The organism is Pseudomonas sp. GW821-FHT04D07, from assembly GCF_059420225.1.
The window spans coordinates 56,180-113,850 of record NZ_JBWKTH010000010.1 but is presented as its reverse complement, the minus strand read 5'-3'; the positions used below and the strand labels follow the sequence as shown (position 1 = coordinate 113,850).

Below are 57,671 nucleotides of genomic sequence, written 5' to 3'. Positions count from 1 at the left end.
ACTGGCGCAACGCCACGATTTCCACGCGGCCATCGAGCAGAGTCTTGCACGTTATGACTCGCGCCAGCCCGAAGGTTTCCAGCGCCTGCACCGGCTGCTGGAGCGCCAGCACTACCGCCTCGCCAGTTGGCGCACCGCCGCCGACGACATCAATTGGCGGCGTTTCTTCGATGTCAACGAACTGGGTGGCCTGCGGGTCGAGCGCCCGGCGGTGTTCGAGGCCACCCACCGGAAAATCTTCCAGCTGATCGAGGACGGCCTGGTGGATGGCCTGCGCATCGATCATATCGACGGGCTCGCCGACCCTCGCGGCTACTGCCGCAAACTGCGCCGGCGGGTCGATCGCCTGGCACCCGGACGGCACCTGCCGATCTACGTGGAGAAAATCCTCGGCCAGGACGAAAACCTGCACCGCGACTGGCAGGTGGACGGCACCACCGGCTACGAGTTCATGGACCAGCTGTCGCTGCTGCAACACGATCCGCGCGGCGAGCAACCCTTGAGCGAACTCTGGAGCCGCTTGAGCGAGCGCCCCGCCAAGTTCGCCGAGGAAGCCCAATTGGCCCGCCAGCAGGTCCTTGCCGGCGGGCTGGCGGGGGACTGCGAAAGCGTGGCCCAGGCCCTGCTGCAAGTGGCCCGGGACGACCTGATGAGCCGCGACCTGACCCTCGGCGCGATTCGCCGAGCCTTGCAGGCGCTGATTGTGCACTACCCGGTGTACCGCACCTATATCAACGCCAATGGCCGCCCGGCCGAGGACGAGGGGTTTTTCCAACAGGCCCTGGCCGGCGCTCGCACCACCCTCGGCGAGGCCGACTGGCCGCTGCTCGACTACCTGCAACAGTGGCTCGGCGGACAACCCTGGCGCCAGCGCGCACCAGGGCGTCAGCGCAAGCTGCTCAAGCATGCCTGCGTGCGCTTCCAGCAACTGACCTCGCCAACGGCCGCCAAGGCTGTCGAAGATACGGCGTTCTATCGCTCGGCGGTGCTGCTGTCGCGCAATGACGTGGGCTTTGCCACCGAGCGCTTCAGCGCCCCCCCGCAGGCCTTCCATGCGGCCAACCGACAACGCCTGGAAAATTTCCCGGACAACCTGTTGACCAGCGCCACCCATGATCACAAACGGGGCGAGGACAGCCGCGCGCGGCTGGCGGTACTGAGCGAGTACGGTCCCTGGTATGTCGAACAGGTGCAAGGCTTTCGCCAACTGGCCCAAGCCCTGCGCGCTGATCCCCTGGCCCCCTCGGCGGCGGACGAGTTGATTCTCTACCAGGCGCTGTTGGGCAGTTGGCCGCTGACCCTGGCGAGCGACGATTCGGCCGGGCTGGATGATTACGCCGGACGTCTCTGGCAATGGCAATGCAAGGCCCTGCGCGAAGCCAAGCTGCACAGCAGTTGGAGCGCGCCCAACGAGGCCTACGAGCAGGCCTGCCGCGATTTTCTCGAAACACTGCTGACCCGTCCGGCCGGCCTGCCACTGCGCACGGCCCTGGCGGCAGCGGTAGAAAAGATTGCGCCAGCCGGCGCACTCAACAGTTTGGCCCAGTGTTTGCTGCGCATGACCGTACCGGGCGTGCCAGACCTGTACCAGGGCAACGAGTTCTGGGACTTCAGCCTGGTGGACCCGGACAATCGCCGAGCGGTGGATTTCGCGGCCCGGCAACAGGCATTGCAGCAACCGGCAGCGCCAGGGGAGCTGTTGACGGACTGGCGCAGCGGTCGACTCAAACAGGCCTTGATTGCCCGTACTCTGGGGGTGCGGGCTGAATATGGGAGGGTCTTCAGTCGTGGCGACTATCAGCCATTGGCAGTGCTCGGCAAGCGGGCCGAACAGGTGCTGGCTTTCATGCGCGGCACACCGACGCAGCGCGCCATTGTGATCATCCCCCGGCTGTCGGCCCAACTGCTGGCCGACGATCAGCTGCCGCGGGTACAGGCACCGGTTTGGGGCGATACGCGGGTCAAACTGCCATTCGCCGCACCGGGGCGCAAATTAAAGGGACTATTTTCGATGTGCGCAGTCACACCCCATAACGAGCTGATGGTGGGTGCGGCACTCGAAGATTTCCCGGTCAATCTCTTTATCCAAACTTGAGTTCAGGAGCATGGCGATGAGTACCGACGAAAAACGCATCCGTGAGTTTGCTTATCAGATCTGGGAGTCGGAGGGCCGCCCCGAGGGCCAGGAGGCCCGGCATTGGGAGATGGCGCGCAAGCTGGCGGAAGCCGAGGCGCTGACACCGAAAAAACCGACCGTGACCAAACCCGCCGCCAAGCCCAAGGTCGCCGCCAAGCCCGCGGCCACCCCGAAAGCGGCGCCGAAATCGGCTACCGCCGCCACCAAACCGACCGCCGAAAAGAAACCCCGAGCACCCCGCAAGCCGTCAGCCGGCTGAACATCAGTCAGCAACAGTGAAAGCACCACAAACCGTGTAGGAGCTGGCTTGCCAGCGATAGCGTCCGGATGAGCACCACAAGGCTCAAGGGCCTCATCGCCGGCAAGCCGGCTCCCACAGCGACCGCGTTGACCCTCGTTGCGAGCGCGAGGTCAAGACGATCTCCAACCGTCACGTGGGGCTTTCAAGAACACACCCGCAGGAGCGCCCATGTCCAAGCCGAAAAAGCCCGAACCCACGCTCGAAGCCCAGGCCTCGCGAATCCGCGAAGGCCTGCCCTTCCCGCTCGGGGCCACCTGGGATGGCCTGGGGGTCAACTTCGCACTGTTTTCCGCCAACGCCACCCGGGTCGAACTCTGCCTGTTCGACGCCAACGGCGAAGTGGAACTGGAACGCCTCGAACTGCCCGAATACACCGACGAGATCTTCCACGGCTATCTGCCCGACGCCCATCCCGGGTTGATCTACGGTTATCGGGTGCATGGCCCCTACGACCCGCAGAACGGCCACCGCTTCAACCCCAACAAACTGCTGATCGATCCCTACGCCAAGCAACTGGTCGGCCAGTTGAAATGGTCCGAGGCGCTGTTCGGCTACACCATCGGTCACCCTGACGCCGACCTCAGCTTCGACGAACGTGACAGTGCGCCCTTCGTCCCCAAGAGCAAAGTCATCGACCCGGCTCACACCTGGGGCCACGACCAGCGGGTCAACGTGCCCTGGGAGCGCACCCTGCTCTATGAAACCCATGTACGCGGCTTCAGCATGCGTCATCCCGCGGTGCCGGAAGCGGTGCGCGGAACCTTCGCTGGACTGATGGTCGACGAGGTGCTGGAACATATCCGCAAGCTCGGGGTGTCCTCGGTGGAACTGCTGCCAATCCATGCCTTCGTCAACGACCAGCACCTGCTGCACAAAGGCATGACCAACTACTGGGGCTACAACAGCATCGCCTTCTTCGCGCCCGACCCGCGCTACCTGGCCAGCGGCAAGATCGCCGAATTCAAGGAGATGGTCGCACACCTGCACGACGCCGGCCTGGAGCTGATCCTTGACGTGGTCTACAACCACACCGCCGAAGGCAACGAGCAAGGCCCGACACTGTCCATGCGCGGCATCGACAACGCCTCCTACTACCGGCTGATGCCCGAGGACAAGCGCTTTTATATCAACGACTCGGGCACCGGCAACACCCTCGACCTGAGCCACCCCTGCGTGCTGCAAATGGTCACCGACTCGCTGCGCTACTGGGCCACGGAAATGCACGTGGACGGTTTCCGCTTCGACCTGGCGACCATCCTCGGCCGCTATCACGACGGTTTCAACGAGCGGCACAGTTTCCTCGTCGCCTGTCGCCAGGACCCGGTACTGAGCCAGGTCAAGCTGATCGCCGAACCCTGGGACTGCGGCCCCGGTGGCTATCAGGTGGGTGGCTTCCCGCCGGGCTGGGCCGAGTGGAACGACCGCTTCCGCGACACCGTGCGCGCATTCTGGAAAGGCGATGACGGCCAGCTCGCCGACTTCGCCCGGCGCATGACCGCTTCCGGCGATCTGTTCGACCAGCGCGGGCGACGCCCCTACACCTCGGTCAACTTCATCACCGCCCATGATGGCTTCACCCTGCACGACCTGGTGTCGTACAACGACAAGCACAACGAAGCCAACGACGAAAACAACCAGGACGGCAGCAACAACAACCTGTCCTGGAACCATGGCATCGAAGGGCCCAGCGACGATCCGCAGATCAATGCCCTGCGCCTGCGGCAGATGCGCAACTTCTTCGCCACCCTGCTGCTGGCCCAGGGCACGCCGATGATCGTCGCCGGCGACGAGTTCGCCCGCACCCAGCATGGCAACAACAACGCCTATTGTCAGGACAGTGAAATCGGCTGGGTCAACTGGACGCTGGATGAAGACGGCAAGTCGCTGCTCAAGTTCGTCAAGCGCCTGATCAAGCTGCGCCTGGCCTACCCCATCCTGCGCCGCGGGCGCTTCCTGGTCGGCGACTACAACGAGCAACTGGGGATCAAGGACGTCACCTGGCTGACGCCGGACGGCCAGGAAATGACCACCGAACACTGGCACGACGGCAATGGCCGCTGCCTGGGCATGTTGCTCGACGGCCGCGCCCAGGTCTCCGGTGTTTCCCGCACCGGCGCCGATGCGACCTTGCTGCTGGCAGTCAATGCCCACCACGACGGCGTCAACTTCCGCTTGCCGGAAGTGCCGCAAGGCTTGGACTGGACCTGCGTGCTCGACACCAACGACCCGCAGGTCAAGGGCCAGGAGCGTTTTGCCTTCAACCGCGAATACACCCTCACCGGACGCTCGCTGGTGATGTTCGAGTTACAACCTGACGAAGAAACCTGAGGTTTTTTTCCGCAATAAACGTCGCATTTCAATCTATATGGGCGATACTCACCCGCGCATTCCCGGGTCGCCAGGCGACACCGGACACATCAAGGCTGATGGAGGATGCGTGCAAGTCCACACAAGGAAGTGACAAATATCATGAGCACCCAAGCCGCACGCAACGAAGTTGCGCCGCTGATCTGGAACTCGCGGCAGTTGGCCCGTGTCCCGACCATTGGCCTGCACCGCCTGATCCGGCCCGGGGCCCGGGCGGTGGTGATCGCCCCACATCCCGGTGACGAAGTGCATTGTTGCGGCGGCCTGCTGCAACTGCTCGCCACCCTCGAACACCCGCTGCTGCTGATCTCGATTACCGACGGCAGTGCCCTCTACCCCGGCTCGACCCTCTGGCCCTCAAGCCGCCTGAGTGTGGTTTGCCCCCAGGAAAGCGCCGAAGCCTTACGCCGCCTGGGCCTGGAACTGCACCGGCTGAAATGGCTTCGCGGCGGCTTTCGCCACGGGGCGCTGGAACAGCAGGAACAACCGCTCAGCCAATTCCTGCGGCGCTACCTGCGCCCCGACGACGTGGTGCTGACCACTTGGCGCGAAGACGGCATTGCCGATCATGACAGCGTCGGCCGCGCCGCCGCCCAGGCCTGCGTCGCCAGCGGCGCAACGCTGCTGGAGATCCCCATGCATGCCTGGTTCCGACCCTTGCGCGACGAAGGCCTGATCCCCTGGCACCGGGCCCGCAAGATCCGCCTCGATACCTGGGGTATTGCCCGCAAGCTGCACGCCGCGCACGCCTACCACAGCCACTTGCAAGGCGATCCGGAACTGGGACTGCCACCGGTCCTGGCCCCGACCCTGATTGAACGGGCGCGGCAACCGTTCGAGATGGTGTTTATCTGAAAAACACAGGGCCAAGCCGCTCTTCCCGGTCCCGCTCAGAATCAGCACGAATAGACCAAATAGCCGATTACTCAATGACTTGCAAAACCTGATCAAACAGATCTATTTATTAGTTATTTTCTTGACGCAGACCTGCGGCTCTCCTTAGCTACAAGTGACTACCCCCGGTTTCAAAACCCAAGGGACAAGCCTTCGGATGCCCGCCATAGCGGGTCGCCGGCGGTTTGCCTCGATGATTTCGGCCGTCCCTCGTTCGGGGGCAGGAGAGGCGCCAATTCAGGTATTTATGCGACAGCAAGGAACACCCGATGAAAACGTTCATGACCCACCGCAGCCTGAGGACCACGGCTGATACGATTTCGACTGTGCTTTTACTGTGCTGCGCCCTTGAACTCCAGGCAGCACCTCTCGAAGAAGACCTCCACCCCTGGTACCAGGGCGACACGCTCGCGCCCTTGCCACTGGGTCGATTGCCAATACTGAACAGCAGCGGCCAATTGCCGGGCTGGCGGTTCGCCGGCATTGTATCGAGCAGCGCTGATGCCCATCCGACGGTTCGCTTCCAGGACCGCACGCTGGGCCAGGGTGAGGTCGGTAACCTCGATCCGCTGTTTTCCGGCGCCTTTGGCGACCTGCTGATTATTCCCGGCCTTTACAGCAATCGCAGCGGCGGCCAGACATTGACCGCCGGGGTCTTTACCGGAAGCAGCGGCGCACTGGATCGGGCTGATGGTTTTGTCACCGCACCACGCGACCCGCGCATGGATGGCCTGAGTCCCCAAGGTAATAATCTCGGCGCGTTCTGGAGCCTGACCGGGCAACAGGGCTGGCATGTCAACCTGACCGCCATGAATAACCAGAGTACGCTCTACACCCGCTCCGACCAGGGCATTCTGCAAGGCCAGGCTTCGCGGCAGATGACGTTTTCGCTGGAGGGTGGATTCCCGATCGGACTGGGCCGGGACTGGGTGATCGAACCCCAGGCCCAGGTGGTCAACCAGCAAGGTAGCGTGGACAGTCCCGGGCAGGCGACTACGTCCGCCGACCCATCGTCCTGGAGTGGCCGGATCGGTGCCAGTCTCAGGGGCAGTTATGAAGTGCACGGCCTGCCCGTGGAGCCCTACCTGCGGACCAACTTCTGGCACACATTCGGCAGCGGCAACTCCCTGAGCCTGGAACCGGTCGACAAGATCGCCATCAGTCGCAACAGCTCCACCGTGGAGCTGGGGCTGGGCCTGGTAGCCAAGGTGTCGCCGACAGTCAGCCTGTATGTCAGCGCGGACTACAGCGGCACCTCCGACGACACCGGCCTGAACGGCATCATCGGCAACGTCGGGGTGCGGATGCGCTGGTAGCACGATCAAGCCCGAACACGGTCACTGTAGGAGCCGAGCTTGCTCGCGAAGCGGCCCGCGAAAACGCTAAAAGCTTCGCGGCGGTGCGGCGATCCGACAAGCCCGGTGCCTACAGGCTAGCCCTCCGGTCGCAACATCAACACCGCCAGTGGCGGCAGGTTCAGCACCAGCGACGAGGCCTGGCCATGGCTGGCGTGGTCCTCGGAGGAAACCCCGCCGCCATTGCCATAGTTGGAGCCGGCATACATCGCCGCATCGCTGTTGATCACCTCCTTCCATTGCCCGGCAAAGGGTACGCCGATCCGATAGGCCTCACGCGGCACCGGCGTGAAGTTGGCGACCACCAGCAGCGGTCGGCCTTCCCGGCTCCAGCGCAACCAGGCGTAGACGCTGTTGGTCGCATCGTCGCCGATCAACCACTGGAAGCCCTGGGGCACATCGTCCTGGTCGTACAGCGCCGGCTCCTGGCGATACAGGCGGTTCAGGTCACCCACCAGCTTCTGCACCCCAAGGTGCTCGGAGTATTGCAGCAGGTACCAATCCAGTTGCTGATCGTGATTCCACTCGCGCCACTGGCCGAACTCACAGCCCATGAACAGCAGTTTCTTGCCCGGGTGCGCCCACATAAAACTCAGGTAGGCCCGCAGATTGGCGAACTTCTGCCAGCGGTCGCCGGGCATCTTGTCGATCAGCGAATGCTTGCCGTGCACCACTTCGTCATGGGAAATCGGCAGGATAAAGCGCTCGGACCAGGCATACACCAAGCCGAAACTCAGCTCATTGTGATGATGGGCGCGGTACACCGGGTCCTGCTGGATGTAGTGCAGCGAATCGTGCATCCAGCCCATGTTCCATTTGTAGGCGAAACCCAGCCCGCCCTGCTGGGTGCCTTGGCTGACACCCGGCCAGGCCGTGGACTCCTCGGCGATCACCAGGGCGCCGGGGGCTTCCAGGGCCACCACGTCGTTGAGATGACGCAGGAACTCGATAGCCTCGATGTTTTCCCGGCCACCGTGGCGGTTCGGTACCCACTCGCCAGCCTTGCGCGAATAGTCGCGGTAGAGCATCGACGCCACCGCGTCCACCCGCAGGCCGTCGACATGGAAATGCTTGAGCCAGTGCAGGGCCGAGGCCAGCATGAAGCCGTGCACCTCGGTGCGCCCGAGGTTGTAGATCAGGGTGTCCCAGTCCTGGTGAAAACCTTCCAGCGGGTTGCCGTACTCATACAAGGCGGTGCCGTCGAACTGCGCCAGGCCGTGGGTATCCGTGGGAAAATGCGCTGGCACCCAGTCAAGGATCACACCGATTTCAGCCCGGTGGCAGGCATCGACAAAGGCGGCGAAGTCATCCGGGCTGCCATAACGCGCACTCGGCGCGAACTGCGACAGCGGCTGATAACCCCAGGAACCGCCAAACGGATGCTCCATGATCGGCATCAGTTCGATATGGGTGAAGCCCAGTTGCTGGACATAGGGAATCAGCCGTTCGGCCAGTTCGCCCCAGGTGTACTGGCGGGACACTTCGCCGATTTCATCGATCTCGCACTGCCAGGAGCCGGCATGCAGTTCATAGATCGACAGCGGCGCATCGTGCCGATGCCGGGCGCCGCGCGATGCCATCCAGGCCTGGTCCCGCCAGTCGATGCGCAGGGGCGCGGCGACACGTGAAGCGGTGTCCGGCGGCAACTGGGAGGCCAGGGCCACGGGGTCGGCCTTGAGCGGCAGGATCGCGTCCTTGCCGAGAATCTCGTACTTGTAGGCCTCGCCCGGACGCAGGCGCGGCACAAAGATTTCCCAGACCCCGCTGGGGTGGCGCAGGCGCATCGGGTGCCGGCGCCCGTCCCAGATATTGAAGTCGCCGACCACCGAGACCCGCCGGGCATTCGGCGCCCAGACCGCGAAACGCACACCGTCGACCCCCTCGACCTGGGTCACCTGGGCACCGAGACAGCCGCTCAGGTCGCGATGGTTGCCTTCGGCGAACAGGTAGAGATCCATCTCCCCCAGCAACGGCCCGAAACTGTAGGGATCCTCGCAGATCTGCTCCCCCGCGGCCCATTGGATACGCAACAGATAGGGCTGCTGCTGGGCGACATGACCGACAAACAATCCCGGCACCTCGGTGCTGTCGAGGCTGCCCAGGACCTCCTCGCTGTCGCGGGCCAAGGCCTGGACGCCCAGGGCGCCGGGCAGAAAGGCACGGATATACTGGCCCCCGGCACCGTCGTCATGGGGCCCGAGAATGGCGAACGGGTCCTGGTGTTCGGCCCGTACCAGGGCCTCGATATCCTTCTTCGCGGGCAATGCACGGTTCACGGATTGACCTTGTTCCTTGCTCAAACTCATCACTGCTCTCCACCGGACAAGGTTTTCATCTCACTCAACAACCCACTCAAACCGTGCAATGGCACGCCGAGCCAGGTCGGGCGATTTTCCGCCTCATAGACAATTTCATACGCGGCTTTCTCCAAGCTGAACAGGGTCAGGGCCGCTTCTTCGCCGGCCGGATGCTGCCACGCTTGAACAAGACTAGCCGTCGCTCGCCGATATGCCTGAATAAAGACCTTGCGCGCTTCTTTCAGGTAACGCTGGGTGACACGCCGGCTGGCCGGCCCGGCGCTGGACGGATCGAGGTGGCTGGCGCTGTTGCAGGCCATGGCCGCGGCGTAATCGAACGAACGCAGCACCCCGCTGACATCCTTGTAGGGGCTGTGCTTGCCGCGCCGTTCCTGCAACGAGCGGGCGGGCTCGCCTTCGAAGTCGATCAGGTAAGCATCGCCCTGCACCACCAACACCTGGCCCAGGTGCAAGTCGCCGTGGACCCGCAGGCGCAGGCCGCCCACCAGTTGACCGGCGAGCTTCTGGATATCGCCGAGAATAGCTTTTTTCTGCAGCAACAGACGATCCACAAGTGCCTGCTCGTCCGCCGGCAACGCCTGCTGATGCTGCTTGAGCAACTGCAAGGCGCGCGCCATCTGCTGGCTGATCGTTTTGCTCCAGCGCTGGACATCCTTGTCCGTGCTCACTTGCGCACTGAAGGCCGGATCGTTGGTAGGCGCCGCGAGCACAAGGTGCATTTCACCCAGGCGCTGACCGAGCAAGGCAGCGAAATCCGCCAGTTCACCGAGGGCGTTGTAATGCTGCTCGTGTTCCGAAACGGCATCGGCCAATTCATCGCGGATCGCCCGCTCCAGGTTGTTCTGGGTCCAGCTCCAGGCATCGCCCTGGTTGTTGAGCAGCCCCTGGGCAATCATCAGCAGGCTGTCTTCGCCCTCGGCATCGCGGCGTACCAACGAGCCGAGCAACGGTGAAATATGCCGGAAACCGGCGGCGGTGAGGTAGGCGCTCATTTCCAGCTCCGGGTGTACACCGGCACCGACCTTGCGGATCAGCTTGAGCATGATCCGCTCGGCCACCACCACCGAACTGTTGGACTGCTCGGCAGACAGGTAACGCACCGTCATGTCGGCGGGCAGCTCCAAGGCCTTGAGTTCGGGCGTGGCCTGGAAATGCAGCGTGCCGTCGCCACCGACCAATACCGTGTCGCCGCGCATGCCATCGATCACCGCGCGAATAAACGGTTCAAGGCTGAACGCATCGGTGATCAAGCCGACTTGCCGACCACGGCGGACCCGGGCCATGGCCAACTGTTGCGGCAATGCGGCGCTGGTCTGCTCCTCGGCCAGAAACCCGAATGGCAACTGGTAACGGCTGCTTTGGCCGCCCGCCGTGACTTCCACTTCACCCAGCAGCACCGGGTGCTGCGGATCGCCGAAGCGCACGCCATAGACCAGGCGCACCTGTTCGAGCGCCGTATCCTTGCCGGCGAACCAGCGCCGCTTGGGCAGCCATTCCGGGAGGATGGTCTGCTCCAGGGCCGTGCGCGAAGGGCTTTCGAGCAGTTCTTCCATGCGTTTCTTCAGCACCAGCGTGGTGAAGTCCGGCAGGCTCTGCACCGGCTCCACGTGCCAGCTGGGCATTTGCGTTTCAGTGGCCAGCAGGAACCAGTAGAAACCATAGGGTGCCAGGGTCAGCAGGAAGTTGAGCTGGCCGATGGGCGGGAATGCATTGCCACCGAGCATCTCCACCGGCACCCGGCCGGCGAACGCGGACAGCTCGAGCTCCGCCGCCTGGGCGGTGCGGGACACGTTGGCGACGCAGAGGATGAGCTCATTCTTGCCGTCGTGCCCGGTGTATTCGCGGATATAGGCAAGGATGCGGCGGTTGTTCGGCGAGAGCATTTTCAGGCTGCCACGGCCGAAGGCTTTCTGTTGCTTGCGCACCGCCAGCAGGCGGCGGGTCCAGTTCAGCAACGAATGGGGATCGCCGGCCTGGGACTCGACGTTCACCGTCTGATAGCCGTAGAGCGGGTCCATGATCGGCGGCAATACCAGGCTGGCCGGGTCGGCGCGGGAGAAGCCACCGTTGCGGTCGATGGACCACTGCATCGGCGTGCGCACGCCATCGCGGTCGCCCAGGTAGATATTGTCGCCCATGCCGATTTCATCGCCGTAATACAGGGTTGGCGTGCCCGGCATCGACAGCAGCAGGCTGTTGAGCAGTTCGATGCGCCGGCGGTCACGCTCCATCAGCGGCGCCAGGCGCCGGCGGATGCCAAGGTTGATTCGTGCCCGGCGGTCGGCGGCGTAGTAGTTCCAGAGATAGTCGCGCTCACGGTCGGTGACCATTTCCAGGGTCAGCTCATCGTGGTTGCGCAGGAAGATCGCCCATTGGCAATTGGCGGGAATTTCCGGGGTCTGGCGCAGGATGTCGGTGATCGGGAAGCGATCCTCCTGGGCCAACGCCATGTACATGCGCGGCATCAGCGGGAAGTGAAAGGCCATATGGCATTCGTCGCCACCGTCGCCCTTCGGCTCGCCAAAATACAGCTGGGTGTCTTCCGGCCATTGATTGGCCTCGGCCAGCAGCATGCGGTCGGGATAATGCGCATCGATTTCAGCGCGGATTTTCTTGAGCACCTGGTGGGTTTCGGGCAGGTTCTCGTTGTTGGTGCCGTCACGCTCGATCAGGTAGGGAATGGCATCCAGCCGCAGGCCGTCGATGCCCAGGTCGAGCCAGTAGCGCATCACCGCCAGTACCGCTTGCAGCACCGGCGGGTGGTCGAAGTTCAGATCCGGCTGGTGGGAGTAGAAGCGGTGCCAGAAATACTGACCGGCCAGCGGGTCCCAGGTCCAGTTGGACTTCTCGGTGTCGAGGAAGATGATCCGGGTATCGGTGTATTTGTCATCGGTGTCGGACCAGACGTAGAACTTGCGGGCGCTGGAGCCGGGCTTGGCCAGGCGCGCGCGCTGGAACCAGGGGTGCTGGTCGGAGGTGTGGTTGATCACCAGCTCGGCGATGACCCGCAGGCCACGCTTGTGGGCTTCGGCGATAAAGCGTTTGGCATCGGCCATGGTCCCGTAGTCACTGTGCACGCCACGGTATTCGGCGATGTCGTAGCCATCGTCGCGGCGTGGCGAGGGGTAGAACGGCAACAGCCAGATGGTGTTCACGCCGAGGTCGGCGATGTAGTCGAGCTTGGCGATCAGGCCGGGGAAATCACCGATGCCGTCGTTGTTCGAGTCGAAGAAGGATTTGACGTGAACCTGGTAGATCACCGCGTCCTTGTACCAAAGCGGGTCGTCGATAAAGCTGGCTGGGCGGGTTTTCTTCGCCATGAATAACTCCTGTCGAATCAGTCGGACTGCAGGCAACAGCTTTACTGCGGGAACTTGTGGCAGCGGTGCTTGCCCGCGAAGCTTCCGGCGGTCTTAAGGGCCTCTTCGCGGGCAAGCACCGCTCCCACAGAACCGAGCCCTGCCTGTCAAAGCGGTTGAATGCGCCAGATGCCAAACGGCTGGTGCCACGGCTCGATGCGCATCCACTGGGTCTTGCCGTACCAGGTCCAGGTGTGGCCGTTCATCAAATCCTCGCCACGGGTGGCGGCGTCATCCGTCAGGCCGAATTCCCACAAGGGCAATTCGAAGTGCGCTTCCTGGGCGTTATGCGGATCAAGGCTGACGGCCACCAGGATGAAGCTGCGCAGGTCCGCCGTGCGCTTGCCGAAATACAGGATGTTGTCGTTCCAGGCGTTGTAGACCTGCAACCCCAGGTGCGTCTGCAAGGCTGGGTGCTGGCGACGGATACGATTGAGCTGGGCGATCTCGGCGATGATGTTGCCCGGCGCATTGAAGTCCCGCGGACGGATCTCGTATTTCTCCGAATCCAGGTATTCCTCCTTGCCCGGCAACGCCGCCGACTCGCACAGCTCGAAGCCCGAGTACATGCCCCAGAGCCCCGAGCCCATAGTTGCCAGTGCCGCGCGGATAAGAAACCCGGCGCGCCCGGAATGGTGGAGAAAGGCCGGGTTGATATCCGGTGTATTGACGAAGAAATTCGGCCGGTAGCACTCACGCCAGGGCGACTGGTTCAGCTCGGTGAAATAGGTCGCCAGCTCGGCCTTGCTGTTGCGCCAGGTGAAATAGGTGTAGCTCTGGGAATAACCGACCTTGCCCAGGCGCGCCATCATCGCCGGCGTGGTGAACGCCTCGGCGAGAAACATCACCTCGGGGTGGACGCCGCGCACGTCGGCAATCAGCCATTGCCAGAACGGCAGCGGCTTGGTGTGGGGGTTGTCGACACGGAAGATCTTCACCCCCTCCGCAACCCAGCCCAGTACGATATCCCGCAGCTCGACCCAGAGGCTGGGAATCGCCTCGGCGGCATAGAAATCGACGTTGACGATGTCCTGGTATTTTTTCGGCGGGTTCTCCGCGTATTTGATGCTGCCGTCCGGCCGCCAGTTGAACCAGCCGGGATGCTGCTGCAACCAGGGGTGGTCCTGGGAGCACTGGATGGCGAAATCCAGGGCGATTTCCAAGCCATGCTCGGCCGCGGCACTGACCAACCGGCGAAAATCCTCGCGGCTGCCCAGTTGCGCGTGAATCGCCTCGTGCCCGCCCTCCTCGCTGCCAATGGCATAGGGACTGCCCGGGTCGTCGGGGCCGGCAATCAGGGCATTGTTCGGGCCTTTGCGGTAACTGCGACCGATAGGATGGATCGGCGGGAAGTACAGCACGTCGAAGCCCATGTCACGGATCATCGGCAAGCGACTGTGCACATCGTTGAAGGTGCCGTGACGGGCCGCCCGGTCGGTGACCGAACGCGGAAACAGCTCGTACCAGCTGGCGAACTGCGCCAGGCTGCGCTCCACGTCCAGCGGGTAGTCGTAGCTACGACTCAGGTAGGCATGGTGGTCGGCCTTGCGCATCAGCACCGCCGTGGCGGGCTTGAGAAAGCGCTCGACCTGACCATCGTTCGACAGGTGCAGCAACTCCTCGTGCAAGGCCGTCAGGCCCATCGCCACCTCGTCATGACTACGCTCGATGGCGTGCAGCACCTGCGCCCGTCCCTCCTGCAATTCAAGATCGATGGGCACACCGGCGACGAACTTCTTCTCCAGTTCGTAGCAGAAGCTGGCGAACTGATCGATCCAGGCTTCGATCCGATAGACATAGCGCCCCTGGTCGCCGACCCGCAAGCGGCCCCGCCAGGCGTTGTTGCCTTTATCGGTCATGGCCGTGCGCTGCCAGTCGGCCTCGCCGAGGTTTTTCCAGGCCAGCAGCACCGCCAGCTTGTCGTGGCCGTCGGCGAACACCTTGGCGCTTACCACCAACTCCTGCCCCGCCACCGCCTTGACCGCGAACTGCCCGCCATCAATGGTCGGCGTCACGTCTTCAATGGCGATGCGCGGCAGCAGCAAGGCCTGGGACAAGGGCAGGACTTCAGTGCCTTCCTCGTCCAACGGTTTATCGGCTGTCATCGAGCATCACTCCTTACGCCCCATGGACGCTCCACTCTGCGTGATCGGCATGGCCACCGGCTTCATCCTGAAAAAGGTCGCTTCAATTCGGAGCCCGCTACCGGAACAAAAGTTCAGACCGATTTGTCGGGAAACGCCACTCGTCATAACGCGGGAGTCAAAAACACCCGGGCAGGGTCCACCGCTTTACGGGGTGTCCGGATCCCAAAAAGGGCGCCACACCTGCAGCACGCATAAAGGAGGCCAGCTTCATGAATATTCCGATTCCGGCAGAAACGCCAGATCCCAATATCGACCAACCGACCCTGCCACCGACGGAGCCGCAGCCGATACCGACGCAGGAGCCGCCGGACAGCACACCACCGCCCAGGACCGATCCGCCAACCAGCATGCCACCGGTGATCGCCTGACGCAGCGCGCCTGAAGCATAGACGGGAATGGCGCTTCAGCCGCGCTATCGGCAGAACACAAGGCGAGCACCATGCCTGTGCATATCCAACCCTCGACCCAGACCTGTGCCCTGGAGCAAGGCGATATCCGTCTGCATGGCCCGACCAGTGCCGTGCGAATCAATACCGACGACGGCAAAAGCATGTCCCGCGCCGAACTGGACGACCGGTTTATCGGGTGACCGAAGCCGAGGCCGACGCCCTGACCGTCGCCAGCGCCATCGACAGCCGCCACCATGTAAAGGTGAGTGACGGTGATTCGGTGATTTGATTGACCTGTGTCAGCAGCGCCGCCCGGCCTTTGCGTCTGGCGCCACAGGGCACGACCGCAGCGAGCGGCACAGACTGGGACAAGCTGTCGCAGGCTACCGAGGTCGACCATCTGATCCGCTTTTTATTCAAATACCTGAGTCTGTTATGCAAACAGTTCGCTCGGCATAGTGCCCAGGCCTGATGGAGGCTGACGAGCGACAGACCATGAGCGAGAGAATCCCCGTCCAGAGTGTTGAAACCTTCGAGCCTGCACGTGCGAGGCTGAAGGCCAGGTCCACCGACCAACTGATCCACACCCGCAGCTTCAGCGGGCTGTTCCGTAACCTGCGGCTGGGTGGCGGCGGGTTTCTGTTCCTGTTGTTCTTCGGCACGGTGTGGCTGAACTGGGGCGGCCGCCAGGCGGTGCTCTGGGATCTGGCCGAAAGCCGCTTCCATATCTTCGGTGCGACCTTCTGGCCCCAGGACTTTATCCTGCTCTCGGCCCTGCTGATCATCTGTGCCTTCGGCCTGTTCGCCATCACCGTGTTCGCCGGTCGGGTCTGGTGCGGTTACACCTGCCCGCAAAGCTCATGGACCTGGCTGTTCATGTGGTGCGAGAAAGTCACCGAGGGCGAGCGTAACCAACGCATCAAGCTGCAAGCCGCGCCCTGGGGCCTGAACAAGCTGGCCCGGCGCGCCGCCAAGCACAGCTTGTGGCTGGGGATCAGCCTGCTGACCGGGCTGACCTTCGTCGGTTACTTCACACCGATCCGACCGCTGGCCCAGGAGCTGATGACTCTGCAGATCGGCGGTGTCAGCCTGTTCTGGGTGCTGTTTTTCACCGCGGCCACTTATATCAACGCCGGTTGGCTGCGCGAAGCGGTGTGCATGCACATGTGTCCCTATGCGCGGTTCCAGAGCGTCATGTTCGACAAGGACACCCTGACCATTTCCTACGACCCCGCCCGGGGTGAAAACCGTGGCCCGCGCAAACGCGAGGTAGCGCCGGCCAGTGTCGGCCTGGGGGATTGCATCGACTGCCAGATGTGCGTGCAGGTCTGCCCCACCGGCATCGACATCCGCGACGGCCTGCAGATGGAATGCATCGGTTGCGCGGCCTGCATCGACGCCTGCGATTCGATCATGGACAAGATGGGCTACGCCCGTGGACTGGTGAGCTATACCTCCGAACATCAGTTGCAAGGTGGCAAGACCCATCTGCTGCGCCCGCGCCTGATCGGCTACAGCGCCGTGCTGCTGATCATGATCGGCGCGTTGGCCGCAGCCCTGGTGGAACGGCCCATGGTCTCGCTGGACGTGAGCAAGGACCGTGGCTTGTTCCGGGAAAACAGCCAGGGCCAGATCGAGAACATCTACAGCCTCAAGGTCATCAACAAGACCCAACAGCCCCAGCGCTATCGCCTGGAACTGCAGGACAGCGATGGCTTCCAGTTGCAGGGCAAGACCGAACTGAACCTGGCGGCGGGTGAAATCGTCGACCTGCCGGTGTCGGTGGCGATGCTCGGCGACAGGCCGAAAAGCAGCTCGCAGGAGGTGAGCTTCAAAGTGCTCGACAACGACCAACCCGAGGTCTACAGCGTGGCGAAGAGCCGCTTTGTCGCCCCGCTGAACCGTTGATGCCTTAGAATCCCCAAGGGGTGGCCCTGGCGCCGATCAGCCCGTATTGAAAGCGCCGCAAAACGGTAGGAGCCGGCTTGCTGGCGATAGCGCCCGATCAGGCGATGCAGGACTTACTGGCCTCATCGCCGGCAAGCTGGCTCCCACAGGAACTGCGTTCCACCTTGATCGACGGATATCAGGGCCCACCCGCCAAACCAATCGAGTTGCCATGAAACGCTACGAAAAATTCGCCGACGACATCGCTGAGCTGATCCGCACCGGCGTCCTCGGCCCCGGCCAGCGTGTACCATCGGTGCGCTATGCCAGCCAGACCTACGGGGTCAGCCCGTCGACCGTGTTCCAAGCCTACTACCTGCTGGAGCGCCGCGGTCTGATCCGCGCTCGGCCGCGCTCCGGCTACTTCGTCAACGCCCACACCCCCAGCCCGTTCTCGGAGCCGGCGATCAGCAGCCAGGTCAGCGAGTCCACCGAAGTGGATGTCAGCGAACTGGTGTTCTCGGTGCTGGACTCCATCAAGGACCCCGCCACCGTGCCCTTCGGCTCGGCCTTCCCGAGCCCGACGCTGTTTCCCCTGCAACGCCTGTCCCGCTCCCTGGCCAGTTCCAGCCGCGAGATGGACCCGCGCATGGTGGTCACCGACCTGTCGCCGGGTAACCCGCAACTGCGGCGGCAGATCGTCCTGCGCTACATGGTCGGCGGGCTGATGCTGCCCATGGAGGAACTGCTGATCACCAACGGCGCCCTGGAGGCGCTGAACCTGTGCCTGCAGGCCGTCACCGAGCCCGGCGACCTGGTGGCCATCGAGGCCCCGGCCTTCTATGCCTGCCTGCAAGTGCTGGAACGGCTCAAGCTCAAGGCGGTGGAGATTCCAGTGCATCCGCGCGACGGCATCGACCTCGGGGTGCTCGCCCAGACCCTGGAACGCCATCCGATCAAGGCCTGCTGGTGCATGACCAGCTTCCAGAACCCTCTCGGCGCGACCCTGCCCGAGACGAAAAAGCAGGCGCTGGTGGAGCTGTTGCGCCAGCATCAGGTGCCACTGATCGAAGACGATGTCTACGCCGAGCTTTATTACGGCCAACAGGCGCCGAAACCGGCCAAGGCCTTCGACACCGAGGGCCTGGTGATGCATTGCGGCTCTTTCTCCAAGAGCCTGGCGCCGGGTTACCGCATCGGCTGGGTAGCGGCGGGACGTTACGCGCAGAAGGTCGAGCGACTCAAGCTGATGACCTCGCTGTGCGCCTCGATGCCGGCCCAGGCGGCCCTGGCCGACTATCTGCAAAACGGCGGCTACGACCGGCACCTGCGCAAACTGCGTTATGCCCTGGAGGAACAACAGAGCGCCATGCTGGCGGCGATTGCCCGTTACTTCCCGGCGCAGACGCGGGTCAGCCAGCCGAGCGGCGGTTACTTCCTGTGGCTGGAGCTGCCGGAACAACTGGATTCGCTGAAACTGTTCCAGATCGCCCTGGCCCAGGGCATCAGCATCGCCCCGGGACCGATCTTTTCGCCGACCCAACGTTTTCGCAACTGCATCCGTTTGAATTACGGCAGCCCGTGGAACGAGGTGTCGGAGCAGGCGATGGAGACCCTGGGACGGATTGTGCGGTCATTGCTGGAGCAGTGACCACACAATCTCAAGAACACCGCCCCCTGTAGGAGCTGGCTTGCCAGCGATGAGGCCCGCAAGTCTTGCATCGACCATGTGACCGCCATCGCCGGCAAGCCAGCTCCCTCAAGGACCGCATTTAACTGTTAGCCGTGGTCGTATTCAGGGGCCGGTGCATCAGATACGCCGCGCCGGTCACGCGAATCATTGGATGCGGCACGATCTGACATTCACCGACAATCGTAAAGCCATGACGCTGATAGAAGCGGCAGGCACCTGTATTCATTGCATAGTCGATCAGGCTCAGGCCCTTGAGCTCAAGGGCCTGACAGCGTTGGCGAGCATATTCAAGAAAGCGTGCGCCCAAGCCCTGGTTGCGCCAGCCCTCATGCAGGGCCAGGCTGGAAATATAAAGGGTGTCGGGAATCTCCAGATCGGCATACGGCGCCAGCACCGGATCGCTGCTCGGCGTCGCATCCGGGTCTTCAAACATCGGATAGCTGTGCAACATGCCGATAACCTGGCCTTGCACCTCGGCCATCAGGCAGTTCTCATAAGAAAAATCCACGCCCTCGCGGGCATAACGCCGCTCACCGACATCCAGCAAGGATTCGGCGCCTTCAGCCAGCTGGCTCCAGATATAGTCGGATGCCCCTTCCGAGGAAATCTGGAACAGGCGGGCAATCTCGCGGGCATCCGAGCGTAGCGCCGGACGAAAGATAACGGTCATTCGGGGATCCCTGTAACGGTCGGTCGGCGGCCAGGCAAAGCCCTGGCGCCGGCGTTACAGTGTGAGGCGTGCGCTCAACGGGTCGATGTGCCCGAGCGACATGACCGGCGCAAAAACCGACTTAACGGCCACCCGCCAGATCGATAAAGGTCCCGGTGGCGTAGGAAGCCTTGTCCGAGAGCAGCCAGACAATCGCCTCTGCCACTTCTTCGGCGCGACCGCCGCGGCCCATGGGAATGGCCGATTCCAGTTTGCTGACCCGGTCGGCATCGCCGCTCAGGGCATGGAACTCGGTGTAGATATAACCCGGGCGCACGGCATTGACGCGAATGCCCTCGCCCGCCAGCTCCTTGGACAAACCGAGGGTAAAGGTGTCCAGCGCGCCCTTGGAAGCGGCGTAATCCACGTATTCGTTGGGCGAGCCGAGACGCGCCGCCGCCGAAGACACATTGACGATATTACCGCCCTGGCCACCATGGCGCGGTGACATCCGCCGCACCGCATGCTTGGCGCAGAGGATCGGCGCCAGGGTGTTGACCTTCAGGGTTTGCAGAATACGGAATTCGGACATTTCATCGACCCGAGACTTGTGTCCGACGGTCCCGGCATTGTTGACCAGGGCGGTGACCGGCCCCAGCTCGGCGTCCACCCGATTGAACAGGCGGATCACCTCATCCTCGATACTGACATCGGCGCGCACGGCAATGGCCACGGCACCCAGCCCGCGCACCTGCTCCAGCACCCGCAGGGCCGCTTCCTCATCCGCCAGGTAGTTGATACAAATGCGATAACCCTGCTGCGCGGCGAGTACCGCGGTGGCGGCGCCGATACCACGACTGCCGCCGGTGATGACGATGACTTTGTCCATAACTCCGCTCCCTCGTTCAACCTGTAGCCTTGTCGCAAAAGCATACTCGTCGACGACTGCTTTTGTGTAGTCGCCGAAGGTCGCAAGCTTTGTACTAAACGCTTACATAAACCCAGGCATCCAAGCCGGAGGCCAGGCGGACCGAGACGCGCTTGTAGTCGGAGACTTCATAGGCATCCGCCGAATGCCGAGCCGATCCCCCCCCTGGCCGCCCGATGCGGAAAATCAACACCCAGGACCTGCGCAACTGACAGCCCTGCCCCCAGCATCGCCCGCTCCTTGGCGACATGAAAGTCACGCCCGACTCATGGAAAGGTCCATTCCGACCGATCTGGGCAGTACCAATCGCCTAGCGCCGCCAGACCACACAACCCAGCGCGCTCAGGGCAATTGCCAGACCGGCCAGGGAATACACCCAACTGGCCGAAGCCACCGGCAGTAACACTCCCGCCAGCAACGGGCCGACACCGGCACCGATATCGCGCCACACCGCATTCGAGGCCAGGGCCTGGACCCGTCCGGCCCCCGGATTGCGCTCGGCCACCAGGGTCACCACCAGCGGCAGTTGCAAGGCCCGCAGAATCAGTACCGCGCCGGCACCAAGAATCAGCCAATGGCTGCCGAAGGCGCTCAGGGCCAGGCCGCTGAGGATCGAGAACAACAGCAACATGCGCACCACGCCATAACTGTCGGCGGCCCGACCGCCCAAGGGGCTGAGGAGCATTTCCGAGACATAACGCAGGGCCATCAATATCCCGGCGATGATCACCGCATTGCCACCCAATACGGCGGAGGCCTGCAACGACAAACCGAAGATAAACAACCCGTCCAGCGCCACGCCTTCGATAAAGGACCACATCGCGACACTGTCCGGCCGTTTGAAGCGACGCCCGGAAGGGGCTGCCAGTTCATGCCCCAGCGTCGGCAGCCCGCGCGCCACCCACAGCCCGATCAGCGCCGTGCCGCAGAGCAGCAGGAAAATCAGCCGGGGCCCGAAGTGCAGGCTCAACCAGCCGCCCACGGACAAGGCGATCATCGGGCCGATGGCAATCACTCCCCGCGAACGCCCCGCCCGGCGCGCGGCACCGCTCGGCTCCAGGGTCGCCAGCACCTGCGTCGACAGGTTCATCGCGGCAAACGACAGGCCCCAGACCAGGCGCAGCAGCAATAACCAGCCAAAGCCGGAGATCAGCGAGTTGCCCAGGGCGCAGAACGCGGCGGCCCCGGCCGCCAGCATCAGGGTCGAGCGATCGCCGTGGCGGGCGTAATAGCGCAGCACATAGCTGTAACCGAAGATCCGCACCAGTCGGTTGGCCGCCAGCAATACCCCAGCCTGGGCCAAGGTCACGCCAAAGGCCTGGGTGTTCATGGGCAACAACAGGTAAAGCAGCACGTCGCTGGGCAGGCACAAGGCGAGGACGGTGGCGGAACGGCGGGAGGCGGAGTCGGTCGGGTGGGCAGCCACGGCAGGCATCTGGGACGGGTCTCCGCAGGGGGGGAAGAAGCCTGCCAGCATGCCGGGTTGAAACAATCGATGACAATATTTTTCTGCTCTCTGATCTCCGTTCGACCATTGGGTACCCTGCTTGCGAAATAAGCCCCGGAAGCGAGCGCTTCTTGGTATCGTGTGCGCCGATTTAAATAGCCGCCTATATACTTTTTCCTTTTAGCTGCTCCGTTCATATTCAATTTTCTTTGCACAAAACAGGTTCCTCATGACCGATCCCATTCATATCAAGGATCACGAGAACGAAAAGCGCCTGGTGAACAAGCGCTTGTTGGCGTGCGGCATCCTGGTCCTGGGGCTGGCCGGCAGCCTGGTCGCCCGCCTGTATTTCCTCCAGGTCACCGAGTTTTCCTATAACTCCACCGTCTCGGAAAACAACCGCGTCCACGTCCTGCCGATCCCGCCGGAACGCGGCTTCATTCTCGACCGCAACGGCCAGGTCCTCGCCGACAACCAGCCCAGCTTCAACATGACCCTGACCCGCGAGCGCGCCGGTGACGTCGGCCAGGTGCTGGACACGGTGATGAGCGTGCTCAATCTGCCGGAAGAAGACCGGACGATGTTCACCAAGATCCTCAAACAGTCGCGCCACCCGTTCGAGCCGGTCACCCTGCTCTACGAACTGACCGAACAACAGATCGCCCTGCTGGCGGTGAACGAGTTCAAGCTGCCGGGCGTCGAGGTCGAGCCGCAGTTCGTCCGGCACTACCCGCTGGGCGACCATTTCGCCCATTCGGTGGGTTATGTCGGCCGGATCAACGAAAAGGAAAGCAAGCAACTCGACCCGGTGGAATACCGCGGCACCCAGTCCATCGGCAAGACCGGCATCGAGCGTTTCTACGAAAACGAGCTGCACGGCCATGTCGGCTACGAGGAAGTCGAGACCAACGCCCAGGGCCGGGTGATGCGGGTGCTCAAGCATACCGATCCGATTCCCGGCAAGAACATTGTCCTGAGCCTGGATATCAATTTGCAGGAAGCCGCCGAGAAGGCCCTGGGCGACCGGCGGGGCGCGGTGGTCGCCATCGACCCGAAGACCGGTGAAGTGCTGGCAATGGTCAGCAAGCCGAGTTTCGATCCGAACCTGTTCGTCACCGGGATCCGCGCCAAGGATTATTCAGCCCTGCGCGACTCCCTCGACCGCCCGCTGTTCAACCGTGCCCTGCGCGGGCTCTACGCCCCGGGTTCGACCATCAAGCCGGAAGTGGCCATCGCCGGCCTGGACAGCGGCGTGATCTCACCCTCCACCCGAGTGTTCGACCCCGGTTACTTCCAGTTGCCCAATGTCGACCACAAATACCGCAACTGGAACCACAGCGGCGACGGTTGGGTCGACCTGAACGCGGCGATCATGCGCTCCAACGACACCTACTTCTATGACCTGGCGAGCAAGCTGGGCATCGACCGCCTGCACGATTACCTGAACAAGTTCGGCGTCGGGCAGAAGGTCTCCCTGGACATGTTCGAGGAATCGCCGGGGCTGATGCCGTCCCGCGAGTGGAAACGCACGACCCGGCGCCAGGCCTGGTTCCCCGGCGAAACGGTGATCCTCGGCATCGGCCAGGGCTATATGCAGGTCACGCCGCTGCAACTGGCCCAGGCCACGACCCTGATCGCCAACAAGGGCGTGTGGAATCGTCCGCACCTGGCCCGGACCATCGGCCAGGTTGCGCCGGTGGATGAGAATCCGATTCCCAATATCGTGCTGCATGACCCCAGGCAGTGGGAGCAGGTCAACTACGCCATGCAGTTGGTGATGCACGATCCGCGTGGTATCGCCCGGGCGGCGGCGGTCGGCGCGCAGTATCGCATTGCCGGTAAGAGCGGCACGGCGCAGGTGGTGGCGATCAAGCAGGGTGAGCGTTATGACCGTTTGAAGACTTCGGAGCGCAATCGAGATAACGCCCTGTTCGTCGGTTTTGCCCCGGCGGAAGACCCGCAAATCGTGATTTCGGTGATGATCGAGAACGGTGAGGCCGGTGGTCGGGTCGCCGGTCCCGTGGTGCGGGAGATTCTCGATGCCTGGCTGCTGGACAAGGATGGCAAGCTCAAGCCCGAATATGCGCGGCCGCTCAAGCCGCATGAGGATCCGAAGGTTTAGTTGAGGCTGCCGGCCTCTTCGCGGGCAAGCTCCGCTCCCACAGGTTCGGTGTCATACGCATGCTTTGAGTCCGACTCGAACAGTGTGGGAGCGGAGCTTGTCGGGACGCCGCACCGCCGCGAAGAGGCCCTCAAGAACAACCCCACGGGTCAGGCCGCGGCACCCCGCCGATAAAACGCCAACACTGCGCCCAAGGTCATCAGCAAACCACCGGTCACCCGGTTGAATGCCCGCAGCTGGCCGCCCTGCAAGCGGCTCAACAAGCGCGCGCCGCACAGTGCGTAAAACAACATGATGCTGACATTGAGCAAGGTCAGCACCATGGCCAGCAGCGCATATTGCGGCAACTGCGGCTGCGCACTGTCGATAAACTGCGGCAGAAACGCTGACATGAACAACAACGCCTTGGGGTTGGTCAGCGCCACCACGAAACAGCGCATGAACAAACCAACGGAACGGCTCGAACCCTGCGGCACCGGCAGTTCGGCCAAGGTCGCGGGCGAGCGCAGCATCTTCCAGCCGAGCCAGACCAGATACGCCGCCCCCAGCCACTTCACCGCCTGGAACAGGGCCTCGCTGGCCTGCAGCAGAATCCCCAGGCCACAGGCCACCGCCGTCACCAGCAGCGCATCGGCCAACACCGCCCCGCCCATGCCCCAGGCCGCCGCACGCACGCCGTGGTTGGAACCGTTGTGCAACGCCAGCAGCACCGTCGGGCCGGGCATCGCAATGATCGCCGCCGAGCTGATCAGGAACAGGAGCAAGGTTGCCAGCGTCATGAAAGTCGCCTTGAAAATGAAAAATGGGCGTCATTCTGCGGCCAGCACCGCCGCGCTTCAACCGTCGGTACCCCAACCTGTCGTTTGCGCTGGACGCGGCTAAGCTGTTTCGTGATAAAACAGGCCCAAGCACTGAAGCGTTTCAGCGTCCTTTCCATCAGACAGGGTGATAGCCTCATGACCGACCAGAAGCTGCTCGACTCACTGTTTCCCGCCGCCGCGGACATCCCGGAAAAGTACCGATTCGAAGGCCCGCTGGAACAACGCGAATACCTGGTCGACGGCGCCTTGCGGACCTGGGCCGGCCCCCTTGCCCAGGTCCGCAGCCCGGTGTACCTCGCCACTGCCAGCGGCGATGAGCAAGTGATCCTCGGCAGCACACCGCTGCTGGATGCCGAGACCGCCCTCACCGCCCTCGACGCCGCGGTTCGCGCCTATGACCGCGGCCAGGGCGAATGGCCGACGATGCGCGTGGCCGAGCGCATCCAGCATGTCGAAGCCTTCCTGCGGCGCATGCGCGAGCAGCGCGAGGCGGTGGTCAAGCTGCTGATGTGGGAGATCGGCAAGAACCTCAAGGATTCCGAGAAGGAATTCGACCGTACCTGCGACTACATCGTCGACACCATCAATGCCTTGAAGGAACTCGATCGCCGCTCCAGTCGCTTCGAACTGGAACAGGACACCCTTGGCCAGATCCGCCGCGTCCCCATGGGCGTGGCGCTGTGCATGGGCCCCTACAACTATCCACTGAATGAAACCTTCACCACCCTGATCCCGGCGCTGATCATGGGCAATACCGTGGTGTTCAAGCCAGCCAAGCTTGGCGTGCTGCTGATCCGTCCGCTGCTGGAAGCCTTCCGCGACAGCTTCCCGGCCGGAGTGATCAACGTGATCTATGGCAGCGGCCGGGAAACCGTGAGCGCGCTGATGGCCAGCGGCAAGATCGATATCTTCGCCTTTATCGGCACCAACAAGGCCGCCAGCGACCTGAAGAAACTCCACCCCAAACCCCACCGCCTGCGCGCCGCCCTCGGCCTGGACGCGAAGAATCCGGCCATCGTGCTGCCCGAGGTCGACCTGGACAACGCGGTCAACGAATGCGTCACCGGCTCGTTGTCGTTCAATGGCCAGCGCTGCACCGCGCTGAAGATCCTGTTCGTGCACGAAGCGGTGGTCGAGGGTTTTATCGAGAAATTCAATCGCAAGGTGCAAAGCCTGGTGCCGGGCATGCCCTGGGACAATGGCGTGTCGCTGACGCCCTTGCCGGAAGCCAGCAAGATCGACTATCTCAATGCCCTGGTGGCCGATGCCCAGGCCAAGGGGGCCAAGGTGGTCAACCCCAATGGTGGCCAAACCCGCGCTTCGTTCTTCTACCCGGCGCTGCTCTACCCGGTGAATGCCGGGATGCGCGTGTACCAGGAGGAGCAGTTCGGCCCGGTGGTGCCCATCGTCCCTTACCGCGACCTGGAAACCGTGATCGATTACGTACTGGAATCGGACTTCGGCCAGCAATTGAGTATTTTCGGCACGGATCCGGCCCAGATCGGCCGACTGGTGGACACCTTCGCCAATCAGGTCGGGCGGATCAATATCAATGCCCAGTGCCAGCGCGGCCCGGACACCTACCCGTTCAACGGGCGCAAGAATTCGGCCGAAGGCACGCTCTCGGTGCACGATGCCTTGCGGGTGTTTTCGATCCGGACCCTGGTAGCGACCAAGTTCCAGGACAGCAACAAGGCGCTGATCAGCGATATCATCCATAACCGCGAGTCGACGTTCCTGACCACCGACTACATCTTCTGAGGTCACCCAAGCGGTGTGGTTCGCAAACCCACGCTGCCCCTGTAGGAGCCAGCTTGCTGGCGATCCAGACGACGCGGTTTGACAGGACACCGCATCGATACCATCGCCAGCAAGCTGGCTCCTACAGGGTAGCGCCGTTTTTTTATGCCAGGCCCATAGGGCTGCCGGGCGCTCTGATCTATCATTGCACCTCAGGCTGCCCGGGCCCGCCATTATTTTTATAAGAAATCCATGCCACGCATCGACCTCCGCCGATTGATCCTGTTGCTGTCGCTTTCCGTCGTCACCCTGACTGCCGGCAATCTCTTCTTCGCCAGCTATCAGACCCAGCGCAACTTCCTGATGGAACAGACCCTGGAAGCCAATCGGATCTATGCCCTGAAGTTGGCGAACAGCACCAACAACTTCCTCAAGTCGACCCAGCAGCAACTGGCCTTCAGTGCCGGGCTGCTCCCCGCGATCTGGGACCAGCCAGACCTACTGTGGCAGGAAGCGCATCGGCTGCGCCGCGAGACCGGCAGCTTCAACTCGGTGATCATCATCCGCGCGGACGGCAAGATCATCGCATCCTCTCCGCTGTCAATGAACCTGACCGGCACCGCTCCCAACAGCGAGGGCTTTCGCCAGGCCAGCGCGGTGCGCCAACCCTATATTTCAAGCCCCTATGTCGGGGCCAACAACCACCTGATGATCCAGATCTCGCATCCGATCTTCGACGGTGACGGCAACTACCTGGGCTACCTGGGCGCCGGTATCTATCTCAACGAACCGAATATCCTGCACTCGCTGCTGGGCGAGCAATATTACCGTGACGGCTCCTACCTCTATGTAGTCGATACCCAGGGCCGACTGATCTATCACCAGGACCCGGCGCGGATCGGCGACACGATCAAGGGCAACCCGGCCATCGACGCGGTGATCGCCGGCGAGACCGGCAGCCTGCGGTTGCACAACTCCAAGGGCGTCGACATGCTCACCGGGTATGCGCCGGTACCGCGGATCGGTTGGGGCGTGATCAGCCAGCGACCGACCTCCGTCACCCTGGAGGGCCTGCAACGGCTGATGCTGGAAGTGGCCGGGTATGCCGTGCCACTGTTGCTGCTGTCACTGCTGGGCATCTGGTGGATTTCGACGCTGATCAGCAAACCGCTCTGGCAACTGGCCAATACCACTCAGTATTGGGGCTCCTCCACCGCCGCCCAGTCGGTGAGCAAGGTCAAGGCCTGGTACTACGAGGCCGCACAGTTGAAGAACACCATGCAGAAGGCCCTGATGTCACTGCACCAGCAACTGGGCCGGCTCAACCAGGAAAGCGTCACCGATCCGCTGACCGGCCTGACCAACCGGCGCGGCCTGCAATTGATCCTCGACGACTGGGAAAGCCGCCAGCAGCCGTTTTCGCTGATCGCCCTGGACATCGACCACTTCAAGCAGGTCAACGACAGCTACGGGCACAGCGCCGGCGACCTGGTGCTGCAACACCTGGCCCAGCAGATCCGTCGCCACTCCCGGGAAAGCGACGTGCTCTGCCGCCAGGGTGGCGAAGAGTTCCTCATGCTGCTACCCGCTACCCCGCTGGCCCAAGCGACCCTGGTGGCCGAGCGTTTGCGCACGGCGATGGCCTACACCGAAAGCCCGAACGGCATTCCGGTGACCATCTCCCTGGGTGTGGCCGGCTGGCCGCAGGGTGGGCAGACCGTGGCCCAGGTCCTCCAGGCGGCGGACCAGGCCCTCTATCGGGCCAAGGATCGCGGACGCAACCGGGTGGTGCGTGGCGATGATGAGACCCCGCCGGATGCGCCGAACAGTTAGACTGCCCCCCCTGGCGACACGCATCGGACCGCCGTCCCAGGCCACGAACACCCGACGCTTTCGGGGATTTCTTTCGAGATTGACCACCAGCATGACCTTCAACTTCGACACCCTGATCGACCGTCGCAACACCGGCAGCACCAAGTGGAGCCGCTACCCGGCCGACGTCCTGCCCATGTGGGTGGCCGATATGGACCTGCCGGTGGCGAGTGCGATCACCCAGGCCCTGCAGCAGCGCCTGGAACATCCGCAACTGGGTTACAGCGTGGCCCAGGACGCCCTGCGCCAGGCCATCGTCACCGATCTCTGGGCCAAATACGCCTGGCGCGTGCTGCCCCAGGAGCTGATTTTCCTGCCGGGGGTCGAGCCGGGTTTCAACATGGCGTTGCACGCCTTTGTGCAACCGGGCCAGAACGTCGTGGTGCAGACGCCGAACTACCGCCCGCTGCGTCTGGCGCCGGGGCACTGGAACCTGCCGAAAGTCGAACTGGCGTTCGAGCGTGACGCCCAGGGGGACTACGTCACCCCCTTCAATGCCCTGCGCAACGCCTTGCACGGCGGCGGTGCGTTGCTGCTGAGCAACCCGCACAACCCGCTGGGCAAGGTCTTCCCACGGGAAGAACTGCAACAGGTGGCGGATATCTGCCTGGAACAGAGCGCGCTGATCATCAGCGACGAAATCCACGCCGACCTCTGCTTCGACGGCCGTCGTCATGTGCCGATCGCCGCCCTGAGCGCGAAGATCGCCAAGCGCACCATCACCCTGATGTCAGCGAGCAAGGCCTATAACATCGCCGGGCTGAAGACCGCCTATGCCATTATCCAGGACCCGCTGATACGCGAGCGTTTCAACGCCTCCCGCCTGGGAATGGTCGACAGCGTCAACACCCTGGGGCTGGAGGCCACCTGCACGGCCTACACCGAGTGCGCTCCGTGGCTCAAGGGTCTGGTGGAGTACCTGCAGGCCAACCGCGACTACCTGCAACACGCGGTGGAAACCCGGCTGCCGGGCGTGGTCCTGCACCCGGCGCAGGGCACCTACCTGGCCTGGCTGGATTGCAGTGCGTTGGGGCTGGCGGACCCATACCAGTTTTTCCTCGACGAGGCCAAGGTGGGCTTGAGCGCGGGTATCGAATTCGGCGACGACGCGAAGCAGTTCGTGCGTTTGAACTTCGGTTGCCCGAGAGCATTGCTGGAGGAAGGTATCAGTCGGATGGAGCAGAGTTTGCGCCGACGCTGAAAGCGCGATGCGAAAACACCGTCACATCCAATCTGATATCTGATGTAGGAGCGAGCTTGCTCGCGATGGTCGTCCAGACACCGCTGGGTATCAGATGCCCCGCGTTATCGTTGACCTCCATCGCGAGCAAGCTCGGCTCCTACAGGTACAAGGTCAGGCGTGTTTGTTCAGGCGCGGCTTGGCCTTGGGAAAATACGGTGGTTTGACCAGCAGCGTCGGCGCGGGCTTCACGGCCTTCGCCGCTACCACCTCGACCGGCGGCTCCCCGCCAAACTCCGCGACATAAGCAGTCTGGCCGCAACGCAGTCGATTGTTGATGGGAAACTCGTCCCCGTTGTCGTAAATGTACACGTCCTTCATAGCCATCTCCTTCTCAACATAATTGATCCCTGCCAGCAAACGCCTGCAGGCTTCAAAAATATTGAGCGTAGCCGATCAATAGCGATTGGCAGACGCTGGCGCAAGGTTCCGACGAATGACCACCCGGTCACGAAATTTACATTTTCCTGACCAGGGCTTTCACGCCGATTTCACTTGTGCACGCCTAGGATCGGCTCACTCCTCGCTTCAATCCCATTCGGCTCGCCTTTGTCGCGAGCTTTTTTTTGCCCGCGCAACCGGTCGAACCACAGGTAGACCACCGGGGTGGTGTAGAGCGTCAGCAGCTGCGACACCGCCAACCCACCGACAATGGCGATCCCCAAGGGCTGGCGCAGTTCCGAACCGGCGCCGTGACCAAACGCCAGCGGCACGGCACCGAGCAGCGCCGCCAGCGAGGTCATCAGGATCGGCCGCAGGCGCAGCAGACAGGCTTCATGCACCGCCTCGCGGGGCGCCATACCGCCGCGCTCGGCCTCCAGGGCGAAGTCGACGATCATGATCGCGTTCTTCTTGACGATCCCGATCAGCAAGATGATCCCGATCATGCCCAGCACCGACAGGTCCTGCCCGCAGATGATCAACGCCAGCAAGGCGCCGAAACCGGCCGAAGGCAAGGTGGAAATAATCGTCAGCGGATGGATGGCGTTTTCATAGAGCACGCCGAGGACGATATAGACCGTCAGGATCGCCGCCAGGATCAACCAGGGTTGCGACTTGAGCGAATCCTTGAACGCCTGGGCGGTGCCCTGAAAACTCCCCGACACCGTGTCGGGCAGGCCTACCGCCAGCGAGGCCTTCTCGATGGCGTTGACCGCATCGCTCAGGGCCTGCCCGGGGGCCAGGTCGAACGACAGGGTAATGGCCGGGAACACGCCCTGGTGGTTGATGACGATCGGCGCCAGCTCGTTGCGGACACTGGCCAGCATATCCAGCGGCACCATGCCCCCGCTGGTCGAACGCACATACAGGTGCTTGAGGGTGTCGATGGACATCTGCCAGTGCGGATCGAGTTCGAGAATAACGTGGTTCTGGTCCAGCTGGGTGAACATGGTCGCGATCTGGCGCTGGCCGAAGGCGTCATAGAGCACGTCGTCGATCGCCTGCACATTGACGCCAAGACGCGCCGCCGACGGTCGGTCGATCACCAGGGTGGCCTGAGGCGCGGCGCGCTGCTGGTCGGAGGTGACGTTGCGCAATTGCGGCAACTGCTTGAGGCGCTCGAGCAACAGCCCGCTCCAATGGTCCAGCTCCTGGCTGTCCGGGTCCTGCAAGGTGTACTGGTATTGGGTCTTGCTGGCGCGGCCGCCGATCTGGATATCCTGGTTGGCCTGCAGGAACAGCTTGATGCCCTGGACCTTGTCGAGGGCCGGCTGCAAGCGTGCGATCACCTGTTGGGCACTGACGCTGCGCTGATCGAAGGGCTTGAGGTTGACCATCACCCGGCCCTGGCTGACCGTCGGGTTGGGGCCGATCCAGAAATAGGCCTTGGCCACCGCCGGATCGGCGCTGACGATATCGGCCAGCAGCGCGACCCGTTGGCGCATGGCGTCCGGCGAAATGTCCGAAGCGGCTTCGGCGACCCCCTGGATCAACCCGGTGTCCTGCTGCGGGAAAAAGCCCTTGGGGATATACAGGTAGAGCATCGCCGTGGCGACGAAGGTGGCGACGGCCACCGCCAGGGTCAGGCGCTGGTGATCGAGCACCCACTCCAGGCTGCGCCGATAGCCCTCGTGAATCCGCTTGTAGACCGCCTCGCAGGCGTCGCCGAAACGGCTCGGACGCGAGTCGTGCTCCGGTTTGAGCAACCAGGCGCAGAGCATCGGCGTCACGGTCAGGGAGACCACGCCGGACATCAGGATCGCCACGCTGACCGTCACCGCGAACTCGCGCATCAGCCGCCCGACGATACCGCCCATCAACAGGATCGGCAGAAACACCGCGATCAGCGACACGGTCATCGAGACAATGGTGAAACCCACTTCACGCAAACCGTCCACCGCCGCCTGGATCCGCGACTTGCCCATCTCCAGGTGGCGAACGATGTTTTCCATGACCACGATGGCGTCGTCCACCACAAAACCGACGGCAATCGCCAGGCCCATGATCGACAGGTTGTCCAGGCTGTAGCCCAGCAGGTACATCACGGCAAAGGTCGCCACCAGCGACAGCGGGATGGTCAGGGTCGGGATCAGGGTCGCGGTGGCCTTGCGCAGGAACACGAAGATCACCACGACCACCAGGGCGATGGACAGCAGCAGGGTGAACTGCACGTCGTTGACCGAGGCGTTGATGGTCTGGGTGCGGTCACCGACCACCTGGACCTGGACGTCCCGCGGCAAGGACGCGGTCAGGGCCGGCAGGCTGGCCTTGATATTGGCGATGGTCGACAGCACGTTGAAGCCCGGCTGCTTGTGGATGTCGACGATCACCGTCGGCTGGCCGTCGATACCGGCGGCCTGCTGGGTGTCCTCGGCGCCATCGATGACCCGGCCCAGATCGCCGAGTTTGATCGGCACCCCGGCCTTGTAGGCCACCACCTGCTCGCGATAACCCTTGGGGTCGAGCAACTGGTCGGTGGCATTGAGGGTCACCGAGCGGTACTGGCCGTTGAGGTTGCCCTTGGGTTGATCGAGGGTACTGAGGCCGACGATGCTGCGCACGTCCTCCAGGGTCAGGCCCCGGGCCGCCAGGGCATCCGGGTCGATCTGGATGCGCACCGCCGGCTTCTGCTCGCCATGGAAATCCACTAGCCCCACGCCCGGCATCTGCGACAGGCGCTGGGCCAGGTAGTTGTCGGCGTAGCGATCGAGCTCCGGCAAGGTCCGCGTCGGCGAGGTCAAGGCCAGGGACAGCACGGTGAACTCCGCCGGGTTGACCTTGTTGAAGGTCGGCGTGCTGGTCATGGTTTTCGGCAAGGTGGAGCTGGCGGTGTTGATTGCCGTCTGCACGTCCTGGGCCGCGCCGTCGATATTGCGCGACAGGTCGAACTGCAGGACGATCTGGGTCTTGCCCGAGGAGCTCGAAGAGGTCATCGAGGTGACCTGCGGCACCGCCGCGAAGGCTCGCTCCAGTGGCGTCGCCACCGAGGTCGCCATGGTCTCGGCACTGGCCCCGGAGAGCTTGGCAGTGACCTGAATGGTGGGAAAATCCACCGTCGGCAACGGCGCCACCGGCAGTTGGAAATAGGCGAAGATGCCCAGCAGCATCACCCCCAGGGCCAGCAGGCACAGCCCGGTGCGGCGCTGGATCAGCCCGGCGAGCAGGTTCATGGCTTGCCTCCGGTGCTGCCGGTCAATGCCAGCTCAGGGGCCGCCGGATCCGATTCCAGGCTGATCGGCTTGACCTTGAGTCCGGGGGCAATCCGCGACTGCCCCTGGACCACCACCACTTCACCTGGCGCCAGGCCGTCCTTGATCCACTGTTGCCCGTCAACCACCGTCGCCGCCGTGACCTGCCGTGGCTCGACCCGCTGGTCGGCATTGACCACGTAGACGAAGTCCCCCTTCTGCCCTTGCTGCACGGCATTGGCCGGTACCACGGTGGCGGCCTTCTGGGTATTCACCAGCAGGCGTGCCCCCACCAGTTGGCCAGGCCAGAGTTGTTGGCCCGCGTTGTGGAATTGCGCCTTGAGCTGGATCTGTCCGCTGGCGGCGATCACCTGGCTGTCGATAAAACTCAGGTAACCGGTGGCCAACTGTCGATGGCCGTCGCGGCTCATGGCGAACACCTGCAAGGGCGCCACGGCGTTTTCCTTGAGGATCCGCGCCAGGTCGTCCTGGGACACCGCGAAGGCCACCGAGATCGGGTCCATCTGCGTCAGGGTCACCAAACCGGTGGCATCGGCGCCGTGGACAATCGAACCGACATCCAGCAGGCGTTGCCCGGTGCGGCCGGTGAATGGCGCGTCGATCCGGGTAAAGGCCAGTTGCAGGCGGGCATTCTCCAGCGCCGCCTGGTCGGCCTGGACCGTGGCCTGCTGGGCCGCCAGTTGCGCGCGGTAGGTGTCGACATCCTGGGTCGGGCCGGCCTTGGCCGCCGCCAGCTTACTGGCCCGGTCAAGATTGACCTTCAAATTGGCAAGCTGCGCCTGGTCCTTGCTGACCAACGCCTGCGCCTGGGCCACCTGGGCCTGGTACACCCGCGGGTCGATCTGCGCCAACTGGCTGCCGGCGTTGACCATCTGGCCTTCGGTGAACAGGACTTTCTGCAGCTCGCCGTCGACCCGTACCCGTACATTGACGGTGTTGAGGGGTTGGACATTGCCGATGGCGTCGATCCAGATCGGCAGGTCCTTCTGCCCCGCCGCCTGCATCACCACCGGGATGGCGCTATCAACAGGGGTTGCCGGTGCCGCCTGGGCGCGGTCGATCCACTGGGTTTTGATCAACAACGACGCGCCGAACAGGGCCACGACCAGCAGGCCGAGGCGCAGACGACGATGTTGGGATGGCGCCTGGGGTGAATGCTTCATGGCTGAACGACCTGAGAGAGAGAAGAAGATGTGGCGGCAGCCAGGGTTGGCGCGCTGAAGTCGCCGCCGATGGCGCGGAACAGGCCGACGGCGGCCTGCAAATGCTGGAGGCGCACCTGCAACAGGCTGTCTTCGGCCTGGTACTGGGTGCGCTCGACCACCAGCAGCGTCTGGAAATCGGTGGAGCCGAGCCGGTAGCGAACCTGGGCCAGGCGTGCGGCCTCACGGGCCGAGCCGACGGCGGCCTGGTTCAAGGCATAGGCCTGGTCCAGTTGCCGCGCGGCGCTGAGCTGGGTTTCCACGTCGCGCAGGGCTTCGATGATCGAGGCCCGATAGCTGGCGGTCAGCTCCTGCACATGGGCCTGGTCGGCGTGCAGTTGCCCGGTCAGTTGGCCGCCGCTGAACACCGGCTGGGCCAGGCTACCGACCATGCTCCAGATATGCCCGCCGGCCAGGGTGTCGATACCGCCGAGCAGGTCCAGCGAAAGGTTGGGCAGGAACGCCGCCCGGGCCACGCCGACGTCGAAGTTGGCCGACACCAGGCGGGCCTCGGCGGCCTGGATATCCGGGCGTTGACGCACCAGGCCGACGGGCAGGCCGACCTTGGGTTGCGGCACCTGGAGCGTGTCGAGCCCGCTCTGCTGGACCTTGAAACCTTCCGGTGGCACACCCACCAGCGTCGCCAGTTGGTACTGCGCCGCGTCGAGTTGCTGTTGCAACAACGGCACGGCGGCCTGGAAGGTTTGCTGGGCATTGCGCTGCTGTTCGACTTCCAGACTCGACACCGCGCCCTGGCTGGCCTGCACCTGTACCAGGTCGAGGACCTGGCTGGCATCGGCGGCAATGGACTGGGCCAGGCGCACGCGCTCTTGCAGCGAGAGAACCTGGAAATAGGTGTCGGCGATACTGGCACCGAGGGTCATGCGCAGGGTCTGGGCATCGAACTGGCTGGCGTTGGCCAGGGCCTGGGAGGAATCGGCCGTGGCGCGCTGCTTGCCCCAGAAGTCCACCTCATAGGTGGCTTCGGCGAAGACGCTGGTTTTTTTCGTGCTGCCGTAGTTGTTCTGGCGCTGGTAGCTGCCGCCCAGGGACAGGTTGGGGTATTGCCCGGCACCGGCCACCTGGGCGATGGCCCGGGCCTGGTCGACCCGGCTCACGGCGGCCTTGAGGCTGTAGTTGTCGTTCAGGCCACGGGCAATCAGGCCATCGAGCTCGGCGCTGTGGAACTCACGCCACCAGGGTCCGCCCGCGGCGTCAGCCGAGGTCGCGGACGGGTCCTTGGCCGACCACTGCGGGGCCAGGGGCAAGGCCGGCGCCTGGTAATCCGGCACCAGCGAGCAACCGCCCAGCAGCGTCAAGCCGACCAGGGCCAGGGCCCGGAACAGTCGGCTTGGGGCATGAGGTGGATGAAAAGCCTCGATTTTCGGCGTGAGCAGCATCTACGGGATATCTCCAGAACCTGTGTGGCAGAGCCATCGATCAGATTCCGAAGCTATCAGGCAGAGGCCCGCGTCCCGTTCCTCCAAAGCTAAATTTTAGTTTAGGTAAATATCATGTGAACGCGGTTCCTTGTAGGAGCCAGCTTGCTGGCGATGGACGTCAACGATAACGCGGGGCATCTGATACCCAGCGGAGCCTGGACGACCATCGCGAGCAAGCTCGCTCCTACAGAGGCGGCGTTGACCGCAGTGGCGCATCAAGGGGGTCTTCGTCGTCCTGTAGCAACCGGTACCCGACCCCCGGCACGGTCTGGATCAACGAATGGCTGAACCCGGCGTCCAGTTTGCGACGCAACCGATAGATGTGTTTATCGATCACGTTGTCGATGGGGTCGAAGTCATAGTCCCAGGCACTCTCCAGCAACATGCTGCGGGTCACCACCTCATCGCAGTGACGCATGAGCTTTTCCAGGATCAGCGACTCGCGCTGCTGCAGGACGATAACCTGCCCTTCGCGGGTGGCGGTGCGCGCGGCGCAATCCAGTTGCAGACTGCCGACCCGCAAGGTCCGCGACAATCCCAGCACCGGGTCACGGCCACGCTGCAAGGCTTCCAGCCGGGCGAGCACCTCGACGAAGGCATAGGGCTTGGCCAGGTAGTCGTCACACCCGGCGCGCAAACCTTCGACCCGCTGGGTGGTGGAGTCCAGGGCACTGAGCATCAGCACCGGCGTGCGCAGGCCCTGGCGGCGCAGTTCCTGGACCAGCGCGAGACCGTCCAGCCCCGGCAGCTTGCGGTCGACGATCAAGGCGTCGTAGATCCCTTCCAGGGCCATGTCCAGGCCACTGCGACCATCGGCGACGGTATCGGCGACGTGCCCGCTTTCGTTGAGGCCGCGCACCAGGTAACTGGCCGCTCGGGCGTCATCCTCGATGACCAGGATTCTCAAGACCGGCTCCGAGCCGACTCAGCTAAACTTTTTTTCATATTGACGCGACCTTTCAGATAAACCCGGTTTGGCACACTATGCCGGTCGACAAGCCAACCACGACGCACTGACCAGCCAGGCTCCCCGGGGGCAGTGCAAGACTACCACCCTCTCTCATTCTGCGAAGTGCCCATGACCCATGTTCTGGTCGTCGAGGACGACCCCGCCACTGCCCGGGAGATCGAAGCCGCCCTGCAAGACCACGGCTTCGACGTCACCCACGTTGATAACGGTCGGGACGGCCTGGTGCGCGCCATCAGCGACAGTTTCGACGTCATCGTGCTCGACCGCATGCTACCCGGCGCCCTCGATGGCCTGGGCATGCTCACCGCCCTGCGCGCCTCGGGTATCGCCACGCCGGTGCTGATCCTCAGCGCCCTCAGCGCGCTGGACGAACGGGTTCGCGGCCTACGGGCCGGCGGCGACGACTACCTGACCAAGCCCTTCGAATTTATCGAACTGACCGCGCGCCTGGATGCCTTGAGCCGCCGCCGGGTCGCCCCCAGCGAAGAGCGGGTCAACCGCCTGCGGGTTGGCAATCTGGAGCTGGACCTGCTCAAGCGCAGCGTCAAGCGCGGTGAACGGTTGGTGGAGCTGTTGCCCCGGGAATACGCCCTGCTCGAATACCTGGCGCAGCACGCGGAGCAGGTGGTGACGCGGACCATGCTGTTCGAGGCGGTGTGGAACTACGCCTACGACGAACGCACCAATGTCATCGAAGTGCATTTGGGCCGTTTGCGCCGCAAGGTCGATGGCGAAGGCGAAGAACCGATGATCCATACCATTCGCGGGGCCGGTTATGTTCTCCGTTCACCTGCGTGAAATCCCCCGCACCATCAGTTTCCGTACGGCGCTGATGTCCCTGGCGCTGTTCAGTTGCTCGTTCCTTGCGCTGTTCGGTTACCTCTATTGGCAGACTGCCGGCTACTTGATGGCCGAGGTCGATACGGCCCTCTATCGGCAGATCGACAACCGCAGCGCACAGCCCGAAGAGCTACGCCTGGCGGAAATCCGCAAGCATTCCGAACAGGACATCGACGGTCGGGTCCCCCACGGTATCTACGACGCCAAAGGCCAACTGATTGCCGGGGCGGTCAGTGAAATGCCGGCTTTCAAGGGCTATGACAAGCCCAACGAATTCTACTGGGAAAAGACCCGCAGAAAAGACCGCCCGATCCGCTTCATGATGCATCGCCTGGACAATGGCCAGACCCTGATGGTGGCTCAGGATATCCATGACATCCGCGAGTTCGATGAGTTGCTGGTCAATGCGATGGTCTCCGGCGGCTCGTTGCTGCTGCTGGTGGGTTTGCTCGGGGCGGTCGGGCTGGGCTACTCGGCGCGCCGACGGCTGGATGTGCTGACCCGCGCCATCGAACGGATCGTCAAGGGCGACCTCAACGAACGCCTGCCGACCCGCGGCAACCGTGACGATATCGACCGTATCGCCACGGTGGTCAACCAGATGCTCGACGAGTTGGAACGCCTGATGAGCGAGGTCAAGGGCGTCTGCGACGATATCGCCCACGATTTGCGCACGCCCCTTACCCGCTTGCTCGCGGGCCTGGAACGGGCCCAGCGCCGGCACCTGCGCGAAGACGAATACGCGGCAGCCATCGACAACGCCATTGAGGATGCCCAGGGGTTGCTGTCGACCTTCCGCGCCCTGCTGCGGATTTCCGAGATAGAAGCCAGTGCCCGGCGCAGCAGCTTTGCCGAGATCGACCTGAACCGCATCGCCGCCGATGCAGCCGAGTTCTTCGAGCCGCTGGCCGAAGAGCGTGGCATCGAGTTGACTTTGAGCGGCACGCCCGAGCCCTGCCTGATCTTCGGCGATGCGCAGCTGCTGTTCGATGCGACCTGCAATCTGCTGGACAATGCCATCAAGTTTTCGCCTGACCATAGCCGGGTGCAGGTGGCGGTGATGGATGCCCCGGACAGACGCGGACTGTGCGTGGTGGATAATGGTCCGGGGATTCCCGAAGCCGAGCGCGAAGCGGTGTTCCGCCGGCTGTACCGTTCCGAATCCAGCCGGCATACGGCGGGCAACGGACTGGGGCTGAGCATGGTGGCGGCGGTGGCCCGGCTGCATGACATGCGCCTTGAGGTGCAGGATGCGCAGCCGGGTTGCCGGATCGAGTTGATTGTCAGTGCCTGAAAGCACCGTTCCATCAGAGCTTGGCGATCGAGACTTCGGTGGATTTGACGAAGGCGATCACTTCACTGCCTACCGCCAATTCAAGGTCGCGTACCGAGCGCGTGGTAATCACCGAGGTGACGATCCCCGACGCGGTCTGCACATCAATCTCGGACAGCACCTCGCCAATGAGAATTTCCTTGATGACGCCGCGAAATTGGTTACGAACGTTGATCGCTTTGATCGTCATGGGGTTGCTTCCTTTTCGTGGAGAGAGGTACACCTGCGTTTCAGGTGCTGGAGGCTAAAATGCGCCAGCTCCACAACTTATAAAAGGAATTAATAATAATGATTTTATTCGATTAAGGAATAACAAAAGGAAAACCGCCAGGTTTCATTGAGTCGTCGCAACCGTGATGTAAAATCGATCACCCAGTGCGGGTCTCCTGCACCCCTGCGGAGTGCCAATGAACAAGGTTATCGCGTTGGTATCGGGCTTGCCCCTGATGCTCGCGTTGAGTGGTTTCACCACCCGGCAACACCTCGACGATCCGGTCACGCTGGATGACTACACGCGCCACAAGATCGAGTTCATCGAGACCCGGATCCTCAAGCACGCCGGCCATGAGCAAGGCGAACGGATCAAGAATATCTCCGCCAACTTCCTCGGCACGCCCTATGTGGCGCATATGCTGGTCGGCTCCGCGACCGCGCCGGAGAAGCTGGTGATCGACTTCCGCGGCCTGGATTGCTTTACCTACCTGGATTACGTCGAGGCCTTGCGCAAATCCGACAGCCTGCCGCGCTTCGTCGAAAACCTGGTGCGCACACGCTACGCCGAGGGCAAGGTCAGCTACGCCGAGCGCAAGCACTTCTTCACCGACTGGGCGCACACCCAGCCGCTCAATGCCCGGGATGTGACAACGCAGGCCAGCCCGAGGGCGACCACCGTCACCAAGGTCCTCAACGCACAAGGCGACGGCAGCGGCGGCACGCTGATCCCGTCGGTGGGCACGGTCGAGCGCGCCATTACCTATATCCCCAGCGAGTGGATCGACGACGCCGTGGTCAGTCGCCTGAAAACCGGTGACTACATCGGTATCTACACCCCGGCCGAAGGGCTGGACGTCACCCACACCGGTATCTTCATCATGACCGACAAGGGCCCGGTGCTGCGCAACGCCTCCGCCCGCGAAGCCAACCACAAGGTGGTGGATTCGCCGTTCCTGGACTATGTCAGGAAAACCCCGGGCATCGTGGTGCTCAGGGCGATCTGAAGTGGGTCAGCCAGGCAACGGTTTCCCACTCGTGCAGATGAAGTCGATGAATGCGCGCAGCTTGGGCGGCAGGTAGCGACTCGACGGCCAGACCACCTGCATCTGTAGTGTGCGCTGGATCCGCCCCGGCAGTATCGACTCCAACTCTCCGCCCGCCAGCGCCTCGCGCACGGCGAACTCGGGTACGCAAGCGATGCCCAGGCCCTGTCGAGCGGTATGGATAAGCATCTCCAGGTTATTGCAGACCATCGTCTCCGGCACCTTCAACTCAGTGCCTTGTACCAGTCCCGCCAACGGCCATTTTTCCAGCTTGCCGGTGGAGGGCATCCGGTAATGCAGGCACTGGTGTTCCAACAGATGCTCCACCGCTTGCGGATAACCCTTGGCGGCGAAATAGCCCGGTGCCCCCACCAGATGAAACTCGAAGCTACCCAGCTTCCTGGCCATCAGCCGCGAATCGTGCAATTGCCCGGTGCGCACCACCGCATCGAAACCCTCCTCGACCACGTCCACCAGGCGATCGGTGAAGTCCAGTTCCAGGCGGATTTCCGGATACTCGCGCATGAAGGACGAAAGCTGCATGAACAGCACATTGCCCTGCAACGGCAGGCTGATCCGTAACTTGCCCCGTGGTGCCTCGCGGGAACTGGACAGCTCCTGCTCCGCCGCCTCCAGCTCATTGAGCACTCGCCGACAGCGCTCGAGGAACAGCGCGCCCTCGGCAGTCAGGTTGATGCTGCGGGTATTGCGATGGAACAGCCGCGCGTTGAGCTTGTGTTCCAGGCGGGCAATGCCTTTGCCGACGGCCGAGGCGGAAACTCCGAGCACGCGGCCGGCGGCGACAAAACTGCGACTTTCGGCGACCTGCACGAACACGCTAATACCATTGAGCTTATCCACCGCTCACTCCCTTGATTGAGGACAGAAAAGTCCGTACAGCCCGGAATTGTAACCTCTGTTTCCCTAATACGCCCCGCTCTACCATCGACTCCTGAGCTTGATCCATTCATCAGTCGGGGCCCTTTATGTCTGTCAACGAACCGCTACGTCCAGTGCAATCCCTTCACCCGGTCGAGACGGCCGGACTGGCGTCACGCATCGATGCCGTGCTCGAACAGAGTCTGCATGAGCAACGCCTGGTCGGCGCCGTGGTACTGGTCGCCCATCGTGGGCGACAGATTTATCAGCGCGCGGCCGGCCTCGCCGACCGCGAGGCTCAGGTGCCGATGCGCCAGGACGCCCTGTTCCGCCTGTCCTCGGTCTCCAAGCCGATCACCTCGGTGGCGGCCCTGGCGCTCGTCGCCCAGGGCCGTATCAGCCTGGACGACGACATCACCCGCTGGCTGCCGTACTTCAAGCCGACCCTGGCCGACGGCACGCCGGCGCGGATGACCGTGCGCCACTTGCTGACCCATACCGCCGGCCTCACCTATGGTTTCCTGGAAAACAATCGGGACGGCGCCTATCGCGCAGCCGGCGTCTCCGATGGCATGGACCGCACGGCGCTCTCGCTGGAAGAAAACCTGCGCCGCCTGGGCCAAGCGCCTTTGCTCTACAAGCCAGGCAGTGACTGGGGTTACTCGATAGCCACCGATGTGTTGGGCGGCGTGATCGCTGCCGTGAACGACACTTCGCTGGCCGCGGCCGTGGACCAATGGGTCGGTCGCCCGCTGGGCTGGCGCGACACCGGTTTCCGGGTGACCGACGTCGGCCGCCTTGGTCCGGCCTACCTCAACGATCAGCCACGGCCACGGCGCATGCAGACGCTGGAAGTGGTCCCGGTGTTTGAAGGCACCGCCGGCATCCGCCTGGAACCGGCCCGGGTCTTGGATACTCAGGCCTACGACTCGGGTGGTTCGGGCATGGTCGGCAGCGCCGGAGAGTTTCTCCAGCTTCTGGAAACCCTGCGCAAAGGCGGCGCCCCGTTGCTGCCCGAGTCCCTGGTCGCGCAAATGGGCAGCAACCAGAGCGGCGACCTGGCGTTGGCCAACTGGCCCGGACGCGGTTTCGGCCTGGGTTTCACGGTGCTCAAGGACCCGGTTGCGGCACAGACCGCCGAGTCCGTCGGTAGCTGGCGCCTGGGCGGAGCCTACGGACACTCCTGGTTCGTCGACCCGGCCGCGGAGCTGAGCGTAGTAGCCTTTACCAACACCGCATTCGAAGGCATGTCCGGGCCATTCACCGTCAACCTCTGCAACGCGGTCTATGGCCAATAACCCCGTGCCCCACGGTTCACGCAGGCTCGGACGCGCCACGGCCTGACGCTTCCCCCCTTCCCGCCCCACCGAGACCTGGAGTCCGGATCATGAAAATCCTCCATCCAATCTACTTTCTGGCCCTGGGCCTGTTCGGCGTCTATACCCTCGAATTCGGCGTGGTGGGCATTCTGCCGGTGATTATCGAACGCTTCGCCATCAGCCCCGCCCAGGCCGGCCTGCTGGTGGGGATGTTCGCGCTGATCATCGCCCTGTCCGGTCCGCTCGTGGTCTTGCTGCTCTCGCGTTTCAACCGCAAGAAAATGCTCAGCCTGGCGCTATTCGTGTTCGCCGGCAGCAGCGTGCTGTCGGCCTACGCAACGAACTTCGAATCGCTGATGGTGCTGCGCATCATCCCGGCACTGTTCCACCCCCTGTACTTTTCACTGGCGTTCGTCGCCGCCATCGCGCTGTACCCGCCCCGGGAGTCGACACGGGCCGCCGCCAAGGCATTTGTCGGCACCAGCCTGGGCATGGTCCTGGGGGTGCCGTTGACCACCCTGATCGCCGCGCAATTCTCCTATGAAACCTCGTTTCTGTTTTGCGCGGCGGTCAACTGCATCGCGGGACTGGGGATCATTGCCCAGTTGCCGGATGCCCCGAAAAAGGTGAGCGCGTCCTACAGGGAACAACTGGCGATCCTGCGCAAATTCTCGCTGTGGCTGAATATCACCGCCTCGACCCTGATCTTTGCCGCGATGTTTTCCGTGTACAGCTACTCGGCCGAGTACCTGGCCAAGGAAGCGGGTATGAACGCACAGCTGATCAGTCTCCTGCTGGTGGTGTTCGGCATTGGCGGAATCGCCGGCAACCTGTATGCCGGCAAGCTGATCGGCCAGAACAAGGTCAGGACCACCCTGCTGCATCCGATCCTGCTGGCCGGCACCTACGGCCTGCTGTACCTGTTCGCCAGTCCGTCCTTGCCGGCCATGCTGTTGATCATGCTGATCTGGGGGGCGACACATACCAGCGGCCTGATCGTCACCCAGGTCTGGCTGACGTCCGAGGCCCCGGAGGCACCTGAGTTCGCCACTGGCCTCTACATTTCCTTCATCAATCTGGGCGTGACCATCGGTTCCACGACCGGTGGCTGGTTCCTCGCGCGCCTGGGCTTGCAGGGCACCCTGTACAGCGGTCTGCTGTTTGCCGGACTGGCCGTACTGGTCATTGCGATAAAAGTGCAGTTCTTCAGCGGTGCGGCCAACAACGGCCGTGTCCCCGTCGCCGCAGATTGAATGACGCGCCGCTGTACAAGCATTGACTGAGGGACCGCTGTGCCGGCACAGCCTACCGGGAGGCAGGCTGGCCTGTTGCAGGGCGTCGGGGGCTCGGACCGAAGCGGCGTCGGTCAGGCTTGAGAGCCTAGATCTGGAAGTGCTTGACCAAGGTGTTGAGTTCGCTGGCCAGGTGGGCCAGGGACTGCGACGCCGCAGTGGTCTGGTGCGAGCCCTCGGAAGACTGAATCGACAACTCGCGGATATTCAGCAGATTGCGATCCACTGAACGGGCCACATGCGCCTGCTCGTCGGCGGCCGTGGTGATGACCAGGTTGCGGTTATTGATTTCGTCGTTCGCCTCGACGATTTCCGCCAGCGCGGTCTTGGCCGCCTCGGCAAGTTCCAGGGTCTGGCGGGTCATGTTGCTGCTGTTGTGCATGCCGCTCACCGCATTGGCGGTGCCGGTCTGGATGCTGCCGATCATCTCTTCGATTTCCCGGGTCGACTGCGCGGTCCGATGGGCCAAGGCCCGCACTTCATCCGCGACCACCGCAAACCCCCGACCGGCGTCACCGGCGCGCGCCGCTTCAATCGCGGCATTGAGCGCCAGCAAGTTGGTCTGCTCGGCGATGGTGCGAATCACATCGAGCACCTTGCCGATGCCCTGCGCCTGCTCCGCCAGGCCACCGATCTGCTCGGAACTGACCTCGACGCCACGGGTCAGCGCGGCAATCGCCGTCACCGCCTCGATCATCCGCTGCTGCCCCTTCAGGGCAATGGTCCGGGACTCCTGGGACAGATCCGAGGTGGACGAAGCGTTTCTGGCCACCTCTTCAATGGCGCTGGTCATTTCGGTCACGGCGGTGGCGGCCTGTTCGATTTCACCGTGCTGCTGTTGCAGGTCGCGGCTGCCCTCGGCCGTCACCGCATTCAACTGTTCGGCCGCCGAGGCCAGTTGGGTCGATGAATGGGTGATTTGCTTGAGGGTGGTGAGCAAGCTGCCCTGCATCACCGCCAGGGCCGCGAGCAAACGGCTGGCTTCGTCGTTGCCGGCCGGATTGATCGGTTGCGTCAGGTCGCCCTTGGCAATGGTTTCCGCGACCTGGACCGCCTCGATGATCGGTACGGTAATACTGCGGGTGAGCAACCAGGCCACCAGCACGGTGCCGACACCCACCAGCAGAATCACCAGGCCGATGCCCGCCACCGCGCTGTCATAGGTGCTGGCCGACTGTTTGCCAGCCAGCTCCGCGCCCTGGTTCGCATGTTCGATCAGGTCATCAAGGTTCTTGGTCATCTGCTCATAGGATTCGCGGATGGTCGAGAGGTAGCTGTTGGCACCGGCCTTGTCCCCTTGCCGCGAGAGCCTGAGCAACTCGAGGTGATTCTTGGCATACGCTTCCAGGCTGCGGTTGAAGGCATCCAGCCGCCCTTTGTCGTCGCCGCTGGTCAGCAAGCCCGCGTAAATCGACATCTGTTCATGAACGCTTTGCAGGCGTCCGGCCGATTTGTCTTCGTAGACCTTCATGTCCGCGGCGCTGGAAGACAGGATATGGGCCATGGAGCCCAGGCGGTAACGGTCCAGCGATGCGTTCGCCGAGGCCAGCACCCGCACCCGCTGCAACCAGTTGTTCTGGATATCGGCGGCCTGGGCCTGGACATCGCGAATCTGCTTCAGCGCGAACACGCCCAGGAACACACTGAGCAAGGCGATAGCGGCAAAACCAATGAACGCTCGGGGTGCAATCCGGATATTTCTCAACAGCATGGGCGGGATCTCGCATTGAACGGGGACGGAAGACAACAGGCCACGGCCGGATCGCAGGCGATCCCGGCCATAAGGTTATCGACCTGGCGGCGGTTTTCTTCAGCGCCGCGTGGCAACGGTGCTTCTCGATCCGGAGAAATCACTGGAAAAACCCGCCGATTGGAAAATCTCCCCTTTTTTACGATAGTCTGTCACCCCGCGAACCGTCGCCCTCGAAACCCGAACCGGATCCCTTGCGCATGACAACCAATCCGCTACAGGCAGCAGAAAAAATTCTCTTGGTTGCTCCGCACCGCCTGGGCGACACCTTGTTTGCAACGCCCGGTATCCGTGCCCTGCGCCAGGCAAAACCGCATGCTCAAATAGATGCCGTGGCGTTGTCAGCGCTGTCCCATGAATTGCTCGCCCACAACAGTTGCATCAACACGCTCTACTCCGCCAAAGAGCGCCCCATCGCCCAACTGGCCGCCGAGTATGACGCCGTATTGCCCTTACAGAACATCAACAAAGTCACCGAGTATCTAAAAGACATTCCTCGGGTCTTGATGCTTCCTCGCTATGAAGGCGCCTTTCACTACTCGGAAAATTTTTATCGCTTCGTGCTTCAGCAACTGCCATCGGCGGCTGAATTTCCAGCGGGCCCCTATGAACTCAATGTCAATGCACAGGACAAGGCAGACGCCGACCGATTACTGAAGAGTATCCCGGCGGCCCCTGAACCTTTTGTGATTGCCTTGCACATGGGCTGTCATCAGATTTCGAAAAAGGGCCAGCGCTTCTTGCACAAGCTGTTTCCTTTCCTGATGACCAAAGACACGCGGAGCTGGTCGTTCAAGCGTTTTGATCAGTTGGTACAGCGCCTGGTGACGCAACACCCGGCTGTCCATATTGTGCTCACGGGCTCATCCAGCGAGGCCTTTGCCGCCGACGCGCTGCCCCCCCATCCGCATATCTTGAATCTCATTGGCAAAACCAATGTCGGCCAACTCGCGGCGGTACTCCAGCGTTGTCAGCTACTGCTGACTGGCGATACCGGCCCGATGCACGTCGCCTGCGCGGTAGAGCGACCGATGGTCCTGCTCTGCGGGAAAACCGATCCGGCGCAGACAGGGCCGTATCCCGTACACACCCATCACAGCATCATTCGAAAAGACGGAATGGATAACATTTCGGTGGATGAGGTTTATCAGGCCGTTGCGCGCTATCTGCCTGATGCGCCGACACAACGGGCTTCAGTCGCCATTCCGTCCACAGTGGCCTGACCTTCGCGAGAGAGAAACATCAGTACGCAAAAAGGGCCTGAACAGGCCCTTTTTGTTTACGGCAAACTCAGCGCTTGAGCTTGCGTTTGTTGCGGTATTGGTCGATGACCACCGCGACCACGATGATCAGCCCCTTGATGATGTCCTGGATATAGGCATCGACGCCGACAAAGGTGAAGCCGCTGGCCATGACCCCGAGGATCAGCGCGCCGATCACCGTGCCGGTAATCCGTCCCACCCCGCCCGCCAGGCTGGTACCGCCGATCACCGCGGCGGCAATCGCATCCAGTTCGTAGGACATGCCCATGCCTGCCTGCCCGGTGGCGGCCCGTGCCGACGCAACCACCCCGGCCAGCCCCGACAACAGCCCGGCGATGCTATAGACGATCACCAGATGGCGCTTGACGTTGATCCCGGAGGTGCGCGCCGCCTGCATGTTGCCGCCGATGGCATAGGTGTACTTGCCGTACTTGGTGTAACGCAGGGCGATATGAAAGATCACCGCCACCACCAGGAAAATGATCACCGGCATCGCGCCGTGGCCGATGGCCGTATAGGAATCCGAGAGCATGCTCACCGGCTGGCCTTCGGTGTAGTAACGCGCCAGGCCACGGGCCGAGACCATCATGCCCAGGGTGGCAATAAACGGAGGGATGCCGGTGATGGCAATGATGCTGCCATTGATCGCCCCCGCCAGCAGTCCCACGCCGAGCCCGACGATCACCGGGATCCACACCGGCAGGTCGGTCAGCGACGGAAACACCGCCCGGGCGAAGTCCGAGGTTTGCGCCAGGCTCGCGGCGATCATCGCCGAGAGCGCCAGCACCGAGCCCGACGACAGGTCAATGCCAGTGGTGATAATGACCTGGGTGACACCAATCGCCAGCAAGCCAATGATCGAGACCTGCAGGATCATCAGCACCAGCCGCTGGGAGTTCATCAGGAAACTCTGGTCACGCACGATCCAACCGAACAGCTCGAAGACCAGACCAATGCCGATCAGTACCAGAAAAATGCTCAATTCGGTGGGAAGGCGCCGGCGACTCTTGACCGACACCGTTGCAGGCTTGTTTTCCAGTATCACGTTCATAACCACTCACCCTTCTATCGCGTTGCCGCAGCGGAGCACCGCTGCCGGCCTCTGTTCGTTGAACAACTAGTGAACCGCGGTCATCCCGGAGGCCAACTGCATGACCCGCTCCTGGGTCGCCTCGCCACGGTCGAGGGTGCCCATCAGGTCGCCCTCGTGCATGACCATCACCCGGTCGCTCATGCCGAGCACTTCCGGCAGCTCCGAGGAAATCATGATCACCGCCATGCCTTCGCTGGCGAGGTAGGCGATCAGCCGGTAGATCTCGGCCTTGGCGCCGACGTCGATGCCACGGGTCGGCTCGTCGAGAATCAGAATGCGCGGGTTGGTCATCAACCACCGGGCGAGCAAGGCCTTCTGCTGGTTGCCACCGGACAAGGTGTCGATGCACTGCTCCAGGGACGGGGTTTTCACCCGCAGCTTCTTGCACATCTCCTCGCACAGGGCGCGCAAGGCCTTCTGCTGGATGAAACCGTTGCCGCCGACGTAATGCGGCAGCACGGCCATTTCCATGTTTTCCATGACCGAAAGGCACGGGAACAGGCCACTGAGCTTGCGGTCCTCGGTGAGCAAGGCAAAGCCCTTGTCGATGGCCAGGTGCGGGTCGCTGATCCGTATCAGTTGGCCATCGAGGCGAATTTCACCGCCATCGCTCGGGGTGATGCCGAACAGCGCTTCGGCGACGTTGGTCCTGCCTGAGCCCATCAACCCGGCGATGCCGAGGATCTCGCCGGCATGCAGGTCGAACGAAACCCCTTTGAAAATGCCCTCCAGGCGCAGGTCGCGTACCGACAGCAACAAATCGCCGATCGGCTTTTCACGCACCGGGAACAACTGGCTCAGCTCACGCCCGACCATCATCGAGATCAGGCTGTCGCCGTCCATGCTGTCGGCCCGTTGCAGGCCGATGTAGGCACCGTCACGGAACACCGCCACTTCATCGGCGATGGCGAACACTTCGTTCATTTTGTGGGTGATATAGATGATGCCCTTACCCTGGGACTTGAGGTCGGCAATGATCGAGAACAGGTGGGCGACTTCCTTGTCGGTGATGGCCGAGGTCGGCTCATCCATGATCAGGATGTCGGAGTCGTAGGACACCGCCTTGGCGATTTCGACCATCTGCCGTTCGGCGATACTCAGGTTGCCGACGTGTTCCTCCGGGTCGAGGTCAATGCGCAGCCGCTCCAACAGTTTCGCCGTGCAGCGGTGCATTTCCCGGTGGTCGATCATGTGGAAGCCGTTGAGCTGCTCGCGGCCGATCCAGATATTCTCGGCGACGCTCATGTGCGGCATCAGGTTGAGTTCCTGATGGATCATCGCGATCCCGGACTGCAAGGCGGCCAGCGGCGTGTCGAAGATCACCGGTTTGCCGCGCAGGCGCAGCTCACCGGCGTCCGGCTGGTAGATGCCGGCGATGATTTTCATCAGGGTGGATTTGCCGGCACCGTTCTCGCCCATCAGGGCCAGCACCGACCCCGGGCGCACCCGCAGTTGTACGTTGGACAGCGCCACTACCCCGGGAAAACCCTTGCTGACGTTGACAATCTCCAGCAGGTACGGCTCATCGACAGGTATGGCGGTTGGCTGGATACCCACCAGCGGGTTGCTCGAAGCAGTCGCTGAAGCGAACATGATCAGATACTCCATCAGCAAGGTGGGCAGTGCGACCTTGCTTGCTTATTGTTTTTATCGAACGGACTGACTATTTGAACTGAGCGACGTTTTCCGGGGTGATCAGGCGATACGGTACCCACACCGCCGGCTCGACCGGCTCGTGCTTGACCATCTTCACCGCCGAGTCGATGGAGCCGACCGCCTGGCCCTTGGCATCCTGGAACACCGAGACCGCCATATCGCCTTTTTTCACCGCACGCAGGCCATCCGGGGTGCCATCGACCCCGGCAATCAGCACACTACCCTTTTTCACCCCGGCCTGCTCCAGCGCCATGGAGGCACCGATGGCCATCTCGTCGTTGTTGGCGACCACCGCATCGAATTTGCGGCCCTGGGTCAGCCAATCGTTGACCAGGGTCATGCCCTTGTCGCGCTGCCAGGTACCGGTCTGCTCCTGCTCGATCTTGATGTTCGGATACTTGGCCAGGACCGACTTGACGCCCTTGGTGCGGTTGGCGGTGGAGTTGTTGGCGAGGTCGCCGAGGAGGATCACGATGTCGCCCTTGCCGTTCATTTTCTCGGCGAGGTAGTTCATCTGCATCTGACCGGCTTCGAGATCGTTGGAGGCGACGGTGGTCACGCCCTTGGGCAGGTTCAGGTCATCCGGCCGGCGGTTGACGTAGACCAGCGGAATCCCCGCCTTGACCGCCGCATCGGTGATTTTCTTGGTCGCGGCAGTGTCCACCGGGTTGACGATGATGGCGTCGACTTTCTGGCTGACGAAGCTTTCCACCTGGCTCAGTTGCTTGACCACGTCGCCGCGGGCATCTTCGAACTGCAGTTTCACGCCGTCAGGCATGGACTTGGCTTTCTGGTCCATGGATTCGCGCAGGTAGGTCAGCCAGGTGTCATCGAACTGCGACATGCTCACGCCGATCTTCATGTCGGCGAAGGCAGCACCGCTGGCGAGCATCAGGGACAGGGCAAGGGAGGTGAAACGGATCTTGGTTTTCATGAAAAGTCTTTCTCCACATTCTTGTTGGTTTTATGGATCAAACGTGACTCTTTCAGTAACCGGCCAGCGAATGACCACTGACCCTCGACAATCTAAAATCGACTTTATTGGAAAATAATTTCCATATCAATCTGTTTTAGAAATTTATTTTCTTTTTCATCAGCCGTAAAAATGCGGACGCTCAGGCAACGCGATGCGGACAATCGCCCCACTGCCCTGGGCTTCGATGCAGGCATCCGCTGCCACCGCCGCCGCCAGGCCATCCCAGGCCGACGGGCCACCGACCTGGCCGGCCCGCACGCCATCGATAAACGCCTGCAACTCGACGTCATAGGCGGCGATAAAGCGGTCTTTCCAATCCATCAGGATCGCGTTGGACAGTTTGGCGCCGCTGCGCAGTTGCACTTGCGAAGGTTCCGGCAGCTTGGCGATGCCGGTTTCACCGACCACTTCGCACTGGATGTCATAGCCGTACTGACAGTTGACGAAGACCTCGACGTCGATCCGCGTCCCCCGAGCGGTTTCCAGCAGGACAATCTGCGGGTCCTTCAGGTGCGCGAGGGCCTTGCTGGTCTTGCGCGGGAACACCACCTGCACCGACACGTAGTCGTCGGCCAGCAGCCAGCGCAGCACGTCCAACTCGTGGATCAAGGTGTCGGTGATGGCCATGTCGGTCTTGTAGTTCTCGCCCACGCTCGGGTTGCGATGGGCGCAATGCAGCATCAACGGCTCGCCGATCTGGCCGCTGTCGATCACCGCCTTGAGGGCGCGATAACCTTCATCGTAGGGCCGCATGAAACCGACCTGGACCAGGCGCTTGCCGTGGGCCACTTCGGCGGCGACGATCTTGCGGCAGCCTTCGGCCGTGACCGCCAGCGGCTTCTCGCAGAACACCGGCTTGCCGGCCGCGATCGCCGCCAGCACGAACTCCTCGTGGCTCGGGCCCCAGGAGGTGACCAGGATGGCTTCGACTTCCGCCGCCTTGATCAGCGCATGACCGTCCGGGTAGACCTCGGCGCTCAGTTGCAGGTCGGCGACCACCTTGGCCGCCTGTTGCAGGTTGATGTCGGTGACCGCCACCACCTGGCTGTTGAGCAGGGTCTGGCTGCAACGACGAATGTGATCCTGACCGATGGCACCGGTGCCGATGACACCTAGCTTTAAAGACATGGAAAAACTCCTGTTGGCGTGCGTGTTGTTCGGTGCAAGGGGTCAGTACTGACGCGCCTTGGCCAGTTGCTCATTAAGGGTTTTGGCCACGGCATCGGTGCGCGCACTGGTGGAGACTTGCGCCACACCGACCCGCCACCAGGACAGGTAGCCGTGGATCATGGTCTTGGGCAGGACCTTGATGTCGATCAGCGTCGACACCGTCTGCAACCGTGCATCGGCCAAGGCCGCCTGCAACTGCTCGACACTATTGACCTTGTAGGTCTTGCAGCCATAGGCCGCCGCGCTCATGGCAAAATCCACCGGGACAAAGTCACCATCGAGCTTGCCGGTGGCCGGATCGCGGAAACGGAACTCAGTGCCGAAGCTGTCCATGCCGTTTCCCATCTGCAGGTTGTTGATGCAGCCGAAGGTCATGTTGTCGAGCAGGATCACATTGATCTTGCGCCGCTCCTGGATCGAGGTGACCAGCTCCGAATGCAGCATCATGTAGGAGCCGTCGCCGACCAGCGCATAGACTTCCCGCGCCGGTTCCGCGAGTTTCACCCCGAGGGCGGCATTGACCTCGTAGCCCATGCAGGAATAGCCGTACTCGACGTGGTAGGTGTTCACGCCCTTGCTCCGCCAGCTGCGTTGCAGGTCACCGGGCAGGCTGCCGGCCGCCGCGACGATCACCGCGTCATCGGCCAGGGTTTCGTTCAACACGCCAAGCACTCGGCTCTGGGTCAGGCAGGAACCGGTCAGCTCGATAAATTCGCGCAGCACCGCCGGGTCCATGTGGTCGTTGATTTCCGGGACAAAATCCTTGGCCTGGTACTCGACCTGATAGACCCGGTCGACCTCCTCGTCCAACTGGGCCTTGGCCTGGCGTGTTTGCTCGCCCCAACCGGCGCGATACTCGCCCAGCGCCGCGGACAACGCCTGCAAAGCGCAGCGGGCATCGGCCAGCACCTGCACGCCATCGAGCTTCAGGGCATCGCAGGGGCTGATATTGAGATTGAGGAACTGCACCTCGGGATGCTGGAACAGCCATTTCGATGCGGTGGTGAAATCCGAATAGCGGGTACCGATGCCGATGATCAGGTCGGCTTCCTTGGCCAGCAGGTTGGCTGCCAGGCAGCCGGTTTCACCAATGCCACCGACGTTCAGCGGATGGCTGGAGACCACCGCGCTCTTGCCGGCCTGAGTCTCGGCGAAAGGAATCTCGAAACGTTCGGCAAAGGCCTGCAACGCCGCATTAGCCCCGGAGTAACGGACCCCGCCGCCACAGATGATCAAAGGTTTGCGCTTGCCCTTGAGCAGCGCCACGGCATCACCGAGCATGGCCTCGGTGGCCGGACGGCGGTCGATGCGGTGCACGCGCTTTTGCAGGAAATAATCGGGATAGTCATAGGCTTCGGCCTGGACATCCTGCGGCAGCGCCAGGGTCACCGCGCCGGTTTCCGCCGGATCGGTGAGCACCCGCATGGCGTGGATCGCCGCGCTCATCAACTGCTCCGGACGGTTGATGCGGTCCCAATACTTGCTGACCGCCTTGAAGGCATCGTTGGTGCTGATGCTCAGGTCGTGGAACTGCTCGATCTGTTGCAGCACCGGGTCCGGCTGGCGGCTGGCGTAGACATCGCCGGGCAGCAGCAGCAAGGGAATACGGTTGGCGGTCGCCGTCGCGGCGGCGGTCAGCATATTCGCCGCGCCGGGGCCGACCGATGAAGTGCAGGCGTAGATTTTCCGCCGCAGGTGCTGCTTGGCAAAGCCGATGGCCGCGTGGGCCATGCCCTGTTCATTGCGCCCCTGATGGACCACCAGGTCGCCGCTGTCCTGCTCCAGTGCCTGGCCAAGACCGAGCACATTGCCGTGGCCGAAGATGGTGAAGACCCCGGCGACGAACTTGCTTTGCACCCCATCGACCTCGACATACTGGTTGTCGAGGAACTTCACCAGCGCCTGGGCCATGGTCAATCGTGTCGTGGTCATGCTTGCACCGCCAATGCCTGTTGCAGATGGGCCATGCTCGCGCCCAGCGCCTGCTGGATATCCACCCGCCCATGGATGCTTTCGGCAAAGGGCTCGAACGACAGATAGCCGCTGTAGCCGCTGCTGCGCAAGGCCTCGATCTGTGCCGCATTGCCGAGGATATCGGCCTCGCCCACCAGCACCCGGTGGCCGTCGCGGATGCTCGCCAGCGGCGCTTGCGCGTCTTCGACCCCGGAGATGTGCACCAGGCCGGTCAGTTCGGGGAAGTATTCCTGTTCGCCAGCCAGGTGATGATGAAAGGTGTCATGCACCAGGCGGAATACATCCAGCCCGCCAATCGCTTTGATCGCGTCCACCGCCGTGCGCTTGCGTCGCAGCGCGCACTCCGCGAAACCCAGCGGTTCGATAAAGCCGAGAATCCCATACTCGCGCAGAATCGGCGCCAGTTCGCTCAAGGCGGTGCGCAACCCGGCGTTGCGTTGCGCTTCAGAACGCGGATCGTCGCGGTCGTTGAACGGGCACATCACCAGCCCCTGCGCCCCACAATCGCGGGCATAGGCCGCCAACGCCAGGGTTTGCCCACGGCGCTCGGCATTCCAGACATCAAAGGGGTACAGGGCGTTGATCGACAGCACCTTGATGCCGTGGGCCGCACACAGTTCGCGGACCCGTATGGCCGGTGTGCCGTCTTCGATTTCAACGCCCATGAGGTCGTTGCGGATCTCGATGGCATCGGCCTTCAGGGCCACCGCCAGCTCAATGAATTGCGGCAGTGACAGACGTGGGGCAACCATACGGTTCAGGGCGAAACGCAGGGGCTGGTTCATTATTCTTGTTCTCCATCCGAAGGTTGAAATCGCGCAGGAACTACAAATCCAGCAGCCAGCTGTGTTGTGGATCGTTATGGAAGTGCCAGACGCGCTTGGGCCCGGCCATCACGTTCAGGTAATACGACTCGTAGCCGTAAGGCACGCTGACCGGGTGATAACCCTTGGGCACCACCACCAGGTCGCTGTTTTCCACGGCCATGGCCTGGTCGATGGAACGGTCATCGGTGTAGACACGCTGGAAGACGAAGCCCTGGGGCGGGTTGACCTGGTGGTAATAGACCTCTTCGAGAAAACTCTGGCGCGGCACGTCGTCGGTGTCGTGCTTGTGCGGCGGGTAGCTCGACGAATGCCCGGACGGCGTACGCACCTCCACCACCAGCAGCGAGTGCGCCGGCTCGGTGTCAGGCAGGATGTCGCAGACATAGCGGGTGTTGGCGCCCTTGCCACGCACGCTGCGCTTCATGCTTTGCGGGGTGATCAGCCGTGGGCCGTGGCCGGCGGTTGGCGAACCGGGGGCGGCACACACGGCAATCTGCACATCGCTCAAGGCAACCACCTGGGCCTGGCTGCCAGGCGGCAGATAGACGGCATAGGGTGATTTGTCTTCGAACACCGACTGGCGATCGCCGATATTGTCCCAGTCGAAGGCGCCCTGCTCCGGTGCCTCACCCTTGATGCTGACCCGACCGCCGAGCAGCACCAGGCATAGCTCCTGGTCGCCGGCGCTGACCGGCAAGTTTTCGCCGAGGCTCAGGCGATAGGCGGCGAAGCCGACATACTCCAGGGTACCGGGTGCCAACTCAACCAGGCTCCGGCCCTTGGCGTGACTTTTGACCAGCAGGCTCATTGTCCGGTCCTCCGGTCGAGCAACCCACGCAAGGTGTCGAAGCCCTTCTTGGCGTAGATATAACTCGGTGCGACAGCCGGATCCTGCTCGGCCTCGACCACCAGCCAGCCGTGATAATCGGCGGCCAGCAACACATCCAGCAGCGCGGCAAAGTCGATATCGCCATCGCCGGGCACGGTAAAGGTGCCGTTGACGATGCAGTCCGGGAAGCTCCAGAGGTTGTTGCGCGCCAGTTGCACCACCGGTTTGCGCACATCCTTGAAGTGCACGTGGCAGATACGCCCGATATGTTTGCGCAGCACCTCGAGCGGCTCGCCGCCACCCATGTAGCAATGGCCCGAATCGAACAGCAGGCCGACTTCGTGGCCGGTCAGCGCCATCAACTTATCGATGTCGGCCGGCGATTCGACATAGGCCCCCATATGATGGTGATAAGCCAGGCGTACCCCCTGGGACAGGGTAAAACGTGCCAGCTCGGTGAGTTTGTCGGCGTATTCCCGCCAGGCCTGTTCACTGTGAAAACGCGGGCGCTCCACCAGTGCAATGCGCTGGCCTTGAATGGAGTCGGCGACTTCGCCGTAGACCAGTACCTTGGCGCCGTTCTGCGCCAGCAATTGGACATGGCTGGCAATCGCATCGATTTCCTCGGCCGCCGAGCGCCTGGCCAGGCGACTGGAATACCAGCCGGAAACCAGGGCCAGGTCGTAAGGCCGCAGCACATCGCCGACGCCCTTGGCGTCCTTGGGAAATTTGCCGTTAAGCTCGAACCCTTCGTAGCCGATGGCCTTGCCTTCGCTCAGGGCGGTGCTCAGCGGTGTCTCGCCGCCCAGGGAAGGCAGGTCGTCGTTACTCCAGGAGATCGGGTTGATGCCAATTCGGATAGCGGGCATGGCTGCACCTTTTATTGTTTTCTCTAAAATATTCAACTGATCACCTGTGGGAGCGGTGCTTGCCCGCGAAGCTTTTGGCGACCTCAGGGGCCTCTTCGCGGATAAATCCGGCTCCCACAAGGTAGGTGTTCAGGCTTAAGTGCATCAATCAGATGTTCTGCTCAGCCGCGTGCCGCACGCCAGGCGTCAATCAGGCCGACAAACGTCGCCTGCACCTGCCGGATCAACGCTTCGTCATCAATTTCGCCGGCCATCCAGGCCCGACTGGGCTCCTGGAAAATCGTCCGGCCGACGGCAAAGCCGCGGCAGGTCCGGCTCTGGCTGGCCTGCTGAAAACCCTGCGCCAAGGTCGCGGCCGGCGCGTTCAGGCCCAACAGCACCACGCCTCGGCAATAGGGATCGCGCTCTTGAATCAGCGCATCGAGCTGTTCCCATTCGGCGGCACTTTGCGCTTCGATCTTCCACCAGGCCGGGTAGATATCCAGGTTGTAGAGGCGCTTGAGGGCACGATAGAGCACATCGGGGTAAGTCGAGGGGTGATCCTTGGGCGGGATGATTTCCAGCAGCAATTCATGACCGCTGACCTGCGACGCCTGGTACAGGGCCTTGATCTGCGCTTCCTGTTCCAGACGCAACATGGGCTCGTCATCCGGATGGAATTGCACCAGGCACTTGATGATCTGCTCCTGGGGCCAGGCAATCAGGTTGCTGCCGATGGAACGGCCCTGTTCGAAGGCCAGCGGCCGCGAACCCTGGACTTCCACCGGACGCGCGACCCACCAGCCGCGACCGGTGGCAGCGTTCAACGCATCCTGGCCAAAACGCTGATCGGCCAGCAAACCGACATCCGCCTCGATGCCCTGCTTGCGCAGATCAGCCTCGACCCGCTCCACGGCCTTGATGAACAGCAGCTTGAGTTCACCGATGCTGTTGAGGTCGCGACCGCCCTTGTGGGCCAGCTCCACCAGTTGCCCGCGATGGTCGAAGGCAAAGATAAACAGCTGCCGCCAGGCTTTGCGCGGCACGCTGACCTGATGCAGGCGTTGCAGCGTCATGTCCTGGTCAGGCCGGGTGATCGGCACCGGGCTGTTGAACAGGTAATCGAGTTCGGCGCGGGTCGGCATCGCCGGGGCGCAGGCGTGCCGCGACACCACCAGGCCACCACAGGCATTGGCCAGTTGGCAGCAGCGTTCATCGCTGGCCTGCTCCAGCCAACCGCAGAGGAAGCCCGACATAAAGGCATCGCCGGCGCCCAGCACATTGAGCACTTCGACCCGCACCCCCGGATAAATGGCGCCGTCTTCGAGGCGTGCCGGAATCGCTCCATGAATCACCGTGCAGCCTTGTGCGCCGAGCTTGACCACCAGGGTCGCGGCGCTCAGCCCACGCACGGTGCGCAGCGCGGTGAGCAAGTCC

Annotated in this window: 42 protein-coding genes and 3 pseudogenes (2 of these 45 running past the window's edge); 19 read left to right on the top strand and 26 right to left on the bottom strand. The window is 62.8% G+C overall.

Annotated elements, in window-relative coordinates; all coding sequences use genetic code 11:
* From AC07T0_RS14735 to AC07T0_RS14715, 5 genes are all read left to right on the top strand, one after another.
* A protein-coding gene (locus AC07T0_RS14735) for a malto-oligosyltrehalose synthase (protein WP_495001878.1) crosses the window boundary here: on the top strand, positions 1 to 2,095 show its 3' portion. 647 nt of this gene lie to the left of the window's left edge; the window shows 2,095 of its 2,742 coding nt (coding positions 648-2,742); the start codon falls outside the window, past its left edge; it ends in the stop codon at positions 2,093 to 2,095.
* A gap of 16 nt (positions 2,096 to 2,111) precedes the next feature.
* On the top strand, positions 2,112 to 2,396 hold the full coding sequence (locus tag AC07T0_RS14730; protein ID WP_495001877.1) for a DUF2934 domain-containing protein: 285 nt from the start codon (positions 2,112 to 2,114) through the stop codon (positions 2,394 to 2,396).
* 210 nt (positions 2,397 to 2,606) lie between these two features.
* Entirely contained in the window at positions 2,607 to 4,766 is a 2,160-nt protein-coding gene (glgX, locus tag AC07T0_RS14725) for a glycogen debranching protein GlgX (RefSeq protein WP_495001876.1), read from the top strand.
* 141 nt (positions 4,767 to 4,907) lie between these two features.
* Positions 4,908 to 5,660, top strand: a complete 753-nt coding sequence (locus AC07T0_RS14720; RefSeq protein WP_495001875.1) for a PIG-L deacetylase family protein — start codon at positions 4,908 to 4,910, stop codon at positions 5,658 to 5,660.
* Positions 5,661 to 5,968: 308 nt separating this feature from the next.
* Entirely contained in the window at positions 5,969 to 7,015 is a 1,047-nt protein-coding gene (locus AC07T0_RS14715) for an autotransporter outer membrane beta-barrel domain-containing protein (RefSeq protein WP_495001874.1), read from the top strand.
* A gap of 116 nt (positions 7,016 to 7,131) precedes the next feature.
* Here the strand turns inward: AC07T0_RS14715 and glgB are convergent, their stop codons facing one another.
* From glgB to AC07T0_RS14700, 3 genes are all read right to left on the bottom strand, one after another.
* Positions 7,132 to 9,360, bottom strand: a complete 2,229-nt coding sequence (gene glgB / locus AC07T0_RS14710; RefSeq protein WP_495001873.1) for a 1,4-alpha-glucan branching protein GlgB — start codon at positions 9,358 to 9,360, stop codon at positions 7,132 to 7,134.
* The gene (gene treS / locus AC07T0_RS14705; RefSeq protein WP_495001872.1) at positions 9,360 to 12,692 is read right to left on the bottom strand and encodes a maltose alpha-D-glucosyltransferase; all 3,333 of its coding nucleotides are present in this window, start codon (positions 12,690 to 12,692) and stop codon (positions 9,360 to 9,362) included. The genes glgB and treS overlap by 1 nt, the downstream gene beginning before the upstream one ends.
* A gap of 146 nt (positions 12,693 to 12,838) precedes the next feature.
* Positions 12,839 to 14,836, bottom strand: coding sequence for an alpha-1,4-glucan--maltose-1-phosphate maltosyltransferase (locus tag AC07T0_RS14700; protein WP_495001871.1), 1,998 nt, complete (start codon positions 14,834 to 14,836; stop codon positions 12,839 to 12,841).
* A 251-nt stretch (positions 14,837 to 15,087) separates the two neighbouring features.
* Between AC07T0_RS14700 and AC07T0_RS14695 the strand changes: the two genes are divergently transcribed.
* From AC07T0_RS14695 to mapR, 4 genes and pseudogenes are all read left to right on the top strand, one after another.
* Positions 15,088 to 15,246 (top strand): hypothetical protein, encoded by a 159-nt coding sequence (locus AC07T0_RS14695; protein ID WP_495001870.1) that lies wholly within the window; start codon positions 15,088 to 15,090, stop codon positions 15,244 to 15,246.
* Between the two features lie 71 nt (positions 15,247 to 15,317).
* Positions 15,318 to 15,556: pseudogene (locus tag AC07T0_RS14690) on the top strand (DUF3203 family protein).
* A gap of 206 nt (positions 15,557 to 15,762) precedes the next feature.
* Positions 15,763 to 17,175, top strand: coding sequence for a cytochrome c oxidase accessory protein CcoG (gene ccoG / locus AC07T0_RS14685; protein WP_495001869.1), 1,413 nt, complete (start codon positions 15,763 to 15,765; stop codon positions 17,173 to 17,175).
* Between the two features lie 211 nt (positions 17,176 to 17,386).
* A complete protein-coding gene (gene mapR, locus AC07T0_RS14680; protein WP_495001868.1) occupies positions 17,387 to 18,805 on the top strand; it encodes a GntR family transcriptional regulator MpaR in 1,419 nt (472 codons plus the stop codon).
* Between the two features lie 121 nt (positions 18,806 to 18,926).
* Here mapR and AC07T0_RS14675 read toward each other — a convergent pair whose 3' ends face one another.
* The 4 genes and pseudogenes from AC07T0_RS14675 to AC07T0_RS14660 all read right to left on the bottom strand — a co-directional run bounded on the left by AC07T0_RS14675 (position 18,927) and on the right by AC07T0_RS14660 (position 21,859).
* Complete coding sequence (locus AC07T0_RS14675; protein WP_495001867.1) at positions 18,927 to 19,517, bottom strand: GNAT family N-acetyltransferase; 591 nt, start codon at positions 19,515 to 19,517, stop codon at positions 18,927 to 18,929.
* A gap of 121 nt (positions 19,518 to 19,638) precedes the next feature.
* Positions 19,639 to 20,385, bottom strand: a complete 747-nt coding sequence (locus AC07T0_RS14670) for an SDR family oxidoreductase (protein ID WP_495001866.1) — start codon at positions 20,383 to 20,385, stop codon at positions 19,639 to 19,641.
* A gap of 94 nt (positions 20,386 to 20,479) precedes the next feature.
* A pseudogene (locus tag AC07T0_RS14665) lies at positions 20,480 to 20,569 on the bottom strand (gamma-glutamylcyclotransferase); the annotation flags it as partial.
* A gap of 165 nt (positions 20,570 to 20,734) precedes the next feature.
* Entirely contained in the window at positions 20,735 to 21,859 is a 1,125-nt protein-coding gene (locus tag AC07T0_RS14660) for an MFS transporter (protein ID WP_495001865.1), read from the bottom strand.
* 241 nt (positions 21,860 to 22,100) lie between these two features.
* Between AC07T0_RS14660 and mrdA the strand changes: the two genes are divergently transcribed.
* The gene (mrdA, locus tag AC07T0_RS14655; protein WP_495001864.1) at positions 22,101 to 23,993 is read left to right on the top strand and encodes a penicillin-binding protein 2; all 1,893 of its coding nucleotides are present in this window, start codon (positions 22,101 to 22,103) and stop codon (positions 23,991 to 23,993) included.
* A gap of 149 nt (positions 23,994 to 24,142) precedes the next feature.
* Here the strand turns inward: mrdA and AC07T0_RS14650 are convergent, their stop codons facing one another.
* Positions 24,143 to 24,772, bottom strand: a complete 630-nt coding sequence (locus AC07T0_RS14650) for a LysE family translocator (RefSeq protein WP_495001863.1) — start codon at positions 24,770 to 24,772, stop codon at positions 24,143 to 24,145.
* Positions 24,773 to 24,949: 177 nt separating this feature from the next.
* Here AC07T0_RS14650 and AC07T0_RS14645 point away from each other — a divergent pair, with 177 nt between their 5' ends.
* From AC07T0_RS14645 to AC07T0_RS14635, 3 genes are all read left to right on the top strand, one after another.
* Positions 24,950 to 26,575 (top strand): NADP-dependent glyceraldehyde-3-phosphate dehydrogenase, encoded by a 1,626-nt coding sequence (locus tag AC07T0_RS14645; RefSeq protein WP_495001862.1) that lies wholly within the window; start codon positions 24,950 to 24,952, stop codon positions 26,573 to 26,575.
* A 231-nt stretch (positions 26,576 to 26,806) separates the two neighbouring features.
* Complete coding sequence (locus AC07T0_RS14640; RefSeq protein ID WP_495001861.1) at positions 26,807 to 28,387, top strand: sensor domain-containing diguanylate cyclase; 1,581 nt, start codon at positions 26,807 to 26,809, stop codon at positions 28,385 to 28,387.
* A 91-nt stretch (positions 28,388 to 28,478) separates the two neighbouring features.
* On the top strand, positions 28,479 to 29,627 hold the full coding sequence (locus AC07T0_RS14635; protein ID WP_495001860.1) for a MalY/PatB family protein: 1,149 nt from the start codon (positions 28,479 to 28,481) through the stop codon (positions 29,625 to 29,627).
* 153 nt (positions 29,628 to 29,780) lie between these two features.
* Here AC07T0_RS14635 and AC07T0_RS14630 read toward each other — a convergent pair whose 3' ends face one another.
* The 5 genes from AC07T0_RS14630 to AC07T0_RS14610 form a co-directional block, all read right to left on the bottom strand.
* The gene (locus AC07T0_RS14630; RefSeq protein WP_495001859.1) at positions 29,781 to 29,987 is read right to left on the bottom strand and encodes a hypothetical protein; all 207 of its coding nucleotides are present in this window, start codon (positions 29,985 to 29,987) and stop codon (positions 29,781 to 29,783) included.
* Between the two features lie 170 nt (positions 29,988 to 30,157).
* The gene (locus AC07T0_RS14625) at positions 30,158 to 33,277 is read right to left on the bottom strand and encodes an efflux RND transporter permease subunit (protein ID WP_495001858.1); all 3,120 of its coding nucleotides are present in this window, start codon (positions 33,275 to 33,277) and stop codon (positions 30,158 to 30,160) included.
* Positions 33,274 to 34,479, bottom strand: coding sequence for an efflux RND transporter periplasmic adaptor subunit (locus AC07T0_RS14620; protein WP_495001857.1), 1,206 nt, complete (start codon positions 34,477 to 34,479; stop codon positions 33,274 to 33,276). Before AC07T0_RS14620 ends, AC07T0_RS14625 begins: the two co-directional genes overlap by 4 nt.
* A complete protein-coding gene (locus tag AC07T0_RS14615; protein WP_495001856.1) occupies positions 34,476 to 35,918 on the bottom strand; it encodes an efflux transporter outer membrane subunit in 1,443 nt (480 codons plus the stop codon). The genes AC07T0_RS14620 and AC07T0_RS14615 overlap by 4 nt, the downstream gene beginning before the upstream one ends.
* Positions 35,919 to 36,144: 226 nt before the next feature.
* Entirely contained in the window at positions 36,145 to 36,867 is a 723-nt protein-coding gene (locus AC07T0_RS14610; protein ID WP_495001855.1) for a response regulator transcription factor, read from the bottom strand.
* Positions 36,868 to 37,038: 171 nt separating this feature from the next.
* Here AC07T0_RS14610 and AC07T0_RS14605 point away from each other — a divergent pair, with 171 nt between their 5' ends.
* Both AC07T0_RS14605 and AC07T0_RS14600 read left to right on the top strand, forming a co-directional pair.
* Positions 37,039 to 37,728, top strand: a complete 690-nt coding sequence (locus AC07T0_RS14605; RefSeq protein WP_495001854.1) for a response regulator transcription factor — start codon at positions 37,039 to 37,041, stop codon at positions 37,726 to 37,728.
* The gene (locus AC07T0_RS14600; RefSeq protein ID WP_495001853.1) at positions 37,706 to 39,064 is read left to right on the top strand and encodes a sensor histidine kinase; all 1,359 of its coding nucleotides are present in this window, start codon (positions 37,706 to 37,708) and stop codon (positions 39,062 to 39,064) included. Before AC07T0_RS14605 ends, AC07T0_RS14600 begins: the two co-directional genes overlap by 23 nt.
* A 13-nt stretch (positions 39,065 to 39,077) precedes the next feature.
* Here the strand turns inward: AC07T0_RS14600 and AC07T0_RS14595 are convergent, their stop codons facing one another.
* Entirely contained in the window at positions 39,078 to 39,293 is a 216-nt protein-coding gene (locus tag AC07T0_RS14595) for a TOBE domain-containing protein (RefSeq protein ID WP_100941607.1), read from the bottom strand.
* A gap of 217 nt (positions 39,294 to 39,510) precedes the next feature.
* On the opposite strand from AC07T0_RS14595, the gene AC07T0_RS14590 reads away from it, so the two are divergent.
* Entirely contained in the window at positions 39,511 to 40,320 is an 810-nt protein-coding gene (locus tag AC07T0_RS14590; RefSeq protein ID WP_495001852.1) for a DUF1460 domain-containing protein, read from the top strand.
* A 6-nt stretch (positions 40,321 to 40,326) separates the two neighbouring features.
* On the opposite strand, the gene AC07T0_RS14585 is transcribed toward AC07T0_RS14590, so the two are convergent.
* Entirely contained in the window at positions 40,327 to 41,220 is an 894-nt protein-coding gene (locus tag AC07T0_RS14585; RefSeq protein ID WP_495001851.1) for a LysR family transcriptional regulator, read from the bottom strand.
* A 125-nt stretch (positions 41,221 to 41,345) separates the two neighbouring features.
* Here AC07T0_RS14585 and AC07T0_RS14580 point away from each other — a divergent pair, with 125 nt between their 5' ends.
* Both AC07T0_RS14580 and AC07T0_RS14575 read left to right on the top strand, forming a co-directional pair.
* The gene (locus AC07T0_RS14580; RefSeq protein WP_495001850.1) at positions 41,346 to 42,536 is read left to right on the top strand and encodes a serine hydrolase domain-containing protein; all 1,191 of its coding nucleotides are present in this window, start codon (positions 41,346 to 41,348) and stop codon (positions 42,534 to 42,536) included.
* An 89-nt stretch (positions 42,537 to 42,625) separates the two neighbouring features.
* Positions 42,626 to 43,810, top strand: a complete 1,185-nt coding sequence (locus AC07T0_RS14575) for an MFS transporter (protein ID WP_495001849.1) — start codon at positions 42,626 to 42,628, stop codon at positions 43,808 to 43,810.
* 127 nt (positions 43,811 to 43,937) lie between these two features.
* Here the strand turns inward: AC07T0_RS14575 and AC07T0_RS14570 are convergent, their stop codons facing one another.
* Complete coding sequence (locus AC07T0_RS14570) at positions 43,938 to 44,801, bottom strand: methyl-accepting chemotaxis protein (protein WP_495001935.1); 864 nt, start codon at positions 44,799 to 44,801, stop codon at positions 43,938 to 43,940.
* Positions 44,796 to 45,560, bottom strand: a pseudogene (locus AC07T0_RS14565) (MCP four helix bundle domain-containing protein); the annotation flags it as partial. The pseudogene AC07T0_RS14565 and the gene AC07T0_RS14570, both read right to left, overlap by 6 nt.
* 239 nt (positions 45,561 to 45,799) lie before the next feature.
* On the opposite strand from AC07T0_RS14565, the gene AC07T0_RS14560 reads away from it, so the two are divergent.
* Entirely contained in the window at positions 45,800 to 46,822 is a 1,023-nt protein-coding gene (locus AC07T0_RS14560) for a glycosyltransferase family 9 protein (protein WP_495001848.1), read from the top strand.
* A 67-nt stretch (positions 46,823 to 46,889) separates the two neighbouring features.
* Here the strand turns inward: AC07T0_RS14560 and AC07T0_RS14555 are convergent, their stop codons facing one another.
* The 9 genes from AC07T0_RS14555 to AC07T0_RS14515 form a co-directional block, all read right to left on the bottom strand.
* Complete coding sequence (locus AC07T0_RS14555; RefSeq protein WP_495001847.1) at positions 46,890 to 47,912, bottom strand: ABC transporter permease; 1,023 nt, start codon at positions 47,910 to 47,912, stop codon at positions 46,890 to 46,892.
* Positions 47,913 to 47,978: 66 nt separating this feature from the next.
* On the bottom strand, positions 47,979 to 49,547 hold the full coding sequence (locus AC07T0_RS14550; RefSeq protein ID WP_495001846.1) for a sugar ABC transporter ATP-binding protein: 1,569 nt from the start codon (positions 49,545 to 49,547) through the stop codon (positions 47,979 to 47,981).
* A 70-nt stretch (positions 49,548 to 49,617) separates the two neighbouring features.
* Positions 49,618 to 50,544: a sugar ABC transporter substrate-binding protein gene (locus AC07T0_RS14545; RefSeq protein ID WP_495001845.1), complete on the bottom strand. Its 927-nt coding sequence runs from the start codon at positions 50,542 to 50,544 to the stop codon at positions 49,618 to 49,620.
* 159 nt (positions 50,545 to 50,703) lie between these two features.
* Positions 50,704 to 51,714 carry a bifunctional inositol 2-dehydrogenase/D-chiro-inositol 1-dehydrogenase gene (iolG, locus tag AC07T0_RS14540; RefSeq protein ID WP_495001844.1) on the bottom strand — a complete coding sequence of 337 codons (1,011 nt, stop codon included), beginning with the start codon at positions 51,712 to 51,714 and terminating at the stop codon, positions 50,704 to 50,706.
* 42 nt (positions 51,715 to 51,756) lie between these two features.
* Positions 51,757 to 53,688: a 3D-(3,5/4)-trihydroxycyclohexane-1,2-dione acylhydrolase (decyclizing) gene (iolD, locus tag AC07T0_RS14535; RefSeq protein ID WP_495001843.1), complete on the bottom strand. Its 1,932-nt coding sequence runs from the start codon at positions 53,686 to 53,688 to the stop codon at positions 51,757 to 51,759.
* Positions 53,685 to 54,515, bottom strand: a complete 831-nt coding sequence (locus AC07T0_RS14530) for a TIM barrel protein (RefSeq protein ID WP_495001842.1) — start codon at positions 54,513 to 54,515, stop codon at positions 53,685 to 53,687. The genes iolD and AC07T0_RS14530 overlap by 4 nt, the downstream gene beginning before the upstream one ends.
* A 40-nt stretch (positions 54,516 to 54,555) precedes the next feature.
* A complete protein-coding gene (gene iolB, locus AC07T0_RS14525; protein ID WP_495001841.1) occupies positions 54,556 to 55,365 on the bottom strand; it encodes a 5-deoxy-glucuronate isomerase in 810 nt (269 codons plus the stop codon).
* Positions 55,362 to 56,255, bottom strand: coding sequence for a myo-inosose-2 dehydratase (iolE, locus tag AC07T0_RS14520; protein ID WP_495001840.1), 894 nt, complete (start codon positions 56,253 to 56,255; stop codon positions 55,362 to 55,364). The genes iolB and iolE overlap by 4 nt, the downstream gene beginning before the upstream one ends.
* A gap of 161 nt (positions 56,256 to 56,416) precedes the next feature.
* On the bottom strand, positions 56,417 to 57,671 hold the 3' portion of the coding sequence (locus AC07T0_RS14515) for a bifunctional 5-dehydro-2-deoxygluconokinase/5-dehydro-2-deoxyphosphogluconate aldolase (RefSeq protein ID WP_495001839.1). Its footprint extends 683 nt past the window's final position; only the last 1,255 of its 1,938 coding nucleotides appear in the window; its start codon lies off the right edge, out of view — the gene reads right to left on this strand; it ends in the stop codon at positions 56,417 to 56,419.

Coding starts and splice junctions, on each gene's coding strand:
- AC07T0_RS14730 (WP_495001877.1), top strand. CDS start 2,112: ATGAGTACCGACGAAAAACGCATCCGTGAGTTTGCTTATCAGATCTGG.
- glgX (WP_495001876.1), top strand. CDS start 2,607: ATGTCCAAGCCGAAAAAGCCCGAACCCACGCTCGAAGCCCAGGCCTCG.
- AC07T0_RS14720 (WP_495001875.1), top strand. CDS start 4,908: ATGAGCACCCAAGCCGCACGCAACGAAGTTGCGCCGCTGATCTGGAAC.
- AC07T0_RS14715 (WP_495001874.1), top strand. CDS start 5,969: ATGAAAACGTTCATGACCCACCGCAGCCTGAGGACCACGGCTGATACG.
- glgB (WP_495001873.1), bottom strand. CDS start 9,360: ATGAGTTTGAGCAAGGAACAAGGTCAATCCGTGAACCGTGCATTGCCC.
- treS (WP_495001872.1), bottom strand. CDS start 12,692: ATGGCGAAGAAAACCCGCCCAGCCAGCTTTATCGACGACCCGCTTTGG.
- AC07T0_RS14700 (WP_495001871.1), bottom strand. CDS start 14,836: ATGACAGCCGATAAACCGTTGGACGAGGAAGGCACTGAAGTCCTGCCC.
- AC07T0_RS14695 (WP_495001870.1), top strand. CDS start 15,088: ATGAATATTCCGATTCCGGCAGAAACGCCAGATCCCAATATCGACCAA.
- ccoG (WP_495001869.1), top strand. CDS start 15,763: ATGAGCGAGAGAATCCCCGTCCAGAGTGTTGAAACCTTCGAGCCTGCA.
- mapR (WP_495001868.1), top strand. CDS start 17,387: ATGAAACGCTACGAAAAATTCGCCGACGACATCGCTGAGCTGATCCGC.
- AC07T0_RS14675 (WP_495001867.1), bottom strand. CDS start 19,517: ATGACCGTTATCTTTCGTCCGGCGCTACGCTCGGATGCCCGCGAGATT.
- AC07T0_RS14670 (WP_495001866.1), bottom strand. CDS start 20,385: ATGGACAAAGTCATCGTCATCACCGGCGGCAGTCGTGGTATCGGCGCC.
- AC07T0_RS14660 (WP_495001865.1), bottom strand. CDS start 21,859: ATGCCTGCCGTGGCTGCCCACCCGACCGACTCCGCCTCCCGCCGTTCC.
- mrdA (WP_495001864.1), top strand. CDS start 22,101: ATGACCGATCCCATTCATATCAAGGATCACGAGAACGAAAAGCGCCTG.
- AC07T0_RS14650 (WP_495001863.1), bottom strand. CDS start 24,772: ATGACGCTGGCAACCTTGCTCCTGTTCCTGATCAGCTCGGCGGCGATC.
- AC07T0_RS14645 (WP_495001862.1), top strand. CDS start 24,950: ATGACCGACCAGAAGCTGCTCGACTCACTGTTTCCCGCCGCCGCGGAC.
- AC07T0_RS14640 (WP_495001861.1), top strand. CDS start 26,807: ATGCCACGCATCGACCTCCGCCGATTGATCCTGTTGCTGTCGCTTTCC.
- AC07T0_RS14635 (WP_495001860.1), top strand. CDS start 28,479: ATGACCTTCAACTTCGACACCCTGATCGACCGTCGCAACACCGGCAGC.
- AC07T0_RS14630 (WP_495001859.1), bottom strand. CDS start 29,987: ATGAAGGACGTGTACATTTACGACAACGGGGACGAGTTTCCCATCAAC.
- AC07T0_RS14625 (WP_495001858.1), bottom strand. CDS start 33,277: ATGAACCTGCTCGCCGGGCTGATCCAGCGCCGCACCGGGCTGTGCCTG.
- AC07T0_RS14620 (WP_495001857.1), bottom strand. CDS start 34,479: ATGAAGCATTCACCCCAGGCGCCATCCCAACATCGTCGTCTGCGCCTC.
- AC07T0_RS14615 (WP_495001856.1), bottom strand. CDS start 35,918: ATGCTGCTCACGCCGAAAATCGAGGCTTTTCATCCACCTCATGCCCCA.
- AC07T0_RS14605 (WP_495001854.1), top strand. CDS start 37,039: ATGACCCATGTTCTGGTCGTCGAGGACGACCCCGCCACTGCCCGGGAG.
- AC07T0_RS14600 (WP_495001853.1), top strand. CDS start 37,706: ATGTTCTCCGTTCACCTGCGTGAAATCCCCCGCACCATCAGTTTCCGT.
- AC07T0_RS14595 (WP_100941607.1), bottom strand. CDS start 39,293: ATGACGATCAAAGCGATCAACGTTCGTAACCAATTTCGCGGCGTCATC.
- AC07T0_RS14590 (WP_495001852.1), top strand. CDS start 39,511: ATGAACAAGGTTATCGCGTTGGTATCGGGCTTGCCCCTGATGCTCGCG.
- AC07T0_RS14580 (WP_495001850.1), top strand. CDS start 41,346: ATGTCTGTCAACGAACCGCTACGTCCAGTGCAATCCCTTCACCCGGTC.
- AC07T0_RS14575 (WP_495001849.1), top strand. CDS start 42,626: ATGAAAATCCTCCATCCAATCTACTTTCTGGCCCTGGGCCTGTTCGGC.
- AC07T0_RS14570 (WP_495001935.1), bottom strand. CDS start 44,801: ATGCAGGGCAGCTTGCTCACCACCCTCAAGCAAATCACCCATTCATCG.
- AC07T0_RS14560 (WP_495001848.1), top strand. CDS start 45,800: ATGACAACCAATCCGCTACAGGCAGCAGAAAAAATTCTCTTGGTTGCT.
- AC07T0_RS14555 (WP_495001847.1), bottom strand. CDS start 47,912: ATGAACGTGATACTGGAAAACAAGCCTGCAACGGTGTCGGTCAAGAGT.
- AC07T0_RS14550 (WP_495001846.1), bottom strand. CDS start 49,547: ATGTTCGCTTCAGCGACTGCTTCGAGCAACCCGCTGGTGGGTATCCAG.
- AC07T0_RS14545 (WP_495001845.1), bottom strand. CDS start 50,544: ATGAAAACCAAGATCCGTTTCACCTCCCTTGCCCTGTCCCTGATGCTC.
- iolG (WP_495001844.1), bottom strand. CDS start 51,714: ATGTCTTTAAAGCTAGGTGTCATCGGCACCGGTGCCATCGGTCAGGAT.
- iolD (WP_495001843.1), bottom strand. CDS start 53,688: ATGACCACGACACGATTGACCATGGCCCAGGCGCTGGTGAAGTTCCTC.
- AC07T0_RS14530 (WP_495001842.1), bottom strand. CDS start 54,515: ATGAACCAGCCCCTGCGTTTCGCCCTGAACCGTATGGTTGCCCCACGT.
- iolB (WP_495001841.1), bottom strand. CDS start 55,365: ATGAGCCTGCTGGTCAAAAGTCACGCCAAGGGCCGGAGCCTGGTTGAG.
- iolE (WP_495001840.1), bottom strand. CDS start 56,255: ATGCCCGCTATCCGAATTGGCATCAACCCGATCTCCTGGAGTAACGAC.